Here is a 57671-nt window from a genome sequence, read left to right on the forward strand (position 1 = left end):
TGGGTATACGACCCGACACATGGCTAACACCCACGACCGACACACTGATCTACCCCCTCCATCAATAACCCCCTCTCCCTCCGGGAGAGGGTTGGGGAGAGGGAGTACACGACCCGACACATGGCTAACACCCACGACCGACACACTGATCTACCCCCATCCATCAATAACCCCCTCTCCCTCCGGGAGAGGGTTGGGGAGAGGGGGGTAGAGATAAACAGCGAATAATATCCTCAAGCACAGCCTCTGTTTTCAACAGCACATCATCATTCCAAAATCGGCACACTTTATAACCCCTGGCATTTAAAAAAAGGGTTCGTTGTTCATCGTATTGTTTATTCAAAATATGATGGCCGCCATCCAGTTCAATGATTAATTTGTGTTGAATACAAACAAAATCAACAATGTAGCCGCCGATGGGCATTTGTCTTTTGAATTTTAAACCTTGCAGGCGATGCCCTCTCAGGCAGGACCACAATCGATGCTCTGCTGCCGTGCTGTTGTGACGTAAACCCTTTGCTCTGGTTAAAAGGAGATCCTTCATCAAATAAACTCGTCATTATCAAAAGAATGGATTTTTCTTCATTCTTCGCCAGAAAAAAAAGAGCAATTTCTACTCCTATTTTCTCTCCCGCGAAAAGATTGCAGAGGACATTTTGCAGTAATTAATACTTTCTTAATCATTAAACGCTAAAATAATTAAACACGAAACAAAGAAGATGCCCATGTTTAACAGGTTATACCACCATTTTTTATCCCAAAAGCAGCAATTCAATCATGACTATCAACACGCAACGTTGGAAGAGTTGGATCATGCTATTCGTGAGGCGAACGCCTTACGAAAAAAAGAAACGTCAGATCGTCATTATGCCTATGATGAGGCTAATACCAATCATTATCTCATCACCATGCTTCTTTTAAATGATCTCTATTGCAGGAAAATGCCTCCCATTGAGGACGAAGCCCATCTTAAAAAATGGCAGGAATTGGAGCAAAAATACACCTATTTAGAAGCACGATTGATTCAGGGGCAGGCCTATTCGGCGGAAGAGGAAAAATACGATGAGGTTGCCAGTGAGGTGACGAGTTTAAACGACTACTTGCGCGAAACCAGCCTTAAAGGCGATATAGAATCCTTTATTGCCCAAACGCCAACACGCGGTGAGATGGGCGATTTTTTAAGACTCATGGCAGCGGTCAAAAAAGATCACTTCGAAGCCTCTTTAACCGCCTCGACGTATCAAGTGAGCTATTTAACCGAAACATACGAAAAGCTTACACAACAACTAATAGATAAGCAAAATCAATTAATCGTCCTGAATAAGCAACATGAGGAACTCAAGGCCCAAAATCAACAGCTGGAAGAGTCCAATACCTGGGTTTACCAATGGGGCCTTCAGGTGGCCAATAAGCAGGCGAATGGATTTCAACGGTTGGTTATATGGGCTTTCAACTTTTTTACTTCTGAACCTATTCAGGACAGGGCAAGAATGCTCGGGAAAAAGCTCTGGGAAGCCGATTCCAAGGTGCTAGAAAGCACCCAAAATATTCGCAACGTAAACAGCGAGGTTAAAAGCCTCCGTGAATCTCTTGAGTCTACAACCAACGCTCTTAACGATGCAAAACAAAAACACGCGGAAATTATCAAATCAATAACCCCCGCCACTGAAGCCGGTGCAGCATTCGAAGAAACCGACACCCCGGAGCCGTTTCATTCTAACTTATTCCGATCATAAATCGATTGGCATCCCCCTATGCAATAGCGTAGGGGGAATTAGATTTAAACCGCTAAGGCATCCGTTGCCGTTACGTATTCATAACCCAGATCACGGGCTACCGCTTCATACGTAATCATACCTTTATGAACATTCAAGCCGTTGAGTAAATGCCCATCGCTTAACAACGCCAGTTTGACGCCCTTGGTGACTAAACTCAAAACAAAGGGCAAGGTGGCATTATTTAAAGCGAAAGTTGACGTTCTCGGCACCGCACCGGGCATATTCGCTACGCAATAATGCACAATATCGTCCACGACATAGGTCGGCTCCTGATGGGTAGTCGGGCGGCTGGTTTCAAAACACCCGCCTTGATCAATAGCTACATCGACCACCACAGAACCCGGCCGCATGGCTTTGAGCATGGCGCGGGTGACCAGTTTGGGGGCAGCAGCACCGGGAACGAGCACAGCACCGATCACCAAATCTGCTGCGGTGACATATTCTTCCAAAGCCCCGACAGTCGCATAGATGGTATTTAATTTAGCGCCGAATTGAAAATCCAATTCTCTTAAACGGGTCAGCGACTTATCCAATACCGTCACGCGCGCCTCCATCCCCATGGCCATACGGGCTGCATTGGTGCCCACGACACCGCCGCCAATAACCACGACATTAGCCGGCGCCACCCCGGGAACCCCGCCGAGCAATACCCCACTGCCCCCTTGAGCCATCTCCAGGCAGTGTGCGCCCGCCTGAATGGACATGCGGCCGGCCACTTGCGACATGGGGGTGAGCAGCGGCAAGCCGCCGTCATTCTGGGTGACGGTTTCGTAGGCAATGGCGGTAACCCCGGATTCCTTAAGAAGACGGGTTTGTTGCGGATCCGGGGCCAGGTGCAGGTAGGTGAACAGGGTTTGCCCTTCACGCAAACGATGACACTCAATCGGCTGAGGCTCCTTGACCTTAACAATCAATTCCGCCCGTTCAAAGACCTCGTCGGCGGTATCGACGATTTGCGCACCAGCGGCAAGGTACTGCTCATCCTTAATGCCAATGCCGTTTCCTGCGCCCTTTTCAACCAGAACTGACCCGCCGGCGCGAATAATTTCCTTCACGCTTCCCGGCACCAGGCCCACGCGGTTTTCTTGCGGTTTAATTTCCTTTGGAACACCAACCAACATACTAATTCCCCTTACACTGCTTTAATTGTTCAATTAACTGGGGGACTATTTCAAACAAATCACCCACTAAACCGTAATTAGCGATTTGGAAAATGGGAGCATCCTCATCCTTATTAATCGCTACGATAACTTTTGAATCTTTCATGCCAGCCAGATGCTGTACCGCGCCTGAAATGCCAACCGCGAGGTAAAGGCTTGGCGCCACCACTTTCCCGGTTTGTCCCACCTGATAATCATTGGGTACAAAACCCGCATCCACAGCTGCACGGGATGCGCCAACAGCCGCCCCCAGCACATCAGCCAATTCCTCAATCAATTTAAATTTTTCAGCACTCTGCAAACCGCGCCCGCCTGAGACCACGATTTTTGCACTGCCCAGATCCGGACGTTCAGAGCGACTCAGTTCATGATGAATAAATTGGGTCTTGGCAACCGTTGTGATCGGTTCAATCTGTTCAATGCAGCAAGGGCTTTGTTCAGAAAAAACCGCATCAAAGGCCGTGCTTCGTATGGTCATGATCTTAATGGGATCAAGCACCCTGACGGTCTCAATCGCATTGCCAGCATACACGGGGTGTTCAAAGGTATCCTTGTTGACTACTTTACTGACGTCTGAAATCTGGACCATATCGAGTTTGGCGGCAATACGTGGCAACAGGTTTTTGCCAAACGTCGAGGATGGCGCCAGAATAGCATGGAATGAACTTGCCTTACTGACAACAAGCGGCGCTAAATTTTCAGCCAGAACATGCTGGTATTGCTCATGTTCAACCCACCAGACGCTATGCACACCGCTTAAACTGGCGGCCTGTTCGGCTACTTTTCTGCAATCCTTGCCAGCCACCAGCAGGACAATCTCATCACCAAATGCCTTCGCAGCCGCCAAAGTATTACGGGTAGCAGGATGCATCGTATGATTATCGTGTTCGACAATGACTAAAGTGCTCATGCGTTCTCCTTTATTAAAGCACTTTGGCTTCGTGTTGTAATTTGTTAATCAGTTCAGCCACCGACTCCACTTTAACGCCGCCTGAACGAGTGGACGGCGCTTTGACGGAAATAATTTCAACATGGGGTTTTAATGACAAGCCAAGCGTGTTCACGTCCATGCTGTCCAGCGGTTTCTTTTTTGCTTTCATGATATTGGGCAAACTGGCATAACGCGGTTCATTCAACCGTAAATCGGTGCTTACCACCGCGGGCAGCGGCATGGCCAGGGTTTCAAGTCCGCCATCAATTTCACGGGTGACCTGGATGTTATTTCCCTCCACCGTCAACTCAGACGCGTAAGTCGCCTGTGGCCAATCCAGTAACGCCGCCAGCATTTGCGGGGTTTGATTATTATCGCCGTCAATGGATTGCTTACCCATGAGGATTAATTGCGGTGCTTCTTTTTCACTGATTTTCTGCAGTATTTTCGCAATGTCGAGGCTGGTATGAACACCCTCACTTTGCACATGAATACCCCGGTCCGCGCCTAAGGCCAAGGCATGACGCAACGTTTCCTGGCAGGACGCATTCCCTATCGAAACGACCACCACCTCACTCGCCAGTCCCTTTTCTTTCAGGCGGATGGCCTCTTCCACTGCGATTTCATCAAACGGATTCATGGCCATTTTAATGTTCTGGGTTTCAACACCAGTCTGATCCGCTTTAACCCTGATTTTGACATAAGGGTCGATGACGCGCTTCACTGCCACTAGAATTTTCATCGTGTTCCTCACTGAATTTTAAATGTAGTCTGCATCTTGCCAGATGTCACCAGAAAAACAAGGCGTACTCCTCTCTGTTTCATCGACGCATCGGACGCTGGTTTCTCATCTTGTTCCACAACCAAGCGTTTGTAAATAATGGCGGAAGGATTCTCCGATTTCAGGGTGTTTCAATCCCAGTTCAACCGTGGCCTGGATGTAACCCAGTTTGGAGCCGCAATCGTAACGGCGGCCCTTGAATTGAAAAACCGACACGGGTTCGCGCGACAACAGGCGCTGGATGGCATCCGTTAGCTGAATTTCGCCGCGGCGATCCGGCTTGGTCTCTCTAAGACAGGAAAAAATGCCAGGCGTAAAAACATAGCGGCCGACCGCCGCGAGATTCGAAGTAGCAGCTTCGCGCTCTGGCTTTTCAATGATGGCCTTGATGTTAGAATAATCATCCTCGCGATTATCAATTTCAACCACCCCATACTGATGCACATCTTCCCAGGGCACCGGTTGCACCGCCAGCAGGGAATGATGGGTCGAATCAAAATACTCGGTCATGGCGGCTAAGCAGGGCAGCCTGGCATCGTCAATTAAATCATCGGCCAGCAAAACCGCGAACGGTTCAATGCCAACCACATGCTCAGCACATAACACGGCATGCCCCAATCCCAGCGGCTGATTTTGCCGGACATAGGTAAAATGAATGCCTTCGGGGGACACATTTTTTACCAACGACAATAAATGGTCCCGCCCCTGCTCCTGCAGGCGGCTTTCCAGCTCAAACTGATTGTCGAAATGATCTTCAATGGATCGCTTACCGGCACTGGTAATAAAAATCATGTGGGTAATACCGGCACGAACGGCTTCTTCCACAGCATATTGAATCAGGGGCTTATCCACAATCGGCAACATTTCTTTAGGATTTGCCTTGGTAGCGGGTAGAAAACGTGATCCCAGACCCGCTACCGGAAAGACCGCTTTAGTAATTTGCATCAACACACTCCTTGCGAGACAGGATTAAACGGTTTCTTCGTGCAGACTGGTTTTTGGCGCAGTCTGACGAAAGGATTGATTGACCACAGGGCGGCCAATGGAATAATAAAGCAAGCCGGCATCAGCTGCCGCCTCCAGGCGATAACAATTGCGGCCGTCAAAAATGGGCGCTGTACCCAGATTTTTTTGCAACTCATCCAGCGGATAATGCTTAAATTCAGACCACTCGGTAATAATCGCCAGGGCATGCAGCTTCTGCTGCAACACGGCCTCTGCACTGCCTAACCAGGTGATCCCGACGTCTTCTTTGAATAATTCCCGGGCACGCCCCATGGCGGCCGGATCATAAACAAACACATTGGCCTTTGCCTGCAGCAGGGCTTTAAGAATCACGAGGCTGCTGGCCTCACGCAGATCGTCGGTTCCCGGTTTAAAGGCTAAACCCCAGAGGCCAATATTCAATCCGGCCAGTTTTTCATTGAAATAAGCGGACAATTGCCCCACAATCCATTGTTTTTGCTGATGGTTAACCCGTTCAACCGCCTCAAGAAATCGCGTGTCTAGCCCAGCCAATCGTGCGCTGTGGCTTAAGGCTTTCACATCTTTGGGAAAACAGGAACCGCCATAACCGATCCCGGGCTGAAGAAAATGCGGCCCAATGCGATGATCAAGGGCCATGCCTTCCCGGACTTCATCGATGTTGGCGCCCCATTGCTGGGCCAACTGACTCATATAATTAATAAAACTGATTTTAGTGGCCAGCAGCGCATTGGCCGCGTATTTGGTCAGTTCAGCTGAGCGTTGACTCATGGCCAGCAACGGAATGCCTTTTTGAATGAGTGGCTCGTAAAACCGCGTTAAGGCGGCAATCGCCGCTTCATTGCCGCCAATCACAATCCGATCAGCGTTTAAAAAATCATAAACAGCCGAACCTTCCCGTAAAAACTCGGGATTTGAGGCGAGGTGGATACGCAGGGATTTGTTCTGCTTCTGCAACAGGCGACCCACGTGCGCGGCCAGCAAATCACCCGTACCAACCGGGACGGTGGATTTTATCACCAACACACAGTCTCTCCTGGTGTGCTCAACGACTTGGGAAGCGACATCATACACCTGCGACAAATCAGCGCTGCCATCGTCCTGGCCTGGCGTGCCCACCGCGATGACGTGCAATGACGCAGAAGGGACGGCCTGGCTTACATCGGTTGTAAAAACGAGGCGGTTATTTTGAATCTGCTCCTGCAGCAAGGCAGGCAACCCCTCCTCATGGAGCGGGCATTGGCCCTCAATCAAGGCAGCAATCCGCGCCTCGTCGACATCAACACACGCCACCTGATGCCCCATTTGTGCGAAACACACAGCTGACACCAAACCCACATAACCCGCGCCATAGACAACAACGTTCATACGTCCCTCAATCGAATGGTTGGTAACAAAAAAACCAGGGACTTCCCTACATCGCATACTGGGTGTCGAGACTCCACTCATCGTCCTCGGCCTCTTGTTTGGTTTTGGGCTGATCTTCTATCATGAGAGGCGGCGTGACTTCAAGGGGCAGCGGTTGGGCAGTTAAATGTTTGGCCAGTTGAATAGCGATTGCAAGTGCTTTAGCCGATTGGCTGGATTTGTCACGGAACAAGGGTTGACTCGCCACCTGATTTAAATGGCTTTCTATTTTTTTAAATTTTTCTACAGACACTGGCGCTTCATCCAGACGCTGTAATGCAGTGATTGCCTCTGCCAATACCTTACCTTTGGTGTCACCCAAACGCCAGGTGCTAAAATATTGTCGTTGTTGTTTTTTCTTGTACTCTTCTAAAGGAAGAGCAACCAGTTTGCCTTCGAGTGTGGAAAACTCAGCACCACCGAGCAAATGCTGGGGTGCGAGCGTCTTTTCGGCAGTAGAAGATGGCGTTAACTGCAGCATCAGGGCGTTTTGCTCTGATACTGGGCTCTTTTTTTCCTCCGTTTTTTCCATGGCCGGTTTTTCTGCGATGGCCGGTACCAGATAATAGTACAACACATTGCCTAGCCCCGCCCCAATATGCCGAATTTGATACAGGGCTGTATAATTTAAATTGACTAAGCTGCCTAATAAAGCCATTACCGCATTTTCGAGGGTTACGCTGAAGGATTGCATCTGCTTTCCCAATACCTGCCAACGCGTCTTGCTCGATCCATGAAGCCATTGGCCACTTGCTGAAATTAAATAAATCGATGCATACAGCAAGGCCAGTTCTTTTACATAAAAGCCGACGCAAATACCCCCGCTGATATAGGGTAAACTGTGTAATACACCCTGAAGCCACAACGGGTTGTCAGACGAAACCGTGTCATGGTAACCACGGGCCGACTCCAGCACATCAATAATACTCTGCATCAAAGCGCGCTGGGTGCGTGTGGCCGCACCTTCCTTTTCCGCTTTTAACTGATCCAATAAATCCTCCATACTGGATACATCGGCAAAATAATTTCCCTTTTTCTCCTTGGGTTTCAGTAATTTTTCCCGGACATAACCAATCACCTTAAAGGCGCCCCCATTACTTTCAGGCGTGCTTAAAACCGCATTCAACCATTTTTTTTCAGCTGTTTCGCTGTGCAATTTATCCGTGTGGAACCAACGAGCCAAGGTTTTATAATGTTTATTGATGGCATCCGGTTCAAACCCATCCTGAGTCATGTATTGTGTAAATAAGGCAACAGCCTGCGCTTCGACTTGCTGGGGGGACGTGGTTTTTTTAGAGTGATAGGCATTATTGTCATAATCAGCGAATGTTTTTACCAGATTAGTTAATTCTTCATCGAAATTTTTCATGGAAGTCTTCCCTTACTTACCGCATGCCAAAAAAATTGTTACCATGCATGTTGTTTGTGACTATCAGCTTAATGTAATGCTTAAAAAAAACCAACAATTGTGCTCAACTTTAGGCAACGATGTGTCTGGATTTGCTAATTCTGACACATTTCAATCAGAACCATCCTTAAGACCATTGCTTTATATTACTCTGTATATTCTTGTATTTCTGCTCATTCGCCTGTTTCTGCGCGGGCATGCGCTTGAAATCGATGAAGCGGAGCAGTTGGTCATGGCACGCGAGCTGGCTTTCGGTTACCCGTTTCAACCACCTTTGTATACCTGGCTGCAATACGGTGTTTTTCAATTATTTGGCCACAATTTATTCTCTCTGGCCATTTTAAAATACACTCTGTTCTTGGGATGTCTTTGCAGCTATTTTAAGCTTTGCCGGTATTACTGCTCCAATTCAGCCTTAGCCTGGTCTGCACTTTGCGCCTGGACTTTGATTCCCGCCATTAGCTTTGATTTGATTAAAGATAATACTCATTCGATACTCGCCCTGTTGCTGGCCTGCCTGACCTGGCTCTGGTTTTTTACCGTCAAGAAAAATAACGTGGCCTGGTATGCTGTTTTGGGTATTCTTATTGGCGCAGGTTGTTTATCGAAATTTAATTACTTATTGTTTCTTGCCGCCTTGATTATCACCGCGCTAAGCTTGCCAGCCAACCGTCAACGATTGATTAACTGGCGACTTGGTGTCACCCTGCTGATGATTCTGCTTATTGTTTCTCCTTACGGGTTGTGGCTCTGGCAACATCATGCTTTGGGCTTGCAAAGCAGCTATAAATTGGCGCCCGAAGAAAAATCGCTTGCGCATGGCCTCTATAAATATCTTTTGTCAGTGATTTTGTTTACAACCCCTCTTTTCTTATTTTCAAGTCTGTTTTTCTCTGTCCCCAAACGGGATGCGCTTAAGACAACCCTACACCCGCTTTTTCGTTATTTTACTTGCAGCGTTCTTTTGGTGTTGGCTGTTGTACTGGTATCCGGTTTTAAAGAATTTCTGGGGCGCTGGCTAATTCCTGTTCTTTTTATGTGCCCATTGCTCTTTTTTAGCCTTTTGAATCAGCATCAATCCTGGGAAAAACAGGCCAAGCGATTCATTGTTTTCTGTTTGATGTGGCAACTGCTGATTATTATCCTGGTCATTGGCCGCGCCCAGTCAGGGCATCAGGCAAATCGTGAGCATGCCTTTACGCAATTAGCGCAATCCATTGAGCAGCATTGCTCTAAACCCGATTATTTTTACGCAGCAAATCATTTCATGCTGGGCACCATGTCCTGGCATTTTCCCCATGCGCAGATTGAATTGCAAAGAGGCAATGACAAACCTCTCGCCTTCAAGGGCGGCAATGGTGTTTTACTCTGGGGACCGGAGGAGCCCCCCTTCTGGATTAACCATTTCAAGGAAGGGGCTTCCATGGGGGGAACGATCAACAGTGTCAATCCAGCTAACGGCGAGCTGTTCGCTCATTTTATCTGCCTGAAGGGATGATGTTTATCCCTTGACCACATTGCTTTTTAATACGCGGGAGGAGCGTTCACGGTAGATAAGGAACAAATTACGCGCATAAATAAAGACCCCTGTAGACTGCCCAAGAATGAACACTGGATCCTGTTTATAAATTGCATAAAAAAGCAGGGTGACCCCGCCTAAGAGGCTTAAATGCCAGAAAGCCACAGGGATCACGCTTCGTTTCTCTTTTTCACTGACTAACCATTGGACAATAAAACGGGCAGAAAAAATGCCTTGGCCAATTAAACCAATGATTAACCAAATCATGCCGTTATTCATTGCTGATAATCTCCGGTGCACAGGGACGTTTAAGCAACCAGCGAACACCAATTAAATCATGAATGCCGACAAATAACCGGTTCATCACCCCGTATTTCGATACGCCATGCCAACGCGGACGATGATTTACCGGTACGTTAATCAGTTGATATCCCGCCCGCTTAAACAATGCCGGCAAAAAGCGGTGCAAGTGATTGAAATGCGGCAAACTCAAAAAAGCCTCGCGCGGAAAAATTTTCAGGCTGCAACCCGTATCGGGGCATTCGTCCTTGAGCAAACGGCGACGAACGCCATTCCCCACCCGGGAAGAAATACGGCGCAATCGGTTATCATCGCGGCGGGCACGATTACCTAAAATCACCGTACGGCTATTCTTTATGCAGGCAATCAGGCGCGGAATATCCGCGGGATCATTCTGGCCATCCCCATCCAGGGTAGCAATAAGATTAAAACGGGCAGCGCGTACACCGCTGACTAGCGCGGCACTCTGCCCCGCATTCCGTTTGTGAGCGACAATCTGCAACTTCGGTGACGTTTGTGCCTTACTTTTTAAACAGCTTAAGGTGCGATCGGTACTGCCGTCATCAACAAAAACCACTTCAAAATTAAATTGCTCATCCGGTAAGGCCCTGACAATCTCATTGTAGAGAATATCGACATTATCCTCCTCGTTGTAAACCGGAATAACAACTGACAGATTGATACGATTATCCATTCTTTACTCCAAACTGCCGCATAACGCGTCCAGATTTATCATTTTCATCCTGCAAGGCAGGCAATAGCCAAGATTTTTTGCGAAACACATAATAAACAAACCCCACTTCCAACAGCGTCAGGTAACTCGCCGCCAGCACATCGCTGATGTAATGATGAACCAGCAGGATCCGTGAAAAAGCCACCAGCATGCCGGTTAAAATGAGGGCCAGCCAGTGCCTTGGAAACAGAATACTCAATGCCAGCACCACACTCATGATAGTCGTGGTGTGTCCAGAGGGGAATGACAGGAAATGTGCATCCAATTTCCAGCCATAAAACCCATACAGATTGTCATTCAGCCACATTTTAGGCCGGGCGCGTCCCAGCAGCACTTTCAATACACCGCAGATAGCGCTGGCAAAGAGGGTATTCGCTAACATAAACCAGGCGCGAATCTGCCAGACCGGATTAATCACAATGTAGCGGAAAAAAACCCCGGCCATGAAAAAAAGAATAAAATAAGCCGCCCCAAGACCCGCGTGAGTAAACCATACCAGCGGCGGAAACTGCTTGCTTAAATGTGACAGCCATAAAAAGTGAGCGACAGGCTTATCCACATAAAGATAACAAACCACAACCAACAGTGCGTAAAGCAACATGACCCAGGGTTTCGTCATTACTTTAAATAAACGCTCAAATGGCATATTAACCCTCCCCTTTGTCTGACTGTTCAAGCAATAACAATTGAACCCAACGCCCTTTGCTGTAATTATACCCCTGCATTTTTGCCCATATTTTTACTGAACGATCAGGGGGCCAGGTCTGATAGATACCGGCCTCAACCAGGGCCAGATGCGCTTGACCGCTTTTTAAACGCGCCTGAGCCGTCTGGCTGTCGGAAAAACGCACCAGCCAGGTATTTAAATTAAACACCAGACTGGGCTCATCAAAACCTGCAACAATAAGCGGTTTTTCCCGACTAAGCAATTGCGGCGGTATGTTTTTTGCGACAGTCTCCGTAACCCAGAGCGGTTTTAATTGCGGCAGCAACTCAGAAAAAATCAACGGGTAGCTCACTGCCGCCAGGCATACCACCGCCACAAAGGTGCGCTGATAATGACCGCGTCTTGCACAGTACACGGCAAACAAACTGAGGGAAAGTCCAATGCCCACCAATAACCAGCCCGCAGGCGGTATGGCGAGATGCAGCAATCGGGGCATGATTGCCAAGGCCATCAGCAGGCTTCCTGACAGCAGCAACCACCCGCCCTGCAGCCATCGCAGCCACTTTCCAGGCGTCTTCATCCCCTGTTCAATCGCAAGAGCGGCTAACAGGGCGATGGCTGGAAAAGTCGGCAGCACGTATTGAGGCAGTTTGGTCGGCATCAATTCGAAGAAAATCCAGGTGGGGATAATCCAGCATAATAAAAACCGCACGATTGGCATCTGGCGTCGGCGAACGGCATACTCGCCTGCCTGCCATAGAAAAAGTGAGGCCGGCCAAAAAGTCAGCGGCAGCAGAGCTAAATGAAACAGCGGGGGTTGGCCATGCGATTCATGCCCGCCCTGCAATTTGGGCAGCAAGTCTTTATTGAGCATCTGCATCAGGTAATTGCTCTGTTCGGCCTGATTCAACATCCACAGCCAGGCTAAGCTTAGTGCTGTAAAGAGCAGCAATCCGGGAATTATTTTAAGCGACTTAAGCCAGGCAACCCGGCGTTCTGTCACACAAAGGGCCGTTACCGTCAACACACCAACCAAAGGCGTCACCCCCTTAAGCACCAATCCATAGGCCATGGCCAGCCAAAAGAGAATGGGCCAGACGAGTGATACCCGGCGGTTATCAAGCGCCCCCTGATAAATAATCCACAAGGCTCCCTGCATCAATAAAACCGAGGACAATAAAGAGGTATCAATGACCGCCATGTGCGCTTCGACCGTTAACAGCAGGGAGGAGGCCAATAATGCGGCGGCAATCCAGGCGGTTTTATGGCTGACAAAGCGGCTGGCAAAAGCAAAGGTCAACAGGACTGACAGTAAAGCCCCCAAAAACGAAGGGAGGCGGTAGGGCCAGATACGAGCGCCGCCATCATGACCGACAAGTTTAACGCTCACCGCCTGTAACCAGTTAATACCGGGCGGTTTTTGAAAGCGGGTACGCTCCTGAAAGCGAATCTGAAAATAATTATCCGTTTGCAGCATCTGGCGGGTGGCTTGGGCGAAATGAGCTTCATCCCTGTCAATAACCGGTAGCCTGGCAATCCCTGGTAAAAAAACAAGCAGTGATAAACCGAACAGCAACCCGTAATATACCCGCCGTGGCCAACTCATTGAAGACGACATCCTTAAGACAAAGCCAACATGATATAGGAGCATGTTAAGAAATACTATACTTAAAGGTCAGAAGAGATAGTACTTGAGTACCCTGACAAGTGCCCGTAAAATCTAGCCCGAAGAATGATTTATTGTGAACAACCTATGCCTGAATTGACCACCATTCAACAAATCGCCGTCTGGATAGTTCCCGTGCTGTTCGCCATTACCCTGCATGAAGCCGCTCACGCCTTAGTCGCCGATAAATTAGGTGACAGCACGGCGCGCATGCTCGGACGAGTCAGCTTTAATCCGCTGCGGCATATTGATTTAATCGGTACCATTCTTATTCCCATTCTGGTGTTGATTTTAAGCCAGTTTAATTTTGTGTTCGGTTGGGCCAAACCCGTGCCCATCAATGCCAGTCATTTTCGCCATCCGCGCCGCGACATGGCTCTGGCTACCGCCGCCGGACCGCTTGCCAATTTATTGATGGCCGCATTCTGGGCCGCCTGTCTGAAATTATCGACGCTGTTTCACCCGGAATCCTCCACCATTGCCTTGTTTTTCCTGCTGGTGGCCCGAGCCGGCATACTGATTAACCTGCTGCTTGCCTTTTTTAATCTGCTACCCATCCCGCCTTTAGACGGGGGACGAGTTGCCATCAGCCTGCTGCCTTACAAAGCCGCCATCCAATTGCAAAAAATTGAACCGTTCGGCTTTTTTATCCTGTTAGCCTTGATGATGCTTGGCGCGTTGAGCTGGATTATTAACCCGCTCATTCACGCAGCGTTAAGCGCCTTAGCTTATGTGTTCCACCTATGATCCATCTGCTTGCTGATGCCTCGCTGCCCAATCTTAAAACCGCATTTCCTGCGCCGTTTTGTGTCAGTGTATACCAGCATCCTGCTGACATTCCCTCGCTGCTGCCGGGAAAGCATGTTCTGCTGTGCCGTTCCACGTTAAACGTCAATGCCGCCTTGCTGGGTCATCACACCCTCGACTGCGTCGCGACAGCAAGCAGCGGGATTGATCACCTCGATGAAGCATTTCTGAGCAGCCGGGGAATCACTCTGGTCGATGCCAAAGGATGTAACGCCCAGGCAGTCGCTGACTACGTGATGGCGACTTTAGCCTGGTTTGAACTAAATCAACCACTGGCCGGTCAGCAGGCTGGCATTATCGGTTACGGTGAAGTGGGGTTGCGGGTGGCGAAACGGTTGCAGGCCGCCCAATGGACAGTGCGCTGTTTTGATCCGCCCAAGGCAGACAGGGAACCTGGGTTTCACAGTTGCAGCCTTGACGAATTAACAGCCTCCGATTTGATTTGCGTGCATGCCAATCTGCACGATGCCTTACCCTACCCCAGCCGCAACAGCCTCAATGCCGATTTTTTACGCCAATTGAAACCGGGCACGGTGATTATTAATGCGTCGCGAGGGGGCATTGTCAATGAGGCTGACGTGCTGACATTCCCCCATATCCGTTATTGTACAGATGTCTATGGCAATGAACCCGCAGTTAATGAGGCCATTGTCTCAAGCGCGCTGCTTTGCACGCCTCATATCGCCGGCCACAGCCTTGAAGCCAAACAACGGGCAATGACCTTACTCAGCGATAAACTGCATGCGCACTATGGTCTGAAACCATTGCCCGAGCCTTTACCGGTGAGGCAAGCCCTACCCGCTCAGGCTGATCGTGATGGCTGGCCATCCCTTCTGCTGTCCCTCTATAACCCGGCAAAGGAAACCGCGGCATTTAAACAGGCTGTCAACAAGGAACAAGCCTTTCTTCAATTACGCAGGGCACATACCATTCGTCATGACTTCAGTACTTATAGCAGTGCGACCGACAGCCCGTCTTTAAAGGCTCTTCTTGGCGCTGATTAACGCAATATGCCGCGAATGATTTCCTGATCAGAGAAATGATGACAAACCTGGCCAATCTGTTGATACGTTTCATGGCCTTTGCCGGCTACCAGGACGATATCATTCTGGTCTGCAAGACTGACTGCTTTGGCAATCGCTTCTTCCCGGTTGACAATTTTATAAAGCGACGGGTGCGAGGAAATGCCTTGTTCTATTTCGTGAATAATTGCCTCTGGATTTTCAGTACGGGGGTTGTCGCTGGTAATGATGGCAATGTCAGCATACTGGCTGGCAATTCTGCCCATCATGGGCCGCTTGGTTTTATCGCGATCACCGCCGCAGCCGAAAACCACGAGCATTTTGCCTTTTTTAACTTTTTCAAGCGTCGCCAATACATTTTCCAACGCATCAGGGGTATGGGCATAATCGACAATCACACAGGGTTTCTGCGCCACCACTTCCATGCGGCCGGGGGCCGGTTGCAATTGGGACATCACCTGAACAACCGCATCATGGGGGTAACCCGCTGCCAGCAGGCTTGAGAATACAGCCAGGGCATTATAAATATTAAAAAAGCCCAGCGCGTTTATCTTAAGCTGGTATTCTCCCCAGGGGGATAAGACGTCAATGCAGGTCCCAGACAGGCTGACGTCCCAATTTAAGGCACGGATGTCCGCACTTTCATAAATCCCATAGGTCAACAAACGGCAGGGCGGTTGAATAGCAGCAATCATTTTCTCGGCATAAGCGTCATCGCCATTGACAATGGCCCATTGTAAATCGGTCTTTTTAAACAAGGCTGCCTTGGCCGCCGCATAAGCGTCCATGGTCAGATGATAATCGAGATGATCATGGGTCAGGTTGGTAAAAATTGCCTGATTAAAATGAATACTGTCTACCCGTTGTTGCGCTAAGGCATGGGAAGACACTTCCATGCACACCTGTGCGATTTTCCGTTGCCGATAGTGAGCAAACAGGGATTGCAACGCCAGAGCATCGGGCGTGGTATTACCCAGCGGCTGTAATTGGTCAGCCTCACCCTGCCCCAGCGTGCCAATATAAGCCGCACGGGTTCCCAGGAGAGCATGCGCCTGGGCCAATTGGTAAGCAATGGTGGTTTTACCATTCGTGCCGGTAACACCGGTGACCTGCATGGTGTTACTGGGATCGTCATAAAATCGGCTGGCAATGGCTGCAAGATGGCGGGCAAGCTTGGGCAGCGGCGCACCGATAAAAGACGAAGGGGGGCAATCGCTTAAAGGCCAGTCGCCAGGCTCGTAAACGACTGCCTTAGCCCCGTGTGCTAATGCCTGAGGGATAAACAAACGGCCATCAACCGCTGAACCCGGGTAGGCGATAAACAAATCACCCGGCTTCACGTTGCGGCTGTCATTGCAAAGGCCGGTAATGTCACAGTCCTGGCTGACAGTCGTCCAGTGTTTTAAAAGGTCAGACAATTTCATAATCACCTCACGGTGTGGTTTTATCAGGAGGTATGTCTAGAATTCGCAATGCGCCCGACATGACCTGGGCAAACAACGGTGCCGCCACAGCTGCTCCATAATACCCGTTACGGCTTGGCTCATGAATGACTACGACAACCACAAGCCGCGGGGAAGAAACAGGGGCAATGCCAGCGAAACTGGCAATATGCCGGTTGGATTCATACCCGTTTTTGCCCGCTACACGCGCTGTACCGGTTTTACCGGCAACCCGGTATCCGGGAATTCTCGCCGCTTTCCCCGTGCCCTCATTGCCTAATACAGCCTCCATCATCGCCAGGACCTGATCGGCTGTTTTAGTGTCAAGCACCTGCTCGCCGATTTCCGTCGTGTCATTGTGCAATAAGGTCACAGGATGAAGTTTACCGTGGTTAGCGAAAATTAAATAGGCTTTGGCCAATTGCAGGGCAGTCACTGAAATATTGTACCCAAAGCCCAGTGTGGCTAAAACAAATGGATTGGCATCCTTGGCTTTGACCACCGCCCCGTCGCTTTCACCCGGGTAGCCGCTTTCCGTCCGCTGCCCGAAACCGCTGCGCTGCAACAAACCAATCAATTGTTCCGGCGGGCTTTTAAGAATCATTTTAGTCACGCCGACGTTACTCGAATGCTGCAGCACGCCGGTCACATCCAGTACACCGTAATTATGCACATCACGCACCGTATGACCATGAACAATCATCCAGCTCGGACGGGTGTCAATGATGGTTTCAGGTGTAAACTGGCCGCTGCCTAACGCACTGGCAATACTGAAAGGCTTCATTAATGAGCCGGGCTCAAAAATGTCAGTAATCGCCTTGTTGCGGTAACTCTCGCGGGTATAGCGGCCGCGCACATTGGGATTAAACGAGGGGGCGTTAGCGGCCGCAAGAATTTCGCCGGTTTGTGAGTCGAGCACCACCACTGAACCGGACTTGGCTGCAAATTTCTCCAGGGTATTCTGCAACTCATGATAAGCCAGGTACTGAATGCGGCGATCGATGCTTAAAACCAGATCGTGACCGGGTCTTGGTTCCTTGATTACACCCAATTCTTCGATGATATGGCCGGTACGGTCTTTTAATACCCTTTTCTTACCGGGCACCCCCATCAGCCAGTCCTGATAAGCCAACTCCAGACCTTCTATCCCCACATCATCAATATTGGTAAACCCCAACAGTTGCGCGGTGCTGTCTGTCTCCGGATAATAACGCTTGAATTCCTGCTGAAAATTTAAACCCGGGATCTTTAATTGCTCAATTTGCTTAGCCAACGCCGGTTGCAGTTGCCGCTTTAAGTAGAGAAATTCCCTTGAACTGGCCCGTTGAATTTGCGAAACCAGGTTTTTGGGCGGCATGCCTAATAATTTGGCCAGGGCAAGCAGCTGCTTTTTATCAGGTGAAAATTCTTTGGGGTTTACCCACAATGATTTGACCGGGGTACTGACCGCCAGAGGCGTGCCCTGACGGTCAACGATCATGCCGCGGTAAGCGGGAATATCGACAATTCTTAAGCTTCGGGCATCGCCCTGGCCTTTGAGAAACTGGCGGTGGAGAATGGTTAAATCCGTTATCCGCCAAAGCAGGGCCGCGAGTAAAGCGGTAAAAAAAACAGAGACGACAATTAAACGCGCTTTATGCCCTTTGCTAGTCATTGTTGCTGTAATACATAAGTGTCTTTATCGGACGGTAATCTCATTTGCAATTTCTCCGTAGCCAGCTGTTCTACACGCGCAGGGGTAGCCAGGCTCGCCTGTTCCAGCAGCAATTGCCCCCATTGCAACTGCAATTGGTGGCTTTGTTGCTCCAATTGCTGCAATTGGCTGAAGCTTAATCGATGTTCATTGGTCGTGTAAATAACGGCTAACGAACTGACCAGGACTGCAAAGAGTAACGACAAGATCAAACACCATTGTTTTGACAGGCGCATTTCCAGTAATTGTCCACTAAATAAGTTGCTTTGATTAATTGCTCTTGCTGCGGCATTCATGCTGTTTTCTCTCCTATTCTAAGGACCGCACTACGGGCTCTGGCGTTTTGTCTTATTTCTACTTCACCGGGTTTGATGGCTTTACCGATGCGTTTAAAACAACTGACCATTTCACTTGCGCGCACCGGGACGCCGGGCGGCGGGCGAATCCCTTGCTCTTTATCGCGCATAAATTGTTTAACTATCCGGTCTTCCAACGAATGAAAGCTGATAATGACCAACCGGCCGCCTATCGTTAATGTCTCCATGACTTGATTCAGGCAGGCGGCCAAATCCGTTAATTCCTGATTGATGTAAATGCGTATGGCCTGGAATACACGTGTCGCCGGGTGCTTGTGCTTTTCCCATTTGGGATTGGCCTGTTTCACAATCTCAGCCAGGTTTTGCGTGGTGACAATCGGGCTTTGCTCTCTTGCCGCTACAATGGCCCGGGCAATGCGGCCAGAAAAACGCTCTTCACCGTACTCGCGAAATACCCGGACCAAGTCTTTTTCATCCGCACGATTGATGAAATCAGCCGCGCTTGTTGTCTGTGTCACATCCATGCGCATATCCAAAGGGCCGTCCTGCATAAAACTGAATCCACGCAGAGGCTCATCCAATTGAGGAGAGGAAACACCCAAATCCAGCAAAATGCCGTCAATTTTGCCAGCCACATGCGCCTCGGCCGCAAAACGTGGCAGATCGGCAAACGAACCGTGAATGATGGTAAACCGCGGATCCTGACTGAAATGATCGTTTGCATAGGCTATTGCCGCCGGATCTTTATCGATGGCAATCAGCCGGCCAGTTGGGGAAAGATGGTCCAGGATGGCGCGTGCATGTCCGCCGCGGCCGAATGTGCCATCGACATAAATGCCGTCAGGCTTAATCGCCAGGCCTTGGACTGCTTCCTGTAACAATACGGATTGATGGGCCATTTTCTGCTTCCGTTATAAAGAAAAATTCTTCATTTCGTCAGGGAGACCACCCTCGCCGTCACCTTCCTCTTCCAACCATTGTTCGCGCTTACTCTGCCACAACATCTCATTCCACACTTCAAATTTGTTCCCCTGCCCAATCATCACCACCTTTTTATCCAGCTGTGCGTAATCACGAAGCAAAGGCGGCAACAGCACCCGGCCATTGCTATCGAGTTCAACATCGGTTGCATGACCAATCAGCAACCGTTGAATACGACGCGCGGCCGCATTGAAACTGGGCAAACTTTGTAATTTATCTTCAATAATTTGCCATTGCGCTGCCGGATAAAGCAGCAAACAGGTTTCTTCGGTATCAATAGTAACAACCAAAGCCGATTTGCCATCCGCACTCAGCGCGTCTCGATAACGCGTGGGGATGGCAAGGCGACCTTTTCCGTCAACTGTAATGGCATTGATTCCGCGAAACATGATTTCTCTCATGAGGTGCGCGCACGCCCCCACAAATCTCCACTTTTTTATTATTTTATACCACTTTTATACACTATAGGAACACATTTTCCCAATCGTCAACCTTTTTGTACCCTTTAAATGGCAAAAAAAAGCGCGCCGCATGGAGTCGGCATGCGGCATGGTTTTTATTTGATACTCTTTGATTTAAAAGAATACAACTGAAATACAGATTTATCGTTTCTTACGTTGACATAGCCCAGGCCAGACCTGAAGCTCCTCTAATGATTCATGAGCGCGGCAAGCCGAATACCCTGCAACACCAAATCGGGCGATAACACATCATAAATGCCCTGCTTATCAAAAAGGGACGCGAAGCCACCGGTGGCGATCACTAAAACATCCTGGTTGGGGAAGGTTTCTTCTTTAATCCGATGAATCAATTCGCGGCAAGCCCCCAAGGCCCCATGGAAAATACCGGATTGAATGCTTTCTATAGTAGAACGTCCGACAACCTGTTCGGTTTTTACAATCTCGACCGCCGGTAACTTGGCCGTGTTGTTAGACAGGGCATCGACAGACAAACGCACTCCCGGAAGAATGGCGCCACCGAGATAGGCTTTTTGCGACGTGATGACGCAAAAGGTTGTTGCTGTACCAAAATCAATCACGATGGTGTTTTTACCGGGATAAGCATGGGTTGCAGCGATGGCATTGGCAATGCGGTCAGCGCCCACTTCAACCGGATTGCGGTATTTAATGTTTAAACCGGTTTTTACACCCGCCTGCAGGAAGAAAGGATCAACGGAAAAATACTTGACGCAAGCTGAGCGCAGCGAGTAGTCGAGTTGGGGGACGACGGAACAAATGGCGATTTCACGGATGGCCTCGGGTGAGCATTGATTCTCCCGCAGCACACTTTTTAAAAAAATGCCTAATTCATCGGAGGTGCTAACTTTCGATGTGTGCCTGAAGCGCAAACGGATTTCATCATCTGCAAAAACACCGCCATAAATATGGGAATTACCCACATCGATGCATAACATCATAAGAGAATGCCCTGATCATAAAATGAGGCGATAGTAAGGCCAGTGCCCAATAAATACAAGAGGATTGGAGAAAAGTCGGTCGATAAGCCGGGTTCTGTCGTGGACAATCATTCATCTGGGACTTGTGTCACCACAAGCCTCAAGCGACCTACCCGAATCCCATGCGGGCCGCATGTGCCGGTTCTCACCGGATGGATTCCTATTTGGTCTTGCTCCGAGTGGGGTTTTCCCTGCCACGCCTGTTGCCAGACGCGCGGTGCGCTCTTACCGCACCATTTCACCCTTACCTCTGGCTAAGCCGGAGGCGGTATATTTTCTGTGGCACTTTCCGTAGACTTTCATCTCCCAGGCGTTACCTGGCACTCTGCCCTATGGAGCCCGGACTTTCCTCCCCTTGCGAGGCAAGGAGCGATTGCCTGACCGACTCTGATAGTAATGGTAGCAAAGTGCCTACGGAAAGACCAGAACTATTAGCCGCGGGTGCCAATAAATTCGTCGTCAAAATAACGCTTGAGCTTGGTACGCAAGGTACCACGGCTAACGCCTAATACTCTCGCCGCTTTGGATTGGTTGTAGCGGGTTAACTCCATGACCGTACGAAACAAAGGAGCCTCAACTTCCTCAACGATGAGTTGATAGAGATTAAGATTGATTTCTTTATTGCCTACGGCGTTGAGATAACGCTTTACCGCGCCAACGACTTGTTGGGTTAACGCTTCATTAACCTGTTCAATTTGTTGCATTACTGCACTCATTATCCTCTCCTGATCAAATTGATGCTGTTCAGGCCTAAAATGTGACACAAACAGTACATCATGGGCGATATAGTAACAAATACCACAAAGAATGTAAACATTGTTTCATTCATATTCATTTATTAAGGGAAGCTTAAGGAAATTTTGATTTTTTAGCAAGTATTTTCGCTTATTTAGACAAATTTAAATCAAAAAAATTGAATATGGACAAATTGAGCTAATTTTTTTCTTCGAAATTCCCCCTCTTCCCTGAGGAAGAGGATTATCGGGAATTATCATGCAGCGAGGGGTATTCTCTCGGAAAAAAGGGCGAAGGCTGAGAAGACGCTTCGCAGGATCAGGAATCAGTAGCGTTGGCCTCCGTTTCAGCTATATTATTCCACCGTGAAACTTTCACCGCAGCCGCAGGCCCCGGTCTGGTTTGGGTTGTTAAACACAAATTTGGCATTTAAACCCTGTTTGACATAATCAATGGACATGCCTTTCAGAAAGGGGTAGCTGCCTTTATCAATGTAGATCTGGTAAGTATCGGTCAGCGGGAGAACAACATCATTGCTTTGTGGTGTTTCCACATAATCGACCACGTAAGCAAGACCTGAACAACCCGTTTTTTTAACGGAAAAACGAATACCGCGGCAATTCGCCTGGCGGGCAAGGTAGGAAAGGACATGGTTTTTCGCCGCTTCACTCAAATTGACACCCGTCTCACCGCTCGCTTCGTATTGAACAACACCACTCATTATGGGCTCTCCTTCACTAATTGTTTCATTTTCTCACAAATCTGCCGGTATCCCTGTTCCACCAACAGGGCGGTTGGGTAAAGCGCCTTAGGTATCTCCAACTCAGTAACCAGTTGCAGGTAATCAAACCGTGGATGACTGTCTAAAGACGTGCCTGTCATCTGTCGGCAACACCATTCCAACGCCGCAATAAGGTAGGGGTTGCCATACGCTTTAAAGCAGCACTGCGTGATTAACCCCTTGGGATCGCAAGCCGCATACCATTGTAAAAAAGCCTTGTCGCGAAGCCCCGCCTCGCTTAAAACCGTGAACGGCTCTGTACAGTCCAGCCTTCCTACATGCCTTGGCGTAAAAAAACAATCTTCTACTCGTTGATTATAATTCATCATGGCGCTATTTCATGCAGACGCATGACCTGTTGACAAATGGTGTGGATCGCCTTGTCAATGTCTGCCTCGCGGGTAAACCGGCCCAAAGACAGGCGGATGGAGCTGTAGGCTTCGTCATCACTTAAGCCCAGAGCTTTAAGCACATAAGACGGTTGATTACTGGCAGACGAACAGGCTGAAGCGGTCGATACAGCCAATTCCCGCAGCGCCAGCAATAAGGTCTCACCCTCGATTCCCTTAAACGTCAGGTTCAGATTGCCAGCAATCCGCTGGTGCTCATGGCCATTTAAACGGATACCGGGAAGATGCCTGATGCCCTGCCATAACCTCTGTCGCATCGCCAACAGGCGGGCCTGCTCGGCGATGCGGTGTTGTTCCCCTAGATGAAAGGCTTCGCCCATGCCCACAATCTGATGGGTTGCCAACGTCCCTGAACGTAAACCCTGCTCATGGCCGCCCCCATAAGACAGGGGCACAAGCCGTATGCGTGGTTTATGGCGAATATACAAGGCCCCCACCCCCTTGGGGCCATAATTTTTATGGCTCGACAAGGACATGAGGCTCACCGGCATGCAGGCAAGATCAAGGGGCAGCTTTCCTGCGCTTTGCGCCGCGTCGACATGGAAAATAATGCCCTTGTCCTTTAATAAGTCCCCGATGGCCGTAATGTCCTGAACCACGCCGATTTCATTATTCACGTGCATCACCGACACAAGGATGGTTTCTGGGGTAATCGCTTCTTTTAGAAGGTCGAGATTGAGAAGCCCATCCGCTGTTGGCGGTAAGTAAGTCACGTGAAAGCCTTCTTTCTTCAGTTGATGGAAACTGTCGAGTACCGCTTTATGCTCAGTCGACATGGTGATGAGATGCTTGCCTTTATGCTGATAAAAGCGGGCCGCGCCAAGAATGGCGAGATTATTGGCTTCAGTGGCACCGGACGTAAAAATAATGTCGCGAGGCTCAGCATGAATAACCTCAGCAATCTGCGCCCTGGCGATTTCAACCGCCTCTGCGGCGTCCTTGCCGTACTGATGGGAAGTCGACGAGGGGTTACCAAACACGCCCTCAGGGCCAAGATATTGAAGCATGCGCGCCACCACAGCCGGGTCCACCGGGGTTGTAGCCATGTAATCAAGATAAATGGGTAACTGTTTCATCCGCTTATCCTCTGTTTTTTACTCCTGCCCATTTCAGTGCATTTTGCACATGCGTCAAAATACCGCGAAGAATATTGACTTCCATATGTTCCAGCCCCGCCCGATTAAACAGCCGCCGGATACGTTGCTGTAACCGCCGTGGATTGGACGGTTTTAAAAAATCAATTGCAATCATGACATCCGTTAAATGGGTATAAAACTGCTCGATTTCATCCGCGGTAGCCGGTTTATCCGGCCGCAGTTCGACTTCTGCTGATGGCGACAACAATTTCATACGCAATTCGTAAGCAATAATCTGCACGGCTTGCGCCAAATTAAGCGATCCATACTCCGGATTACTGGGAATATGGATATGGCCATGGCTTTTTAACAATTCGTCATTGGTCAACCCGGCATGTTCACGCCCGAATAAAACAGCCACTTCCGTGTCATCGGGTTTTTTACACACCATTTCTGCCGCCTCAGACGGCGTAAACCCCGGTAAAGCAATGCCACGAGGTCTTGCACTGGTCGCCAAAATAAGCTGGCAACCGTGTAACGCGTCATCCAGGCTATCGGTAACCACGCAGTGTTCAAGCACATCGTCTGCACCCGCGGCCATTTCCCAGGCCTTAAGATCCGGAAAAGACTTGGGCGTCACTAAATACAATCGGCTTAAGCCCATGGTTTTCATGGCTCTTGCCGCCGAGCCGATATTGCCCGGATGCGAGGTAGCAATCAGTATAATGCGAACAGACTCTAATTTCATAAAAGCCAACGAATTGTGCGAAGTGCGTAACTATAACAGCAATGACTTCTCTCTGTACAAAAAAAAATGTGCTAGAATCGCTGACTTTTGTAGAAAAAGAGCGAAGCCATGGAACCATTACTTAACATTGCTGTCACCGCTGCCCGTCAGGCCGGTGATATTATTGTACGTCATATTGAACAAATTGACAGAATTAAAGTCACGGCCAAGGACAATGCCGAGTATTTCAGTGAAGTGGATATCAAAGCGGAGCAAGCCATCATTCATGCCATTCACAAGGCCTATCCCGACCATGGCATTTTAGCAGAGGAAAGCGGCCTTTATAATGATGAATCCGATGTCCAATGGCTTATCGATCCACTGGATGGCACCAGTAACTTTCTGCACGGTTTCCCTTTTTATTCGGTGTCTATCGCCTGCAAAATTAAAAATCGTATTGAGCACGCAGTGGTCTATGATCCCATCCGGCATGAATGCTTTTCGGCCACCCGCGGCCGCGGCGCCCAACTCAATGACCGCCGCATCCGCGTCTCCAAACAAACGCAGCTGCAGCAAGCCCTGCTGGGTACAGGGGTGTCCTTTCGCAACCCGGCTGCGGCACAACGTTACCTTCCGACATTTGAAGCATTAATGGATAAATGCGTGGGGATCAGGCGAACCGGCTCAGCCGCCCTGGATTTAGTCTATGTGGCCGCCGGACGCCTGGATGGTTTCTGGCAATTTGGCCTTCGCCCCTGGGATATTGCCGCCGGCGCCTTGATTGTAAAAGAGGCGGGGGGACTATTAAGCGATACTCAGGGCGGTGAAGACTACCTGAAACAGGGCGATGTTATCGCGGGCACCCCTAAAGTGTTCAAAGCACTCCTACAGACACTGATTCCCGTCATGAAACGCTAATCCTGCCTGCGGACTCAGCTTCAGCTCCGGTACGAATTTTGCACAGAAATCGTACTGGGTCTCTGTCAACCTGAAGCTATGAAGCACTTGGTAAGCCATCAAAAAGGATTCAGCTTAATTGAAGTCTTAGTCAGTTCATTTGTTCTGGCGCTGGGTTTACTCGGCATTGCGTCGTTGCAAATGAATGCCATACGTTACAATCAAACGGCGCAATTGCGCTCAATCGCCATTGCCCAGGCGGGTAATATGGTCGATCGCATGATGGCCAATTCCGCTGGTATTCAGTCCGGTGCTTACAATAATATATCCGGAACCCCCTCTTTACCGAGTTGCACCACCTGCACTGCCGGACAAATTGCCCAGCGCGACATTCATATCTGGAATTCAACCAACAGCACTTTATTGCCTTCAGGACAGGGCACGATTACCCGTAATGGCAACCAGTTCACAGTTATCATGCGCTGGGATAATGAACGCACCGGGGTTAACGGCACAGGCTGCAGCGGCGACTCCGATGTTGATCTAACCTGTCTGATTATGGAAGTGGAATTATGAAGCGCTTGAAATGCCAAGGCTTTTCAGTGATTGAATTCATGGTGGCCATTACGCTGGGAACCCTGCTCATTGCGAGTGCCGGTGCGGTTTACCTGAGTAATAAATCGACCTATGTCATGCAGGAAGGCTTAGCCCGCCTGCAGGAAAATGGGCGTTATGCCAATTTTTTACTGAGCCGGGAATTACGCATGGCCGGCTTTCAAGGCTGTGCCAATCAAAAGCAGATCGTGGTGACCAATTTGGTCAGAAATGTATCATCAATGTTGGCTTATGACAAACCTGTGCAGGGTTATGATGGCCTCACGGCCTCGTTCAGTCCGCTGCTGCCTGCCAATCTGACCGGTAAACCAATGGCCGGGTCTGACATCATTGAAGTACGCATGGCCTCTAATTTTGGCGTGCAATTGCGCGATGACATGAATCAGCCTAACAACCCCATCCTGGTTTATGATCGGCTGGGCATTGCCGCGGGTGATCCGGTAATGATTACCAATTGCTCGGTAGGCGATATTTTTATTGCCGGCGCCAATACCAACGCTACCGCCATCACCCACACAGTCAGCGACAATACCACCAATGATCTGACCATGGCTTACCCGGCCAATTCCCAGGTTATGCGTTTTCTCTATTATGCCTTTTATGTCAAAAACACCGGGCGGGTCAATTCCGTCGGTCAACCCATCCTGGCGCTGGTGCGCCTGGATATTAATGGTAACGAGGATGAAATCGCCGAGGGCGTGGAACTTATGCGCATCAGCTATGGCGTCGATACCAACGGCGACAACACGGTGGATACTTACCAAACCGCCACTCAGGTGAATAATGCCAACAATTGGAATAATGTCATCAGCATCCAGATAAATCTGCTCTTTGCCACGACAGAAAATGTCAACGATAAAGTTCAACCCTATACCTTTAACGGCACGACCACGACACCCACGGATCGCAAGTTACGCCGCCAATGGGATACTTTCATTACCTTAAGGAACAGAGGTTTGCCATCATGAGGAAACAAGACGGTGCGACACTCGCTGCCACCCTGCTGTTATTACTGGTGATTACCCTTTTGGGGATTACGTCGGTTCAGGTAACGCATCTGCAGGAAAAGATGTCGGCTAACCTGCAGGATAAGGAATTATCCTTTGTAGCCGCCGAATCCGCCTTGAAAGCAGGTGAGAACTGGGTTTTAAGCCAGGAAACGGAACCCACGGTCTATGTCACCTGCCAGGCCTATCCCTGCGCACAGCAAGTCTATGAAAACATTAATCTGGCCACCCAGCCGTCAAGCTGGTGGAACAGCCGCTCGTCACAGTACACGCTGAGTATGGATAATATTGCGACCAACCCGCGCTTTATCATTGAATTTCTCCAATTCGTTCCTGACTCACCCGTTGTCGGTTCATCTGCCGCTAAAAGCACCGGCGTTTTTTATTATCAGGTCACTGCCCGTGGTACAGGGGCTACCAATGATTCAATCAGTGTCCTGCAAACCACTGTGGCAAGGAGATACTGATGAAACGCATATCCAGAGCAGTGGTGTGCCTGACCGGCACCTTAATCCTTACGCCTCTTTTCTCCGGTACCTTGAACCTGTCGCAGACCCCGTTGTTCATCACCGACACCGTGGCACCGATGACCATGCTGATTTTAAGCCGCGACCACAAGCTTTATTTTGAAGCCTACAATGATTTGACCGATCTGGACGATGATGGCCAGATTGAACTGCATTTTAAACCCAGTATTGATTATTATGGTTATTTTGACAGCGCCAAATGTTACGCCTACGATTCAGGCCAGCAGTATTTCTATCCGACCGCCATGGCGGTTGATCGCAAATGCCCGGGCAGCTGGAGCGGTAATTTCTTAAACTATTTAACCACATCCCGTCTCGATGCCATACGCAAAGTCTTGTATGGCGGCTATCGCTCCGTTGACTCCACCACAGCGACGGTACTGCAACGTTCTTACATTCCCCAGGATGGCCACAGTTGGGGTAAAGAATACCAAAGCCTTGCCATCGACGGGTTTAATATCAGCGACTACACTCCTTTCACAGCCCCATTTGGAACCAATTATCATCTCTTTGCTAATACCACGCTGCTGAATACCTCCGCCCCCTTATTGCGCGTCGCGTTAAACCAGCCTTATCGTATCTGGGAATGGGTCAGTATTGAGCGTCCGGTCGCCGGCTCGCGGGCCCTGCACGGCAGTTCAGGCCCCCTGATTAACGGCCTTACCAATTACGTGGTGCGCGTCAAAGTCTGTGACAGCGCCATCGGTCTTGAAGACAATTGCCGCAGCTATCCCAACGGTCAGCAAAAACCCATTGGTCTTTTGCAGGAGTTTGGCGAAAACAACTCCATGATGTTTGGCTTATTGACAGGAACGTATAAAAACAACCTGGCAGGCGGCGTCGTGCGCAAAAACATATCCAGTATTACCGATGAAATTGATTTAAACACCGGACAATTTACGGCAGTCAATGGCATTATTTCAACCATTAACAAATTAACCGTCACCGGTTTTGGCGGTAACTACGAGTACTCCTGCGGGTTTATTTCAACTCGCAACATCAATAACGGCGAGTGCGAAATGTGGGGGAATCCGCTGGGGGAAATGATGTATGAATCCGTGCGGTACTTAGCCGGTAAATCGTCAGCCAATTCCACTTATAATTATTCCACCGGAACGGATGTGACCTTAGGCCTGCCCAAGCCCTCCTGGGTTAACCCTTACTCCGTTTATCCCTATTGCGCCAAAGCCAATATGCTGGTTTTAAGCGACTTAAACCCGACTTATGACAGCGATCAGGTTCCGGGAAGCTACTTCAACTCTTTCAGCGGCGATTTAACACCCTCTTTCAATGCCGCATCCCTGGCACAAAGTATTTTTACCGGTGAAGGTTTTTCAAGCCTTTTGGCTTTCATTGGCCAATCCGGCGGTACGGCCGATGGTTCTCCGAAGCCCAAAACCGTCACCAGTTTTGGTAATATCCGCGGTCTTGCGCCGCTCGAAGCCAATTCCGAGGGCAGTTATTACCCAGCCAGCGTGGCCTGGTATGCCTGGATTAATGATTTAAACAGTGCCCCGGGGAAACAAAATGCCAAATCTTACATGATTGCATTATCCGCTCCCATGCCGGAACTGAAATTCTTTGTGGGGGGTAACCCGATTACGGTACTGCCCTTTGGTAAATCCGTTGCCGGCTTCAGTATCAATGCGACTCAGGGTCAATACCAGCCGACCAATGAAATTGTGGATTACTACATTGAATCCCTGACACCCACACAAGCCGTCTTGCGAGTCAACTTTGCCGACTTGCAACAGGGCGCTGATTTTGACATGGATGCCATTGTTAAATACACCATCACCGTCAATGCGGACAATACGTTAACCATTGCCTGCGATTCCATTTACGCAGCGGGCGGGATAACCCAGCACATGGGCTATGTCATTTCCGGTACCACTCAGGATGGGGTATACCTCGAGGTGCGTGATGTTGACACAGCTGCCGGCAGCGATGTCAGTTACTTCCTCGATACCCCGCCGGGTCAACCGCCGGGCGGCACCTGGAATGATGGCGTCGCTTTACCTTTAACCACTACGCGAACCTTTACACCGAGTTCGACACCGTCTGCCACAGTCCTTAAATCCCCGCTATGGTATGCGGCTAAATGGGGCGGGTTTATTGACTCCAATAACAACAACGAGCCGGATGTGAACACGGAATTTGATACCGACAATGACAATGATCCGGATAACTATTTCTTAGTCACCAACGCCAACAGTTTAAGGGCGCAATTGGCCAAGGCCTTTGCCTTAATCCTTGACCGCACCGGTTCTTTCTCTTCCGCGGCTTTAAGCAGCGGTTTCCTGGCGTCCGATACGTTAATCTACCAGGCTATTTTCAGAACCAAAGACTGGAGCGGCCAACTCCTCGCCTTTGATATTGATGAAACTAACGGGAATATCCTCTTTACCGGTTCAGGACCGCAAGGTTCTCTCTGGGATGCCGCCCAAAAACTGAGTTTGCAGAATTTCAGTACAGGCCGCCACATCATCACCTTCAAGCCGTCCAATAACACAGGCATCAAATTCAGATGGCCATCAAACCCGGCTTCCCCCACCAACACGGAGCTGGATGTTTCGCAGGTCGCGGCTTTAAACTTAAATCCGGTAACTGCTATCAATGACGGCCAGGGCAGCAACCGCCTGAACTTCCTGCGCGGCGATAAATCGCTGGAACAGCAAAACGGCGGAACTTTCCGCAACCGCACGACCCTGCTCGGCGACATCATTAACTCAACACCTCTGGTTATTAAGGTGCCCAATCAGCAATACCCGGTCACCTGGTCAGGGGGGGCGGCGGAAAACAGCAGCCCTTACGGCATTTTCCGTGAAAACAATTTAAACCGCCGCGCCATTATTTATGTGGGCGCCAATGACGGGATGCTGCACGCGTTTGACGCGGTAACCGGCGTTGAAGTGTTTGCCTATGTACCCGCCAGCATTTTTAAGACCTTGAATCAATTGACCAATCCCAATTACGCGCATCGTTATTATGTGGATGGTTCACCTACCGTCATTGACGTGTTCATCAACAGCGAATGGCGTACGGTGCTTGTCGGTACACTAAATGGCGGCGGCCAGGGCGTCTATGCCCTGGATGTGACCGATCCCACCCAGTTTACTGAAAATGGCGCGCCCGGCATTGTTAAATGGGAGTTCAATGACAGCGATGACGCCGATCTGGGATTCACCTACAGTCAGGCCTCCATTGTCAGGATGGCCAATGGCCAGTGGGCTGCCATTTTTGGCAATGGCTATAACAATACCGTCACCGATGGCAATGCCAGCACCACCGGTAACGCGGTTCTTTACATTGTGGACATTGCAACCGGAACGCTCATTAAAAAGCTCGATACCGGCGTTGGCATGAGTGCTGATCCACTGTCTCAGGGGCGACCCAATGGCATGTCCAGCCCAACCGTTGTTGATTTGGACGGCAATGCGGTGGCCGATACCGTCTATGTTGGCGATTTGTTTGGCAATTTATGGAAGATTAATGTATCGGCCAGCAACCCCAACCAATGGGATTTCGCCTACAAACAAGGCAGTAATCCCAAACCCATGTTTGTCGCCACTGACAGCGGCGGTAACCGACAACCCATCACTTCAAAACCTGCCGTGTCCAGGCTTAATTTCTCAGCCTCAGGACTCCAGATTTATATTGGTACTGGCAAATACATTGAACCCAGTGATAAAACCGATACCAGCATACAGACCATTTACGCCTTAAGGGATGATAACACCTCCGTCATTACCGGACGCGCGCAATTACGCCAACAAACCATCGTTTATGAGCAAAATGGTCTGCGCGTCACCAGCAATAATTTACTGGCCAACAATGATCGCGGTTGGTACATGGATTTAGTCTACAATGGCAATGCCCGCGGCGAGCGGGTGGTATCCAACATGTTGTTTTTAAGCGGCAAAATTATCTTTTCAACCATTATACCCACCAGCGATCCCTGCGATTTCGGGGGTGAAAGCTGGTTAATGGAACTCGATGCTTACACTGGCGCACGGCTGAATTATAACGTCTTTGACATCAATAACGACAATGCCTTTGATACCAATGACTCCGTAACCTACAGCAACGGCGGACAAAATTACACTGTTCCCGTCAGCGGCATGAAGGCAAGCGTGGGCTTGATTGCCACCCCGTCTGTCTTGAATGCCGGCGATAAAGAATACAAATACCTGCCTGGAACCAGCGGCGGCATTCAAAAAGTGCATGAAAATCCGGGTAAACAAATCTTTGGCCGACAATCCTGGCGGCAATTGCAATAGGTAGTCTCCTGGCCTCCACAGGAGGCCAGCGCTTATTCCCGTATTCCTTCTTTTAATCCCAGTGCCGCCGGTAATTGATTAGCGACCGCCGCGCCAATATTTTTAGTCATACGGTCAAACACGCTTTGCTTGTACGTGTAATCAATGACCTCTTCGCGTTTGATGACGTCGCGGAGCAATTCGCCGCTGCTGGCAAAGCCGTCAATCAACCCTCTTTCCTTCGATTGCGTTCCTGTCCAGAATAAGCCCGAAAAGGTATCGTTATCAATTTTAAGACGGCTGCCGCGCCCTTCTTTCACCTTGGCGATAAATTGCTGATGCACCTCATTGAGCATGACTTGCAGCAATTGCTGCTGCTCAGGCGTGGTGGGTGAAAAAGGATCAAGGAAGGCCTTGTTCGTGCCGGCGGTTTGCAGACGTCGGGTGATGCCGAGTTTTTGGATGGCATCAACAAAGCCAAATCCGTTATAAAGCACGCCGATTGAACCCACCATGCTTGAAGGATTAGCGTAGATTTCATCCGCACCTGCTGCGACGTAATACGCCGCTGAAGCGCAGATATCGACACAAACGGCATAGGTTTTCACACTGGGGTATTTTTTTCGGTAATACTGCAGGGTATTGTACATGTAATCAGCCTGGACCGGACTGCCCCCGGGACTATTGATGCGCACCAGCAAAGCCCGCAACCCCTCGCTTTTATAGGCGGCAGCCAGACTTTTAGCGAAATTGTCAGCACTCGCGGTATCGGTATCCGAAATGGTTCCCTCAATATCAACCAGACCGACATGGGGTTTGTTTTTAGCCGTTCGGTCATCACTGAGACTGGAAGCACTGAAATAAAGGTAAACAAGCAGCAGGACAATGGCGCCACGCACAAGCCATCGGAAGCGGCGTTTACGACGTTGGTCACGCAGGTATTCGATCACCAGTTTATTTAACAGGGTTTGCGATTCGAGGTTGTCCTGAGTCGGATTATTGTTCATAGTAGCTACTTGATTTTTTGAATTAGAACCTCATTTTACGGTAGGTATCCGTTAATTTAAACCACTCATTTAAGAGAGACTGCACTATGCGTATGGATAAGCTCACCTCCAAATTCCAAATGGCCCTAGCCGATGCCCAATCACTTGCCTTAGGCCGGGACAATGGATTTATTGAACCGGAGCACGTCTTGAAAGCCCTGCTCGATCAACAAGGCGGCAGCTGCCGTCCCTTGCTCAGCAAAGCCGGCGTCAACCTGCCCACGCTGAGAAACCTGCTCGACCAGGCTCTTGATAAACTGCCCAAAGTCAGTGGAACCGGCGGTGATATCCACATTTCCAACGCCTTAAACCGTCTCTTGAATTTAACCGACAAACTGTCGCAGCAACGCAAGGACAATTACATTTCCAGCGAACTCTTCGTACTCGCTGCCGTGAGCGAAGACGGCAATCTGGCTAAATTACTTAAACAGGCAGGTGCCAGCCAGCAAGGCATTGAAAAGGCCATTGAGGAAATCCGCGGCGGCGACAAGGTCACTGATCCCAATGCGGAAGAGCAGCGCCAGGCCCTGGAAAAATACACCCTGGATCTCACTGAACGCGCCGAACAGGGCAAACTGGACCCGGTCATCGGCCGTGATGATGAAATCCGCCGCACCATTCAGGTTCTGCAACGCCGCACCAAAAACAACCCGGTGCTCATTGGTGAACCCGGGGTGGGCAAAACCGCAATCGTTGAGGGTCTTGCGCAGCGCATTGTCAACGGCGAAGTCCCGGAAGGATTAAAAGATAAACGCCTTTTATCGCTCGACATGGGGGCCTTGATTGCCGGGGCTAAATTCCGCGGCGAATTTGAAGAGCGCCTGAAAGCCGTTTTAAACGATCTGGCCAAACAGGAAGGTCAAATCATTCTCTTTATCGACGAATTACATACCATGGTTGGCGCCGGCAAAGCTGAAGGTGCCATGGATGCCGGCAACATGTTAAAACCAGCGCTCGCGCGCGGCGAATTGCATTGCATTGGTGCGACCACGCTCGATGAATACCGTCAATACATTGAAAAAGATGCCGCCCTCGAACGGCGTTTCCAGAAAATCCTGGTTGATGAGCCCAGCGTGGAAGACACCATTGCCATCTTACGCGGGCTTAAAGAACGCTATGAAGTGCACCACGGCGTGGAAATCACCGATCCGGCGATTGTAGCGGCCGCGACCTTGTCGCATCGCTACATCACCGATAGGCAGCTTCCCGATAAGGCCATTGATCTCATTGATGAAGCCGGAAGCCAGATTCGCATGGAAATTGACTCCAAACCCGAAAGCCTGGATAAACTGGACAGACGGCTGATTCAGTTAAAAATTGAATGCGAAGCCTTAAAAAAAGAACACGATGACGCCTCTAAGAAGCGTTTGAACGATTTGCAGACCACCATCCGCGAACTTGAAAAAAATTACGCGGATCTCGAGGAAATCTGGACGTCTGAAAAAGCGGCCCTGCAAGGCGCCAACCAAATCAAGGAAGCGCTGGAGCAAGCCAAAATAGAACTGGATACCGCACGCCGCGCCGGAGATTTAACCCGCATGTCGGAGCTGCAATACGGCCGCATCCCCGAACTCGAAAAGCAATTGGCACAAGTTGGTGAAGGACAAAGCAGCAGCGATGCCAAGTTGTTCCGCAACAAGGTCACTGAAGAAGAAATTGCCGAGGTGGTATCCAAATGGACAGGCATCCCGGTGGCGAAAATGCTGGAAGGGGAAAGGGAAAAACTGCTGCATATGGAAGAAGCCCTGCACAAACGTGTCATCGGACAAAACGAGGCAGTTGATACCGTTTCCAATGCCATTCGCCGCTCCCGAGCCGGTTTAGCTGATCCTAATCGCCCCATTGGTTCCTTCCTGTTCCTAGGCCCAACCGGGGTGGGTAAAACCGAATTGTGTAAAGCCTTAGCCGCGTTTCTTTTTGATACAGAAGAAGCGATGATTCGCATTGACATGTCCGAATTCATGGAAAAACATTCCGTGGCAAGGTTAATCGGGGCGCCTCCGGGCTATGTGGGTTATGAAGAAGGCGGTTACCTGACGGAGGCTGTCAGGCGTAGGCCCTATTCCGTGGTGCTCCTGGATGAGGTAGAAAAGGCGCACAGCGATGTGTTTAATATCCTGTTGCAAGTGATGGACGACGGCCGTTTGACGGATGGCCAGGGGCGCACTGTCGATTTTCGTAACACCGTGATTGTCATGACCTCGAACTTAGGCTCGCACTTGATTCAGGACATGGCGTCCAAATTAAACTACGAGCAGATGAAAACCGCGGTGATGGAAATTGTCGGACAGCATTTCAGGCCTGAATTCATTAACCGTATTGATGACAGCGTCGTTTTTCATCCGCTGGACAAGGCCCAAATCGCCAACATTGCCGCCATTCAGATTCATTACCTTAAACAAAGGCTTGTTGCGCAGGATATTGGTCTTGAGGTGAGCGATGAAGCCCTGGACTATCTGGCGGAAGCCGGCTTTGATCCCGTCTATGGCGCTCGCCCGCTCAAACGAACCATTCAGCAAAAACTGGAAAACCCGCTCGCCCAGTCCATATTAACCGGGCAATTTACACCAGGGCATACCATTGATGTGGTGCTTAAAGACGGACACCTTGCCTTTGAGCAGAAGCCTTAAGCCCTGTTTTTTTGGATTCCGCGCATAACGCGCGGAACGTAGCCGATTAGACTTAATCATGCGCGTTTGATGCGTAACTTAAAAAATGCAGTCAGCGCAAACAGCATGGTCATGTCAAGCCTCTTAAAGCATTCTTTTTGCCAACGTGCTGTCTTTATGCACAGCATCCATTTGCGCTTGAATCGAAGGATTCGGCAGGATTTAGCGCATAAAGCGCGGAACGTGGGCAATTAGATTTGAGCATGTGCGTTTGATGCGTAACCTAAAAAATGCAGTCAGCGCCAACAGCATGGTCATGTCAAGCCTCTTAAAGCATTCTTTTTGCCGACGTGCTGTGCTTTATGCACAGCATCCATTTGCGCTTGAATCGAAGGATTCGGCAGGATTTAGCGCATAAAGCGCGAAAACAAGGCGATTTGATTTAATCGTGCGCGCTTGATGCGTAACTAGACTGTAAAGGCCATATTTTCCTGGGGTTCATCGAGCTCTTTCAGCGTGGTCACCACATAGCCTTTTAAAATATCCCCTCTCCCCCAGGGTCCGGCTTTGATTTGCTCCTCCATGCCCGGAATTTTTAAGAAAAGCTCCATGTAAACAAAACCAAGCCGTAACGTTTCCTTGTCAAGCACATTGGAGGCATTGATCGTCAACGCCTTATTGATGGTATCGATCAGCGCGTCATTCATTTTTTTTGCCAGATGATCCTCTGTGTCCACGGAAATTTCTTTAATTTTTTGCAACGTGGCCGCATATGCACCAAAGAGTACATGCTGTTTGTAGGTGCCTAATCGCACCATGAGTCGTTTTTCCAAATCACAACTCTTTGCGTCAGAACAAACAAGATCTTCTTTTTTAATTTTTTCATTAAAAATCATCACTTTTTCCAACACAGGCAGCTCTTGCGGCTTGAGCTTTACAGCGTATTTTTTCCAAAACTCCCTGATCTCTTCCGGACTCAATTCCGGACTGTCAGCCATCGTGGCCCTTAATTCTTTAACCAGGTCAGGAAAGAGCAATTGGATGGGGCCCTCGATCCGAGTCAGGATTTCATCAATATTCTGGATAACCTGGAGATACCCTATTCGCTTTAGGATCGTCTCGCTGCCCGGTTTACGTTTGTCAATAAGGTGGCTTAATTTACTAAAAAACCCCTTATCCGATTTAATGTATTCATAGGTATCGGCAATTTTGTCCTGCTTTAAAAAGGTCTCATAGGCACTGCAGCAATCAAATACAGTCAAGTCATCCAGATCGTTATCACTGTTTAGCTGAAGCACTTCGGCCAGGGTTGTTTTTAATGCACAGTTTTCCGAATTGGAAGCCAGGGCAGAAATACCCTGATAAACAGCTTCCAGCCTTAAATAACGATAGATAATACTGCCTAATAAAATGCCGAAATATTTGACAGTCTCTTTTTCTTTGCCGTTTTCTGGTTCCGGCAAGGTTGTCCCCAATTGGGTAATGCAGGTAATTTGATTCAGGCGCAGCTCATCCGGTACAGTGTTGGTGAAGTAGGTAAGTGGGAACCACCCTGGGGTCTTTATTCGCGGTTTCTTTTTTACATTTTCTTCATACCTTCCCTTTAATTCGCTCCTCACTATTTTAAGTAACGCCGAATAGGGGCCTGGCTTATACCGTTTGGCGTAATTATTAAACAAGTCAATTAATTCACCTGTGGTTTTTTGCAGTTCCTCATACTTTGGTACCCGCATACCGTCTCCCTTCTATCATTATATTCTCAATCCGGACAGGCAATCAGATACCATACCCAGACAACCGTGAGCATTTTTTTCTTCCACTACAGGACTTTGGATGATTATTTTCATATCATGGGGAAAAGCGGTATAGAGCGCATGGGGCTCTTCAAATTCCCTCTGTTGATAAACCCAGTCAGAAAATTTATCCAGTTCCGTGTAACATTCTTTGATGAAGTCTGCGCTGAATTCGCTGAACGATTTGATTTTCAGATGCGCATGAAGCAATTGAAGCAGGGTATTATCACCCAGAAGGGAAAGGCCACCATCATTTTTCCTGGCCACGTAAATATACATTCCCATCAAGACTAATTTTTTTTCCTCATCACAGGCCTTGTAATGATTCAGACAAACCGCTGTTTTTTGAATCAGCAAGGCATCGGTATAGGCTTGCGTGCATAACACCGAAGTAAAAAACATACAAACATAGGAATAACGTTTATCATGCGCCACAACCAGATTTTGGGGTAGCGTTGTCGCTTTCTCCAATAACTCCTTGTAATCTGGCATGGCAATCCCTCCACGCTGGCTGTTAAGCGAGCATCGTCATTAAGGATGATAAAAAGTCCGTCCGTTATGTTGCCCATCAATCAACCACGTACATCGTGTAAACCCGTCGGTATTCTTTGAAACTTTTTTAACATAGGGTTAACAAAAATACCAGAGTGCAGATATCTTGTTTATCAGCACTTTCTTTTTTTATAACAACCTGCCAAAGAATTTGCAATAACCTTTGCTTTAAATCATAGGTGATGCGGACAGAAAACGCTCGTCAATCTGACGGACCAGTTGCTGATGAATATTATCAAAACCACGATTACTCATAATCAACACGGCATCCCCAGGCTGCACCATCTTAACCAGGCTGGCAATGATGCTTTGGGTATCGGGCAGCAACTGGTAAGGACAAGTCCAGGTTTTGGCTAAGTCAGCGAGATTAAACTGCTGGGGATTTAAAACCAAAGCCCCATCGACTAATGCCAAAGCCCTGGCCATGTCTGCCGCATGCACACCGGAGCGCATGGTATACGAAGCAAACTCCATAACCGCAAAAATCCGTTGATGCCGCTGGCTTTGCTTTAATGCCTCGATGGTTTTGCCAATGGCCGTCGGGTGATGGGCAAAATCATCATAGACGGTGATGCCATGACGATTGGATTTGACTTCCAGACGCCGCTTGACCGGTTGAAAACGGGCCAGGGCTTCGGCGGCAATCGTCGGCTCAACACCTGCGTGGGTACTGGCAGCGAGTGCCGCCAAGCCGTTTTCGATGTTAAAGCGGCCAATCAACGGCCATTTAACCTCGGCAACCGGTTTTTCCTGATGGTAAATGCGAAAGCTGTTGCCGCTTGCATCAAGCATTTCAGCCCGCCAATCAGCCGCGCCGTTAAGCGCGAATTCTTCCAGATTGGAATAAATGCCGCGGGCAACCACATCCTTTAAGGCCTCATCATCCCGGGGTTTAAGGACAGTTCCATTGGCTGGAATTGTCTTTAAGTAATAGTGGAACTGTTGCTTGATGGCGGCCAAATCCGTATAAATATCCGCGTGATCAAATTCCAGATTATTTAACACGGCAATCTGAGGCCGGTAATGCATCAATTTGGGCCGTTTATCAAAAAAGGCGCTGTCATACTCATCGGCCTCAATCACAAACCACTTCCCTGTTCCAAGTCTCGCACTGGTGGCAAAATTAGGAGCAACGCCGCCAATTAAAAACCCTGGATTTAAGCCGGCTTCCTGAAGAATATGGGCCAGCATGGAGGTGGTGGTGGTTTTCCCATGGGTTCCTGCCACCGCGAGCACCCGGTAACGGGTTAAAATATGTTGCGCCAACCATTCCGGTCCCGACGTATACTGTTTGCCGTGATTGAGCACGGCTTCAAGGACTGGCACACCGCGCTTCATGGCATTCCCCACAATCACGCAATCAGCCGCCAATGCCCGGGCTGTATCTTCATAACCCTCAGACCATTCAATGCCTTTTGCCGCGAGCAAATCACTGACCGGTGGATAACAATTGGCGTCACAACCAGTTACTTGATACCCAGCCTCTCTCGCTAAAATAGCGAGTGCGCTCATGAAGGTTCCGCCTATTCCTAAAATGTGTAAATGCATGGTGCTCTCACCGTATGAAGGTCATGGTTAAAATGTTGGCCGCCAGTAAACCAAAACTGCACAAAATGGCGGTTAGATAATCCGAATCCAGCGCCTGCCGATAAATATGGGCCGCCACTGAAAATTGCCATAATGTTAACACCAGAACCTTTAAAAGATAAATCATGACCAAGAGGCGCATGCCAGCCTGGGTCATATCGGCGTTGGCGAGCAATGGTGTTAAAAAGACGATAATAAAACCCACCATCAGGATGATGAGATGGCAGACCAGAAGGGTGGTTAAGGTTTGCAAAATGCGGTTTCGTTTACGGGTGACTGTCAGCAAAAGAGCCGTATAGCCATAGTAGGAAGCGACCAAGAGAATAGCCGCCAACATAGTGTCTGACAGGGGAAACTGATTTTTTAAATCCATCAATTCCCATTGCAGGGTGACAATCAGAAAATAAATCAGGATAGCCATAAACAGGATAAACAGCGAGTAAGGCGTATTGGCAGGGGTTTCCCTGAAGGTTGTCACACGCCAATATGTTTTTAAAATGGCAAGCCACATTGATTAATCCCGGTTTAAGTTATGCTCTGCTTCCAGGGTTCACTGGTTTTTCTCTTTCCTGAAAATACTGACTTGCTGCACCACCGGTTGTTTCCACGGTCCTGATATTTTATAAGTATAGGCCCTGATTTTTTGCATACCCTGATTAATGATTTTGCTCGCTACCCAGGTAGCCACACCCGCCACCGGACCACCGGCAATGGTCGCGACAATGGGCAGGCTCGCCGTAATATGCGGCGACACCTGCAAATCCACATCGTAAAGTTGCCTTGCCAAATCGAGGCTGCCCTTCATGCTGGCATAGGCCACTGGACCATCAATGTAACTGTCCTGCGTGCTTATCACGCCATTTCTTACCTCAAAACTGCCTTTCAGGATATCAAAGCTGTAGCCGTCATTTTTTAAATCGCTAAAATCCAGTTTTAAGCGCCGTGGGATCGTTTGCAGGCTCAAGATGCTGAGTAATTTACCCAATCCCAGTTTTTCTTCTGTCTCCGGACTTAAATTGGTAATGCGGCCATGCTTGAAATAAAGCGCCATCGTTCCCCTGATTTTATTCAAGGCAAAATCCGTATACGACCCAGGCCAGGTACCCTTAAGCTCAATCTGGCCGAAAGAAGATTCCACCACCGGGCTGGTATGCCAATGCTTAAGGCTGCCCGCCAGATCATTAATCTGCATACCCACGCTGATTTGCGTTTGATTAATCTGTTTATCCTGCTGCCACTGCCCCGTTGCCGTCAATTGATAGGCCGGGGTTTTGATTTTGCAATAATCCAGTTGCCAGGCATGCGGAACCCGCGTCATTTTTAAAGCCACTTGCCCAAGGTTTAAGTTGTCATAGCGAAAATCATTGATGCGTAAATCAAGATTGGGCATGTCGCTCACCTGCAATGCAGCGGGTTTGTCCTGCCTGTCTTTGGATTTATCCCAATAAAGATGGCCTAATACCCCGCTTAGCAAACGTTCTTTGATTTTGTAACGCAGATTGGCTTTTACCCGTTGCTGTTCGACTTCAATGGACCATTCATTGGCATTTAACCGGGTAGCCTGTACAGCCAAATCAGTATAATTGCGTTCAGCGATGCGCGCCTTCTTCAAACGCAAGTCAATAAAACTGACCGCATCACTAAAACTTTCCTTACTGCGGGTAGCGGGCAATCTTGCCAGGGTATCAAGCCACTGACGCAAATCAAACGTTGCCAGGGAGCCCACAATCTGCAAGCCCATTTGTTCCTGCCAGCGCGCGGTAGAACTGCCTAAACGGATTTCCCCTTTTTGCAGATGGAATTTTCCTTTCGGGCCGCTAAACCATAAATCCGCGCTGAGTCGTGCATCGTAATTGATACGAAAACGCAAGGCTTTATCTGGATTAAACTGGATGTCCACGGTTAACGGCGCTTTGCTGTCGGCGGTTTTGTTTAACGGGGGCGGCAAATCAATCCTTAAACCGCGCAAAGAGGATTTGATCTGAAACTGATCCAGATCCTGCTTATTCTCGGTTAAAACCAGCAGACCCTCCAGCCAGAAATCACCCCGCATCAATTCAAAAATGGATAAATTTAATTTGTCGCGCAACAGGGCAATTGTCGTTTTGGCTTTAATTTTAACCTCGGTACGCGGGTTTTTGTCCCGTATGGACTGAATCAGCAGCGACACCGGGTTATTGAGCAGGGATGCCTGCAAACTGCTGTCAAGTACCCCTTCATGATCAAATTGCAGGGAACCATTCAACTCGTTTAATTCAATGTTTTCAAGCGTGTGATTGACCTTGACCTGATTGTTCTTGAAAGTGATGTCGCCCAGCGCGAGAATGTCGTCATTTTCAGGATACAGCGCTGCTTCGAGTTGCAGATCGACGCTTAAAGGGCCGCTCATCTGCAGATTGGTCAATGCCGAAAGCTTTTTATTCAGCGGCGACGCCAGAACATAGTCCCGTGCCTTGCCGGCACTGGTATCCACTTTGGTATGCACCAGCAAGGTTTCACGGTTTAACCCCAGATTGTTGATAACGACATTGGCCTCATTTAAAAAAATGCCCTGCAAGTCGGCATAGACCACATCCGCGTTAAATGTGCGTTGATTGACCTGGATATAGGCTTCGATGTCCCTGGTCACCGGCCACCTGGGGGCAAAAACCAAATCAACGCCGCTGACATGGCCATTGATTTCAAACACCCCTTCGGCTTTATCGTAAGGGAAATCGGCGCCGCGGCCATTGATATTGATATTGGCAACCATTTTATCGATGCGTTTCACATCATGTTTAAGCCAGGCATCCAGTTTGGGTTTAAGTGATTGGGCGGGTAGATAACGAAGCCAATGTTGCGCCTTGCTTGCCGATAGCGCGGCGGTCAAGGTGATGTGGCCTATGTCGTTTGCGGTCACATCATCCAGGACGCCATTGCCGCTAAACAGCAAATCCTGATGCCTTAAGACCAATCGGTCCAAGCTTACGCGCAGGCCATGACTGAGTGTTTTCCAGTCCAAAACCGTATTGAGCGATAAAAAGGTCACGGGAGGCTTGCCGGCGGGTTTAATAACGGTATGCTCACCGTCAATCTCCACATGCCCCTCATTTGGTTGCCAGCTCAACACGCCGGAAAGATTGTCTACTCCCGGATAAGGGCCGAACGCTTCCCATCCAAGGGTACTAAATTGCGTCAGTAGAAAGATGGGGGCTTTGTTCCTGATATGCAGTCGGGTATCCTTCAGCACACCCTGCGGTTTGATGGCTAACCAGGGCTTCAAGGATTCAGGCCAGGGAACATCCAGTGACAGCAGGGACTCCATGATTAATTGTTTGACATAAATTTTCCAGGCATTAAGTGGCCGTTGGTAGTCCACCAGGAATTGATTTTGCGGCCAGTGGCGATGATTAATTTCAAGCCCGACATGATCCCCGCTTAACTGCCATCCCTCCTTCGTGCGTTGCCAGGCTAAATTCGCTTTAAAACGGTCCAGCCGGTTACTGCGTTGATCCTGATGATCATTCAACGTTAAACGATAGATATCTACTCTGGCCTGGGCATCCTCGATATGCCCGCCGCTGATATCGGTCCACAGCTGCACATCACCGCGGCCATCAGTCACCGTGTAGCGCTTAGGATTAAAAAATCCCTGCCATTGCGCAGGCACGACGTTTTTTAAGGAAAGGTACAGTTGCCCCTCCGTCTGGTCGATGTGGTAGGGTTGAAGCGTCAGGTAAGCCACCAATTCCAGCGCCGTGGGCACTTGTTGACGAAGACGGGCCTTAGCCTTGATGCGATAACCCCATCCGCTTTTGCCGATGACCAAATTGATGCTGCGTGCGGGAATAAAGGTGCCATCGTTTAAGTGCACGTCCAACGACAGGTGTTTAATGATAATTTCCTGCTGCGCCAGAATCCAGGCCAGCACAGGCTGCCAGGAGTCGTCAGTCCATTGGATGGGCTGTTGACCATTGGCCATCAGGCCATCAACCTGCCATTGATCATGACGCTGCCGGACAGTCAGTTTGACATCATTGATGTAAAGCACACCCGGTTGAATTTGCCAGTTCCATAAGGAACTGAACAGGTTAATGCCTACAAATAACTGCTTCAGTTTAATGGTTTCCTGGTGCGCGGTGGTTACCGTGACCTGATTGAGCTTAATTACCGGTTCAAACCAGTACCATCCTGTTTCCATCGACTGAATGGTCACAGGCTCCCCCAGCAGGGTTGACAGATGCTGTTCCACTTCCGATTTGTACTGTGTGGCCCAGGGAGTCAGTGCCCGGAACAGGCTGGACAGTAATGCCGCGACAATAATCAGTACAGCCAGGAAAATCCTTATTCGCTTAAAAAAATTAACCACCGCGTTTATCAGGGTTGTTCGTCGAGTTTTTACTATACCATTGCTTTTGCGCGTACTCATCACTTTCCTTTTGATCAAGCCTGGCAAGCTGCTCATTCTTTTGTAATTTTACCCGTTCAATCAAGCGAATAACGGCGTCTTTTTCTGCTTTAGCCTGTAAAAATTTTTTTTCGCATTGGGTGCGGAATTTAGCAAGCTGACTTAATTGCTGGTTTAACTGAATAAGAATGGTGTCCAGCTGGTTGATAAAATCAATGCGATTACGCAAACGCCCAAGCGTACAGCCCGTATCGCCCATGCGGTGCAATTGTTCAACATAATCCTGACGATAGCCCACGATCTGATCATGCTTGCTTTTCCCGGCAGTAAACTGCTCACGTGCCTGCTTTAGCATCTCACCCGCCTTTTCCATGGCTTTTTCTTTCATGCCAAGCAGGGTATGCAAACGCTCCAACCGCTGTCTGGACACGGCTTAGCGCTCCAGACTCGAGGCCAAGGCCTCCAGTTGTACCAGACTTTCTTCATAGTTGACCGCTTCATTCATCCCCTGGGCAATGTAGTTGCTGATGGCTTCGCGATAGGCAATGGCCTTATCGAGTTGTTTATCAGTTCCTTTGGTGTACGCTCCAAGCAAGACCAAGTCCTTATTTTTTTCGTAGATGGATAAATATTTTTTAAGCAATAAAGTCTGGCTCATTTGTTTAGGATCTGCGATAGCCGGCATCACCCGGCTTATGGAAGCCTCCAAATCAATCGCCGGGTACTGCCCCGATTCCGCCAACTCCCGGCTTAACACAATGTGGCCATCAAGGATGGCACGGGCGGCATCGGCAATCGGATCCTGCTGGTCGTCCCCCTCTGTTAAAACAGTATAAAACGCGGTAATGGAGCCCCCTGCTTCCTTGCCATTTCCTGCCCGTTCAACCAGTTGCGGTAATTTGGCAAACACAGACGGCGGGTAACCTTTAGTGGCTGGCGGCTCGCCTATGGATAAGGCAATTTCCCGCTGAGCCTGGGCAAAGCGGGTCAGGGAGTCCATGAGCAGCAACACATGCTTTCCCTGATCACGAAAATATTCGGCAATGCTGGTTGCGACCATGGCGCCATGCAGGCGCATCAATGGACTCTCATCGGCGGGGGCGGCAACGACAACAGCCCGTTTTAAACCGTCTTCCCCCAGGTTGCACTCAATGAATTCCTTCACCTCGCGTCCCCGTTCACCGATAAGCCCTACGACCACCAAATCAGCCGCTGTAAAGCGGGTCATCATACTGAGAAGCACGGATTTACCAACACCACTGCCCGCAAACAAGCCAAGCCGTTGACCGCGACCGACGGTTAGCAGGCCATTAATCGCCCGAATACCGACATCCATCGCTGTAGTAATCGGCGCCCGCTGCAACGGGTTAAACGGGGCACTGGTCAGGGGGTAGCTTTCTGCCGCCACCAGGGGCTCGCCGCCATCGATGGGGACGCCGGCACCATTTAAGATTCGCCCCAGCAGCTGCCCCCCGACTTTCACATGCGCGACGCGGCCGCTTGGGGTAATGAGCATGCCCGGGCCAATCCCTTGAGTCTGGCCAATGGACATCAGGTAAGCGCATTCGCCGTCAAAGCCGACAATTTCAGCTTCTACCCGCTCCGTATCATTTAATTTTACCCAGCAACGCGCACCAACCGGGTAATGAAACCCCTTGGCTTCAAGGGTTAAACCAACAGCCCGGCTCACATGGCCGCAATGCCTGAGTCCAGAATCCGGAACTTGACGGAATTTTTTTAAGGCATCCAACAGGCGCGATTCGTAAATAGCCATTATTCGTCTTCAATAATATCAAGGGTTAGAGAACCCAGATGGGCGCTGAATAAATTCATCAATCGGGTTTTTAAGGTGCCATCCAGCTCGCTGTACTCGTTTCTTAAATAAAAATCACCGCGCGACAGGGTGGAATCACTCACTAAAATCGCAATGATATCGCGGTATTTATGGCTCAACTGACTTTTTAACCATTCAACATCTTCCGTATTCATCACCAGTTGTTGATCGCGACGAAGGCTTGGCAATTCTTTCTTGATTTCTTCAAGCAGAAGCAGCAGTTTTTCCGGGGAGTTGGAAATTTCGATACCAATGCAGGCTTCACAAAGCCAGATGATGGTTTTAATGATTTCTTCACTGACCTGTTTATCCACCAATTGCACTGGATTTTGGATAAACTCAAGCCACTGCTTTAACTCCTCCCTCAGTTCATTGATTTCTTGCTGAGCCTGCTGCAATCCTTCCTGGTACCCTTTGGCTTTCGCCTCCTCGCGCAGGCGTTCGCATTCGGCAGCCAGGATAGCCTGCTCGTCCGCCGCAGGATCCTTGACAGGCTTTTCATCCTTTTTATATTCCCAAACGCTGAATTCCTCTTTATTGGGTTCATCATACAGGGGTTGAAAATCCTTGTTCATAAGGTCTTATCCCAAAAATGATTAGATCATTTCCTCACCACCCTTGGTGCCTAAGGAAATCTTGCCTTCTTCGGCGAGGCTTCTCGCCACCGCCAGGATATCACGCTGGGCCTTTTCAACATCGCTGACTTTGACCGGCCCCTGCATTTCCAAGTCTTCACGCAGCAAATCGGCAGCCCGTTTTGACATGTTGGTGAATATTTTTTCCTTCACCGGCTCGGTCGTTCCCTTTAAGGCCAGCATTAACTGCTCCGTGGTGACATCGCGAAGCAGGGTTTGCACGCTGCGGTTATCCATATCGACCAAATTTTCAAAGACAAACATTTTGTCCTTAATCTTGTCGCATAACTCCTGATCCCATTCATTGATTTTTTCAAGTACTTCCGCTTCCACAGCCCCGTCTAGAAAGTTAATCACGTCCGCCACACTCTTGATACCGCCCACAGAAGCTGTTTTCGCGACTTTTTGGCCGCTTAACTGCTTTTCAATGACATGACCCAATTCCGAAATCGCTTCGGGCTTGACCGTATCGATATTGCACATGCGAAGCAGCACCTCCGCCCGTTTCTCTGCCGCGAAATAACTAACCACTTCCGCCGATTGCTCGCTGTCTAAGTGGATAAGGATCGTGGCAATAATCTGGGGATGTTCGTTACGGATAACATCCGCAATCAGACGGGCATCCAGCCACTTTAAGCGGTTAAGGCCGCTGTCTTTGTCAGAAATAAGAATACGATCAATAAATGGAATGGCTTTTTCCTCACCCAGGGCGTTAATCAGTACCGTACGCAGGTAGTTTTCAGTATCTACCGTGAGGCTGCTTTGTTCCTCGATGGCATTTAAAAATTCGCTGAGCACGTTCTGCATTTTGGCCTTACTGACGTTACTCATGTTGGAAATAGCCATACCGACTTTCTGGACCTGCCTGGGCTCAAGGTGCTTCATGACTTCCGAGGCATTTTTTTCGCCCATGCCTAATAACAAAATCGCTGCCCGCTCAATACCGTCCATATTACTTACCCCCGATCAACCCAGGTTTTTACTACTTGCGCTACCCGTTTGGGCTCTTTGTCCACGACTTGTCTGAGCAGGTGTAACTGCTGGTCATAATCGCTGAGATTGGGTGGCAATCCCTTTCCTTCATAAGACAAGGCGCTCGGCGCTTCCGTATGTCCGCTTTCTTCTTCGCGGCGGGAATGAGCCAAGGTTTTGAATAAAGGCCTCAGTACACCAAACACGATGGCCAGTACAAACAAACCACTCAGTACTTGTTTAATAATTGACCAAAAACTGTCTTTTTGCCAGAAACGAGGCTCAGGCAATTGTTCAATGGGCTCAGGCTTCACAAAATTGCTGTTCACTACATTTAAGCTATCGCCACGTTCAGGGTTTAAGCCAATGGCATCGGCTACCAGTATTTTGACCTGATCCAGTTCCGCTTTGGACAGGGGTTTCACTTCCATTTTCTTGGTTTTTTCATTCATGACCGAGCGGTTATCCACTAACACGGCTACCGTTAAGCGTCTGATGGTTCCGGGTTGATTTTTGGTGTGACTAACGGTTTTGTCCAATTCAAAATTCTTGGTGCTTTCTTTATGCACCATATTGGCTTCAATATCCTGGTTCGTCATGGCCTGCGAATTGATGTTACGGTTCCTGACCGGCGTTAACGTGGAATTGGCAGGCGGCGTATTGGACAAGGCACCGGGAACACCGCTGGCCGCATTAGGACCTACATTGCGGTTATCCTGAACCAATTGCTCACTGCGAACCGCCGGCAGTTCGGGGTTATACATTTCCTGGGTTTGCTCATAGGAGGTAAAGTCGATATCAGCCGAAACCTTGGCGCTGACCCGCCCGTATCCTAAAAGCGGCGTTAATATATCCTGAATTTTCTGCGCGTATTGTTGTTCCAGCGTTTGCCGGTAATCAAGGAATCGCTCCGTTTCGGTAAACAGGGTCTGCCCGCCGCCCTCACTTAATAATTGGCCGTTCTGATCCACCACTGTCACGCGGCTGGCCGAGAGGCTTGGGATACTGGAGGCGACAAGGTTAATAATGGACGCAATAGTCTGTTTTTTGATTTCGACGCCAGAATAGACATCAATAAACACCGATGCGCTCGGCTGACGCGTATCCCTTACAAAGGCTGATTCACGCGGAATAGCAAGATGAACCCGCGCCGACTTGATGTCGTGAAACTGGCTGATAGTTCGTGCCAGTTCCGCTTCCAACGCCTGAATGTAGCGTGCGTTCTCCATAAACTGGCTGGTACTGAATGAATTATTGCCTCCAAATAATTCAAAGCTGCCGCCGCTACCACGAGGTAAACCTTCTGCAGCCAGTTTCATGCGTGCGGTCTGAACCTGATTGGTGGGCACGAGAATCATGCCATTGGTTTCGTCCACTTTAAAGCTTATCGCATTACGTTGCAGCACGTCGACCACATCAGCCGAATCACGGTGACTGAGTTGGCTGTACAAGGGCATGTAGCTTGGCTCGCGCGACCATAAGACCACTCCCAGGCCAATTGCCACGCTGGCTGCAAGCCCAACCAGCAAGCCCAACTGCCTCATGATCGAGAGACTTGCAAATTTCGCGGCCGCTTTTGACGCGCTGTCAGCCAATGCCATGATTAACTCCTGTCGACCTGAATGACCTTACTTTAAATCGGCATATTCATAATATCCTGGTAGGCCTGCACGAAACGGTTTCGCACGCGTAAAGCCGCCTCAAAGCCCAGATTGGCTTTCTGACCAGCAATCATCACCTCACCGATACTGACATTGGGATCGCCCAATTCAAACCGCGCCTTCAAACCATCCGATGTCTGTTGTAAAGCATTTACTTCACCCAGTGTCTTTTGAAAAATATCATTAAACTGTACCTGATCGTTTGCAAATTCCACACTTCTTCCTTGTGCCTCACTGGCCATGATTTTCATCTGATTCAACAAGGATACGGTATTAATATCACTCATCATGCTGTCCTTTTAATGATACGATACTTATGAATAACCCCTACCCCAACTTCTATCATTACGCGCCTTGCAATGGCCGTCAAATATGACCAAAATTTAAACGAAATACCCCTCTTCGCGCATCCTCGCGAGCTTATAACGCAACGTGCGTTCACTGACACCCAGAATAGCCGCCACTTGCTGACGATTCCCCTGATGCTCTTTTAAAATCTGTTCAATCAAATCAAATTCATGATTCTGCAAATTTTTAACTTCTTTTTTAGTACCGGCGGCGGGAGAACCATCCGGTAATTGCAAATGCTCCGGTTCAATGACATTCTGCGTTTGCAAAACCAGCGCCCTTTGCACCACATTATCCAATTCGCGGGCATTTCCAGGCCAGCCATAACGAAGCAAGGCCTGCCTGGCACCATCACTTAATGCCGGGGTTACCGGCAGGTTATTCTGGCAGTGACGGCGTATTAAATAATTAGCCAGGGGAATAATGTCATTGGGGCGCTCTCGAAGCGGTAACCAATGCAGGGGGAAAACATTCAGACGGTAGAATAAATCTTCACGAAACCGCCCTGCTTTCACCTCATCCAGTAACTGGCGGTTACTGGTTGCCAATACCCGGACATCGAGGCTAATCATTTTATTGGCACCAATCCGCTCAACCTCTTTTTCCTGCAATACCCGTAAGAGTTTAGCCTGCAGGGCAAGACTCATTTCACTGACTTCATCGAGTAACAACGTACCACCCTGGGCCTGTTCAAATTTACCCGGTGTCGATTTGTAGGCGCCGGTAAACGAGCCTTTTTCATAACCGAAAAGCGTGGCTTCGAGCATTTGCTCCGGGATGGCCGCGCAATTAATGGCAATGAACGGGTGCTCGCGGCGGGGGGAATGATCATGGATGAAATGAGCCAGAACTTCTTTACCCGTGCCGCTCTCGCCAGTAATCATCACGCCTACATCCGACTGCGCGACCCTTAAGGCCATGGACATGAGTGCCAGGCTTTTGGGATCCTGGGCAATCGGCTCTGAATCATCCGTGAACAGGGGTTTAATGTAGTGATTAATTTTTTCAGTCAATGTATGGGCACTGAAGGGCTTCTGCAGATAATCCACCGCCCCTTGACGAATGGCATGGACCGCATCATCAATCGAGCCATGGGCAGTCATTAAAATGACAGGAACGCCGGGATTACGGCGCTGAATCTCGGACAGCAATTGTTGCCCGTCCATTTTATCCATACGAATGTCGCTCAATACGATGGCGGGACTGTGACGCTCCAACATGGCCAAAGCCTCTTTGCCATCACGGGCAGCCAGAAAAGAATGACCAGCCAGGCTCATTGTTTCACCCAAAGCTTCGCGTAAAACTGGATCATCTTCAACAATTAATACGTCGCTCATGAACAAATCCTCTTTTTGTCATCCCATTAAATGAATTGTTACACAACAACCGTCACCGGGCGAGGAGTCGAGAATAACCTGCCCGCCATGGGCTTTGGCCACAGCCTGTACCACTGTGAGTCCCAATCCTGTTCCCTGGGCTTTGGTGGTAAAAAAGGGAGTAAACGCCTGGCGCTTTGCCTCCTCGGATAAACCAGAACCATTATCTTCAATCTGGATGGTTACCCCTTCGCCCGTCTGCAACTGAAGCGTAATTTTGAGGGCGTCGGCTTTTGCCTGCAGCGAATTGTTAATCAGATTCAGCAGCGCTCCAATCAAAGACTCACTGTGAAGGTGCCACATGACGGGCGGCAATCGGTTATTGATTTCCAATTTAATTTTTTGATCATCAAGGAGGGTATAAACCCGTTCTAAAAAGCGATAACTCCATTGCCTGAGATCAGTGGCGGTCAGGACCAGGGCTTCCCCCCGGGCAAAAAGCAATAAATCGGCAATCTGCTGTTCAATGCTTGCATGACAATCCTGCAGACGAGATAGCCATTGCAGGCACCGCTCTTCCGTCACCTGTTGCTGCAGATGGTCGGTATAGAGACGGGCAGAAGCCAGGGGCGTGCGAATTTGATGCGCCAATTGTGCCGTCATGCGGCCAATCATCATCAACCGATCCTGACTTGCTTTGGCGTCCTCATAAGCCCGGGTTGTTGTTAAATCAATGAGCGTGACCAGCTGCCCAGGCACACTCTCCAGCGAAGAAATGGAAACATTAACCCGGCGCCCATCCACCAAAGACACTTCATGGCCATCATCTGCCCGCGGCGAGAACACGCGATGAATGACCTCAAGCCATAATTCACCGCGTAAATCACCGCCCAGTAAATGACTGGCGGCCTGATTAAGCCAGGTAATGACACCCTGGGTATTCAGTACAATTAAACCGCAGGGAAGGCAGCCAAGAATTTCCCTCTCTGGCAGGGTAGAAGGACGTTGTTCTTTTCTGTCAATGACTGTGTTCATTGTCGTTCTTTTTATACGTTTTAATTCGACTCTAGCAAAGATTAGGCCAAATTAAAAATATTATTAAAATCAAACTATTAATTGCAAAAAAAATCGATTATGTCATGGAATTGACAGTCTAGAAGGCATAAAAGTCAAATTTTTTACGAGCTGGTCGCTGACAGCCCTCCTTTGATAACAACATACTGATTAGCCATTGTCTATACTTTGCGAGTATTTAAGGGGTTGATATGCGAGAAAAAGACTTAGCCGCTGATAAAACGCAACATGGATTCAGACCAGCGAAGAAAGACTTTCTTATGACGATAGTGCACTTCCACCGAGAAAAAATACTTTTTTTAAAGAAGAAAAGAACGAATCCCAGATAAATCCCGGCAAGGAAAAAGAAAAGCCGAATCATAAAAAAACTAGGCAACGATATAGGCACCTATTGGCACTTGTCTTTTGAATTTAAATCCGAGTCTATTCGCTCGAAGATGATACCAACGATGTCTTTCTGCATTGGTGCTGTTTTTCCGTAAATTACGGGCTCTTTGTCTTAGCATGGATTTGCCCATTGCCCTCTCCCCAAACCCTCTCCCGCGACAGGCATCATCATACTAGCAAAGCTCCATCGCGGAGAGGGGGCAGATCGAAGTGAAATTGAAAAATCTGTGCTCAATTCAAGATTAAATCTTGTTTAAAAAAACTTCAGGGACGTTGCCTAATCCAGGGAGGTTATTTTTTAGTTTTATACTCCTCATCCAGATGACGCAGAAAGGCCAGCTTTTCTGCAATTTTGATTTCAAGGCCGCGAGGGACTGGCTGATACCAGCCAGGCGCCTTCATCCCCTCCGGAAAATAGTTTTCGCCCGCAGCGTAAGCATGAGGCTCATCATGAGCATAACGGTAATCATGGCCATGCCCTATTTTTTTCATGAGCTTAGTCGGCGCGTTACGTAAATGCAGCGGCACTTCTCGTGATTTATCCTGTTTTACAAATTCCCATGCGCGATTAAAAGCCTTATACCCTGCATTACTTTTAGCAGCCACAGCCAGGTAGATAACCGCTTGGGCCAAAGCCAATTCGCCTTCCGGCGAACCTAAACGCTCATACGTTTCCGCGGCGTCATTGGCAATCTGCATGGCTTTAGGATCCGCCAAGCCGATGTCTTCCCAGGCCATACGCACGATACGGCGGGAAAGATAATAGGGATCCACACCGCCATCCAGCATGCGGGCCAGCCAATAGAGAGCCGCATCCGGGTTGGAACCACGTACCGATTTATGCAAGGCTGAGATCTGATCATAAAAATAATCACCCCCTTTATCAAACCGCCGCAGCGAGGAGGCCAGCGCATGATGTAAAAAATCAAGCGTGATCGGATGCTCTTTTTTAGCGTGAGCCGCAGTAGCTGCCTGCTCAACCAAATTCAATAAACGCCTGGCATCGCCATCAGCCATGGCAATAAGCTGCTCGCTGGCTTGTTCATCGAATTGCACAGGGGACAGCATGGCTTGTGCGCGCTGCAGTAATTGCGATAACTCGTCATCACTTAATGATTTAAGCACATAAACCTGAGCCCGGGATAACAGGGCTCTGTTGACTTCAAAGGATGGATTTTCGGTGGTCGCGCCAATAAAGGTGATGAGGCCGGATTCTGTAAATGGCAACAGCGCATCCTGCTGCGATTTATTAAAGCGATGAATTTCATCAATAAACAAGACGGTTTGTCGCCCTTGCATCAGAAAGGTTTTCGCTTCCTCTACGGCAGTGCGAATGTCTTTTACACCAGAAAACACTGCGGATAAAGCAATCCATTCGCAATCAAAGGCTTTGGCACTGAGTTTAGCCAACGTGGTTTTGCCAACGCCCGGCGGACCCCAAAGAATCATGGAATGCGGCTTACCGGTTTCAAAAGCCAGCCTTAAGGGTTTACCAGGTCCCAGCAGATGCGACTGACCGATGACTTCATCCCAATGCTCAGGGCGCAGACGCTCCGCCAGCGGGGCATGGGGTTGGTCATTAAACAGGTTCATTGCTGCACCACATCCACTCCTTTAGGCGGCTTAAACTGAAATAAACGGCCAGCCAGTTTAGGATTAGATTTAATATTGGTCAATTTAACCACCGTGTGTTGACCGAGCTGATCAAACAATTCAATACCGATTAACATGTCCTTATTAAAAAGGAGTTTCACCTGCTGAAAATTTTCCTTAGGCGATTTGGCATGCAGATCATAGAGTTGGTTCTTCCCCTGGTTCGACACAGTGACATTGAAATCACGGGTCACGGTATCATCATACCCGCTTAAAAACAAAGCCGCCGTTCCCCCTAACCCCTTTTCCTGCTTTTTAACGGTGACCTGCTCAAGCTCCACGTCATACACCCAGAGCTTCTTGCTATCAGCCACCACAAGTTGCTCCATCGGGCTTTTAGTCTGCCAGCGAAAACGCCCCGGGCGCTCAAGCGCCATGGTGCCCTGCGAATTGGATACCTCACGCTTTTTCGCTTTAACCACCTGACTGAAGTTGGCCGTCATGCTCCGGATATTATTCAGTTTAACTTGCAGCTCTTCAGCTACAGGTTCACTGTAAGCGGTGCTGAATGCCAGCAATAAAACGGAGAAAAGCAGTTTTTTCATGTGTTATTCCTCATTAACCGTTGCGACCAGCACATCCCGATACCCGCCTTCCAGAGGCCCGACAATGCCGGTACGTTCCATCTCTTCTATTAAACGGGCAGCACGGTTATAACCGATTTTTAACCGCCGCTGGACGGACGAGATACTTGCCTTGCGGGTTTGCAGTACAAATTCCACCGCTTGATCGTATAAAGGATCGGCGTCTTCCGTGTCCTGGCTTTCTTCACCAAAGCCCCCATTGCCGCCACCCTCACCGTCGCCGCTGAACTGGGTAATCTCATCGATATATTCCGGTTCGCCGCGGGCACGCCAATCATCAGCCACCCGATGAACTTCCTTGTCATCCACAAAAGCCCCATGCACACGCAAGGGCGCGCCGCTGCCGGGCGCCAGATAAAGCATATCCCCATGACCAAGCAGTTGTTCAGCACCCTGTTGATCAAGGATAGTACGGGAATCAATTTTTGACGACACCTGGAATGACATGCGGGTCGGGATATTGGATTTGATTAATCCAGTCAGCACATCCACCGATGGCCGCTGCGTGGCTAAAATCAAATGGATACCCGCGGCACGCGCTTTCTGGGCGATACGGGCAATGAGCTGTTCCACTTTTTTACCCACAACCATCATCATGTCGGCTAGCTCATCAATGATTACCACAACATAAGGCAGGGCTTGCAAGTCAGGGGCACACTCATCCATTGAAGAAACCGGCTTCCACAGCGGATCTTTTAACGGTTCGCCCTTAGCCTGGGCTTCGGTAATCTTGGTATTAAAACCGGCAAGGTTACGCACCCCCATCGCGGCCATCAGGCGATAGCGTCTTTCCATTTCCCCCACACACCAGCGCAAGGCGCTGGCGGCTTCTTTCATATCCGTGACCACCGGGGTGAGTAAATGCGGGATGCCGTCATAAACAGACAGTTCGAGCATTTTGGGATCCACCATGATGAGGCGCACCTGATCCGGTGTCGCCTTAAACAACAGGCTTAAAATCATGGCGTTAATCCCTACTGATTTACCGGAGCCTGTGGTTCCCGCGACGAGCAGATGGGGCATTTTGGCTAAATCAACCACCATGGGATGACCTGCGATATCGACACCCAGGGCCAGAATGAGGGGCGAACTGGCCTGCTGGTACACATCGGAACACAAAACCTCCGACAAACGGACAGTCTGACGGTGCTGGTTCGGTAATTCAAGACCCACGACTGTTTTGCCAGGAATAACCTCCACCACCCGAACACTGGTCACAGACAGGGAGCGCGCCAGATCTTTTGCCAGTGAAGACAGGCGGCTTACTTTGATGCCGGCAGCCAGCTGCAGTTCAAACCGGGTGACAACCGGCCCGGGATGAACCGCGACCACGTCAGCCTGAATACCAAAATCCAGCAGATGCTGTTCGACATCGCGCGACAGGGTTTCCAGTTGCTCATGCGTGTAGCCGCCCAAAGCTTTGCCGGGTTGCCCTTTATCAAGAAGATTAATCGAAGGCAAATTGCCTAATACCGGAACAATCGGTTTGTGGGCTCGGGGCGTTTCCCGCGGCTCCTTCACGGTGTCCTTTTCCAAGGCTTTAGCTGGTGGCGCGGTTATTTCCAGCGGAGGAAACACCGGCACAGTTGGCGTCGGCGCCGCCGCCAGGGAAGGCCCTTTCAGCATAGGCAACTCTGCCTTCTCCTTTTTTATCAGCGGCGGTTTGCGTTCCCTGGATACCGCCACCGGTTCCTTATGCTCTGCAAACTGGGCAAACCGTGCTTTGGCGAAGGCCGTCAATTGCTGCACCCCTCTAAAAAGCTTTTGCGATAAGCGCAGCGTATAAAAACCAATAAATTCAGTAGCCCGCACCCAGGACAACCCCGTCAGCCAGGTTACGCCGACTAATAAAATGGCCAAAAGCAGCAATGCAGCACCTTGCGGGTTAAGTGCATAGTCAAAACCACCGGCAACCAAATTGCCAAGCCACCCGCCTGCACTGTGGCCAAACGTCTTATCAACGGAGGATTCAAGGCTCAACAAACTGCAGCCGCCTATCATTAAAAACAGGAAACCGCTCGCGCGAAGCATCAGGGCCGGTTTATTGACTGTGCGCAAAGCCCGGTGATCCTGAAGAATCACCCAGGCGACGTAAGCCACACACAAAGGCAGCAGGTAGGCAAAATACCCAAACATCCAGTAGAGGGCATCTGCCACATAAGCGCCAACCTGGCCGCCCGCATTATGAACCACATCACTGCGTTTGGTCACATGAAACCAGCTGGGATCAGAAAAGCTGTAGGTATTCAGTGATAATAAAACGAATAATGCACAGGTTAAAATCAGAATGAAACTGCCTTCGCTTAATCGTCGTATCAAAAAAGTCGGCAGGATCTTTTTCGAGTTATCGACCTTTGTACTTGCGTCTTGTTTTGCCATAGCTATTTTAAAATCAGTTGTTTTGTCATACTATTTTGCATCTTAACATAATTCAGAAGGAAGGCAGAGATGATAAGTAGTAACAATCACCATCGCCTTATAATTCTCGGCTCAGGCCCTGCAGGCTATACCGCCGCCGTTTATGCGGCACGCGCCAATTTAAACCCCGTCCTTATTACCGGCATGCAGCCCGGCGGGCAATTGACCACCACCACGGAAGTGGACAACTGGCCTGGCGATATCGAAGGCTTGATGGGTCCTGCGCTGATGGAGCGCATGCAGAAACACGCCGAGCGCTTCGATACCCGGATTATTTTTGATCACATCACCAAAGCAGAACTGCAGCAAAAACCTTTCGTGCTGCACGGCGACAGCGAAACCTACACCTGTGACGCGCTGATTATCGCCACCGGTGCCTCCGCCCGCTACCTGGGCCTTGACTCCGAAAAAGCCTATCAGGGACGCGGTGTTTCCGCTTGTGCCACCTGCGATGGCTTTTTTTACCGTAATAAAACAGTCTGTGTCATCGGCGGCGGGAATACGGCTGTGGAAGAAGCCCTTTATTTATCCAATATTGCCGCCAGCGTGACGTTGGTTCATCGCCGCGACAGCCTGCGCGCTGAAAAAATTCTACAGGATAAATTATTTGAAAAAGCACAGCATGGAAATATCAAACTGATGTGGCATCACACCCTGGAAGAGGTTCTGGGGGATAAGATGAAAGTCACCGGTGTGCGTTTACGCCACGTGTCCAGTAATGAAGTCAGT

General features: G+C 49.3%; 51 protein-coding genes, 1 other RNA gene and 1 pseudogene (1 of these 53 running past the window's edge). 12 read left to right on the forward strand and 41 right to left on the reverse strand.

The window, feature by feature from the left end:
- Positions 1-163: 163 nt before the first annotated feature.
- Positions 164-544: an endonuclease domain-containing protein gene (locus Lery_RS10530; protein WP_058527216.1), complete on the reverse strand. Its 381-nt coding sequence runs from the start codon at positions 542-544 to the stop codon at positions 164-166.
- A 181-nt stretch (positions 545-725) separates the two neighbouring features.
- Between Lery_RS10530 and Lery_RS10535 the strand changes: the two genes are divergently transcribed.
- The gene (locus Lery_RS10535; protein ID WP_058527217.1) at positions 726-1736 is read left to right on the forward strand and encodes a hypothetical protein; all 1011 of its coding nucleotides are present in this window, start codon (positions 726-728) and stop codon (positions 1734-1736) included.
- A gap of 44 nt (positions 1737-1780) precedes the next feature.
- On the opposite strand, the gene ald is transcribed toward Lery_RS10535, so the two are convergent.
- The 6 genes from ald to Lery_RS10565 form a co-directional block, all read right to left on the reverse strand.
- Positions 1781-2899, reverse strand: a complete 1119-nt coding sequence (gene ald / locus Lery_RS10540; RefSeq protein ID WP_058527218.1) for an alanine dehydrogenase — start codon at positions 2897-2899, stop codon at positions 1781-1783.
- Position 2900: 1 nt separating this feature from the next.
- Positions 2901-3848, reverse strand: coding sequence for an electron transfer flavoprotein subunit alpha/FixB family protein (locus Lery_RS10545; RefSeq protein ID WP_058527219.1), 948 nt, complete (start codon positions 3846-3848; stop codon positions 2901-2903).
- A gap of 13 nt (positions 3849-3861) precedes the next feature.
- The gene (locus tag Lery_RS10550; protein ID WP_058527220.1) at positions 3862-4611 is read right to left on the reverse strand and encodes an electron transfer flavoprotein subunit beta/FixA family protein; all 750 of its coding nucleotides are present in this window, start codon (positions 4609-4611) and stop codon (positions 3862-3864) included.
- 105 nt (positions 4612-4716) lie between these two features.
- The gene (gene galU, locus Lery_RS10555) at positions 4717-5598 is read right to left on the reverse strand and encodes a UTP--glucose-1-phosphate uridylyltransferase GalU (RefSeq protein ID WP_165481482.1); all 882 of its coding nucleotides are present in this window, start codon (positions 5596-5598) and stop codon (positions 4717-4719) included.
- A gap of 21 nt (positions 5599-5619) precedes the next feature.
- A complete protein-coding gene (locus Lery_RS10560) occupies positions 5620-7002 on the reverse strand; it encodes a UDP-glucose dehydrogenase family protein (RefSeq protein ID WP_065230289.1) in 1383 nt (460 codons plus the stop codon).
- A 46-nt stretch (positions 7003-7048) separates the two neighbouring features.
- The gene (locus Lery_RS10565) at positions 7049-8410 is read right to left on the reverse strand and encodes a hypothetical protein (protein WP_058527222.1); all 1362 of its coding nucleotides are present in this window, start codon (positions 8408-8410) and stop codon (positions 7049-7051) included.
- A 76-nt stretch (positions 8411-8486) separates the two neighbouring features.
- Here Lery_RS10565 and Lery_RS10570 point away from each other — a divergent pair, with 76 nt between their 5' ends.
- Positions 8487-9947, forward strand: coding sequence for an ArnT family glycosyltransferase (locus Lery_RS10570; protein ID WP_162262965.1), 1461 nt, complete (start codon positions 8487-8489; stop codon positions 9945-9947).
- Between the two features lie 3 nt (positions 9948-9950).
- On the opposite strand, the gene Lery_RS10575 is transcribed toward Lery_RS10570, so the two are convergent.
- Genes Lery_RS10575 through Lery_RS10590 form a run of 4 tightly spaced genes read right to left on the reverse strand, consistent with a single transcriptional unit; the run spans position 9951 to position 13274 of the window.
- Entirely contained in the window at positions 9951-10247 is a 297-nt protein-coding gene (locus Lery_RS10575; RefSeq protein ID WP_058527224.1) for a lipid-A-disaccharide synthase N-terminal domain-containing protein, read from the reverse strand.
- Complete coding sequence (locus tag Lery_RS10580) at positions 10240-10962, reverse strand: glycosyltransferase family 2 protein (protein WP_058527225.1); 723 nt, start codon at positions 10960-10962, stop codon at positions 10240-10242. Before Lery_RS10580 ends, Lery_RS10575 begins: the two co-directional genes overlap by 8 nt.
- Positions 10955-11647: a phosphatase PAP2 family protein gene (locus Lery_RS10585; protein ID WP_058527226.1), complete on the reverse strand. Its 693-nt coding sequence runs from the start codon at positions 11645-11647 to the stop codon at positions 10955-10957. The genes Lery_RS10580 and Lery_RS10585 overlap by 8 nt, the downstream gene beginning before the upstream one ends.
- A gap of 1 nt (position 11648) precedes the next feature.
- Positions 11649-13274 carry an ArnT family glycosyltransferase gene (locus Lery_RS10590; RefSeq protein ID WP_058527227.1) on the reverse strand — a complete coding sequence of 542 codons (1626 nt, stop codon included), beginning with the start codon at positions 13272-13274 and terminating at the stop codon, positions 11649-11651.
- A gap of 147 nt (positions 13275-13421) precedes the next feature.
- On the opposite strand from Lery_RS10590, the gene Lery_RS10595 reads away from it, so the two are divergent.
- Complete coding sequence (locus Lery_RS10595; protein WP_058527228.1) at positions 13422-14081, forward strand: site-2 protease family protein; 660 nt, start codon at positions 13422-13424, stop codon at positions 14079-14081.
- On the forward strand, positions 14078-15145 hold the full coding sequence (locus tag Lery_RS10600; RefSeq protein ID WP_420324161.1) for a 4-phosphoerythronate dehydrogenase: 1068 nt from the start codon (positions 14078-14080) through the stop codon (positions 15143-15145). The genes Lery_RS10595 and Lery_RS10600 overlap by 4 nt, the downstream gene beginning before the upstream one ends.
- On the opposite strand, the gene Lery_RS10605 is transcribed toward Lery_RS10600, so the two are convergent.
- From Lery_RS10605 to Lery_RS10655, 12 genes are all read right to left on the reverse strand, one after another.
- Positions 15142-16587, reverse strand: a complete 1446-nt coding sequence (locus tag Lery_RS10605) for a UDP-N-acetylmuramoyl-L-alanyl-D-glutamate--2,6-diaminopimelate ligase (RefSeq protein ID WP_058527229.1) — start codon at positions 16585-16587, stop codon at positions 15142-15144. The two genes, Lery_RS10600 and Lery_RS10605, sit on opposite strands and share 4 nt — an antisense overlap.
- Before the next feature lie 7 nt (positions 16588-16594).
- A complete protein-coding gene (locus Lery_RS10610) occupies positions 16595-18259 on the reverse strand; it encodes a peptidoglycan D,D-transpeptidase FtsI family protein (RefSeq protein ID WP_058527230.1) in 1665 nt (554 codons plus the stop codon).
- The gene (ftsL, locus tag Lery_RS10615) at positions 18256-18594 is read right to left on the reverse strand and encodes a cell division protein FtsL (protein WP_058527231.1); all 339 of its coding nucleotides are present in this window, start codon (positions 18592-18594) and stop codon (positions 18256-18258) included. The genes Lery_RS10610 and ftsL overlap by 4 nt, the downstream gene beginning before the upstream one ends.
- Positions 18591-19514: a 16S rRNA (cytosine(1402)-N(4))-methyltransferase RsmH gene (gene rsmH / locus Lery_RS10620; RefSeq protein WP_058527232.1), complete on the reverse strand. Its 924-nt coding sequence runs from the start codon at positions 19512-19514 to the stop codon at positions 18591-18593. Before rsmH ends, ftsL begins: the two co-directional genes overlap by 4 nt.
- Positions 19515-19526: 12 nt before the next feature.
- Positions 19527-19985, reverse strand: a complete 459-nt coding sequence (mraZ, locus tag Lery_RS10625) for a division/cell wall cluster transcriptional repressor MraZ (RefSeq protein ID WP_058527233.1) — start codon at positions 19983-19985, stop codon at positions 19527-19529.
- A gap of 260 nt (positions 19986-20245) precedes the next feature.
- On the reverse strand, positions 20246-21013 hold the full coding sequence (locus Lery_RS10630; RefSeq protein ID WP_058527234.1) for a type III pantothenate kinase: 768 nt from the start codon (positions 21011-21013) through the stop codon (positions 20246-20248).
- A gap of 67 nt (positions 21014-21080) precedes the next feature.
- Positions 21081-21441: RNase P RNA component class A (gene rnpB / locus Lery_RS10810), an RNA gene on the reverse strand.
- Positions 21442-21483: 42 nt separating this feature from the next.
- Positions 21484-21768 carry a helix-turn-helix domain-containing protein gene (locus tag Lery_RS10635; protein WP_058527235.1) on the reverse strand — a complete coding sequence of 95 codons (285 nt, stop codon included), beginning with the start codon at positions 21766-21768 and terminating at the stop codon, positions 21484-21486.
- Between the two features lie 374 nt (positions 21769-22142).
- A complete protein-coding gene (locus tag Lery_RS10640; RefSeq protein WP_058527236.1) occupies positions 22143-22508 on the reverse strand; it encodes a HesB/IscA family protein in 366 nt (121 codons plus the stop codon).
- Positions 22508-22897, reverse strand: a complete 390-nt coding sequence (locus Lery_RS10645; protein WP_058527237.1) for an iron-sulfur cluster assembly scaffold protein — start codon at positions 22895-22897, stop codon at positions 22508-22510. Before Lery_RS10645 ends, Lery_RS10640 begins: the two co-directional genes overlap by 1 nt.
- Positions 22894-24054, reverse strand: coding sequence for an IscS subfamily cysteine desulfurase (locus Lery_RS10650; protein WP_058527238.1), 1161 nt, complete (start codon positions 24052-24054; stop codon positions 22894-22896). The genes Lery_RS10645 and Lery_RS10650 overlap by 4 nt, the downstream gene beginning before the upstream one ends.
- A 4-nt stretch (positions 24055-24058) precedes the next feature.
- Entirely contained in the window at positions 24059-24802 is a 744-nt protein-coding gene (locus tag Lery_RS10655; protein WP_058527239.1) for an RNA methyltransferase, read from the reverse strand.
- A gap of 108 nt (positions 24803-24910) precedes the next feature.
- On the opposite strand from Lery_RS10655, the gene Lery_RS10660 reads away from it, so the two are divergent.
- The 5 genes from Lery_RS10660 to Lery_RS10680 all read left to right on the forward strand — a co-directional run bounded on the left by Lery_RS10660 (position 24911) and on the right by Lery_RS10680 (position 32107).
- Positions 24911-25699 (forward strand): inositol monophosphatase family protein, encoded by a 789-nt coding sequence (locus Lery_RS10660; protein WP_058527240.1) that lies wholly within the window; start codon positions 24911-24913, stop codon positions 25697-25699.
- 78 nt (positions 25700-25777) lie between these two features.
- A complete protein-coding gene (gene pilV, locus Lery_RS10665) occupies positions 25778-26254 on the forward strand; it encodes a type IV pilus modification protein PilV (RefSeq protein ID WP_058527241.1) in 477 nt (158 codons plus the stop codon).
- The gene (locus Lery_RS10670; RefSeq protein ID WP_058527242.1) at positions 26251-27261 is read left to right on the forward strand and encodes a PilW family protein; all 1011 of its coding nucleotides are present in this window, start codon (positions 26251-26253) and stop codon (positions 27259-27261) included. Before pilV ends, Lery_RS10670 begins: the two co-directional genes overlap by 4 nt.
- Positions 27258-27767, forward strand: coding sequence for a pilus assembly PilX family protein (locus tag Lery_RS10675; protein WP_058527243.1), 510 nt, complete (start codon positions 27258-27260; stop codon positions 27765-27767). Before Lery_RS10670 ends, Lery_RS10675 begins: the two co-directional genes overlap by 4 nt.
- A complete protein-coding gene (locus Lery_RS10680) occupies positions 27767-32107 on the forward strand; it encodes a pilus assembly protein (protein WP_058527244.1) in 4341 nt (1446 codons plus the stop codon). The genes Lery_RS10675 and Lery_RS10680 overlap by 1 nt, the downstream gene beginning before the upstream one ends.
- Before the next feature lie 32 nt (positions 32108-32139).
- On the opposite strand, the gene Lery_RS10685 is transcribed toward Lery_RS10680, so the two are convergent.
- The gene (locus tag Lery_RS10685) at positions 32140-33093 is read right to left on the reverse strand and encodes a S49 family peptidase (RefSeq protein ID WP_058527245.1); all 954 of its coding nucleotides are present in this window, start codon (positions 33091-33093) and stop codon (positions 32140-32142) included.
- Between the two features lie 86 nt (positions 33094-33179).
- Here Lery_RS10685 and clpB point away from each other — a divergent pair, with 86 nt between their 5' ends.
- Positions 33180-35762, forward strand: a complete 2583-nt coding sequence (clpB, locus tag Lery_RS10690) for an ATP-dependent chaperone ClpB (protein WP_058527246.1) — start codon at positions 33180-33182, stop codon at positions 35760-35762.
- Positions 35763-36015: 253 nt separating this feature from the next.
- Positions 36016-36159 (forward strand): hypothetical protein, encoded by a 144-nt coding sequence (locus Lery_RS15720; protein WP_237759211.1) that lies wholly within the window; start codon positions 36016-36018, stop codon positions 36157-36159.
- Positions 36160-36208: 49 nt separating this feature from the next.
- Here Lery_RS15720 and Lery_RS10695 read toward each other — a convergent pair whose 3' ends face one another.
- The 17 genes and pseudogenes from Lery_RS10695 to Lery_RS10770 all read right to left on the reverse strand — a co-directional run bounded on the left by Lery_RS10695 (position 36209) and on the right by Lery_RS10770 (position 56903).
- Positions 36209-37474, reverse strand: a complete 1266-nt coding sequence (locus tag Lery_RS10695; protein ID WP_058527247.1) for a hypothetical protein — start codon at positions 37472-37474, stop codon at positions 36209-36211.
- Positions 37475-37492: 18 nt separating this feature from the next.
- Positions 37493-38026 (reverse strand): hypothetical protein, encoded by a 534-nt coding sequence (locus Lery_RS10700; protein ID WP_058527248.1) that lies wholly within the window; start codon positions 38024-38026, stop codon positions 37493-37495.
- 228 nt (positions 38027-38254) lie between these two features.
- The gene (gene mpl, locus Lery_RS10705) at positions 38255-39634 is read right to left on the reverse strand and encodes a UDP-N-acetylmuramate:L-alanyl-gamma-D-glutamyl-meso-diaminopimelate ligase (RefSeq protein ID WP_058527249.1); all 1380 of its coding nucleotides are present in this window, start codon (positions 39632-39634) and stop codon (positions 38255-38257) included.
- 7 nt (positions 39635-39641) lie between these two features.
- Positions 39642-40184, reverse strand: coding sequence for a hypothetical protein (locus Lery_RS10710; protein ID WP_058527250.1), 543 nt, complete (start codon positions 40182-40184; stop codon positions 39642-39644).
- Positions 40185-40223: 39 nt separating this feature from the next.
- Positions 40224-44081: a YhdP family protein gene (locus tag Lery_RS10715; RefSeq protein WP_065230290.1), complete on the reverse strand. Its 3858-nt coding sequence runs from the start codon at positions 44079-44081 to the stop codon at positions 40224-40226.
- Positions 44014-44490 carry a flagellar export protein FliJ gene (gene fliJ, locus Lery_RS10720; RefSeq protein ID WP_337589165.1) on the reverse strand — a complete coding sequence of 159 codons (477 nt, stop codon included), beginning with the start codon at positions 44488-44490 and terminating at the stop codon, positions 44014-44016. The genes Lery_RS10715 and fliJ overlap by 68 nt, the downstream gene beginning before the upstream one ends.
- A gap of 3 nt (positions 44491-44493) precedes the next feature.
- Complete coding sequence (gene fliI, locus Lery_RS10725; RefSeq protein WP_058527252.1) at positions 44494-45834, reverse strand: flagellar protein export ATPase FliI; 1341 nt, start codon at positions 45832-45834, stop codon at positions 44494-44496.
- On the reverse strand, positions 45834-46469 hold the full coding sequence (locus tag Lery_RS10730; protein ID WP_058527253.1) for a FliH/SctL family protein: 636 nt from the start codon (positions 46467-46469) through the stop codon (positions 45834-45836). Before Lery_RS10730 ends, fliI begins: the two co-directional genes overlap by 1 nt.
- A gap of 21 nt (positions 46470-46490) precedes the next feature.
- Positions 46491-47480 carry a flagellar motor switch protein FliG gene (fliG, locus tag Lery_RS10735; protein WP_058527254.1) on the reverse strand — a complete coding sequence of 330 codons (990 nt, stop codon included), beginning with the start codon at positions 47478-47480 and terminating at the stop codon, positions 46491-46493.
- A 5-nt stretch (positions 47481-47485) separates the two neighbouring features.
- A complete protein-coding gene (gene fliF, locus Lery_RS10740; protein ID WP_058527255.1) occupies positions 47486-49102 on the reverse strand; it encodes a flagellar basal-body MS-ring/collar protein FliF in 1617 nt (538 codons plus the stop codon).
- 32 nt (positions 49103-49134) lie between these two features.
- Complete coding sequence (fliE, locus tag Lery_RS10745; RefSeq protein ID WP_058527256.1) at positions 49135-49449, reverse strand: flagellar hook-basal body complex protein FliE; 315 nt, start codon at positions 49447-49449, stop codon at positions 49135-49137.
- Positions 49450-49545: 96 nt separating this feature from the next.
- On the reverse strand, positions 49546-50847 hold the full coding sequence (locus Lery_RS10750; protein WP_058527257.1) for a sigma-54-dependent transcriptional regulator: 1302 nt from the start codon (positions 50845-50847) through the stop codon (positions 49546-49548).
- Between the two features lie 18 nt (positions 50848-50865).
- Entirely contained in the window at positions 50866-51861 is a 996-nt protein-coding gene (locus Lery_RS10755; RefSeq protein ID WP_058527258.1) for a sensor histidine kinase, read from the reverse strand.
- Between the two features lie 413 nt (positions 51862-52274).
- A pseudogene (locus Lery_RS15055) lies at positions 52275-52418 on the reverse strand (DUF559 domain-containing protein); the annotation flags it as partial.
- A gap of 160 nt (positions 52419-52578) precedes the next feature.
- Entirely contained in the window at positions 52579-53880 is a 1302-nt protein-coding gene (locus Lery_RS10760; protein WP_058527259.1) for a replication-associated recombination protein A, read from the reverse strand.
- Complete coding sequence (gene lolA, locus Lery_RS10765; protein ID WP_058527260.1) at positions 53877-54485, reverse strand: outer membrane lipoprotein periplasmic chaperone LolA; 609 nt, start codon at positions 54483-54485, stop codon at positions 53877-53879. The genes Lery_RS10760 and lolA overlap by 4 nt, the downstream gene beginning before the upstream one ends.
- A 3-nt stretch (positions 54486-54488) precedes the next feature.
- On the reverse strand, positions 54489-56903 hold the full coding sequence (locus Lery_RS10770; RefSeq protein WP_058527261.1) for a DNA translocase FtsK: 2415 nt from the start codon (positions 56901-56903) through the stop codon (positions 54489-54491).
- A 69-nt stretch (positions 56904-56972) separates the two neighbouring features.
- On the opposite strand from Lery_RS10770, the gene trxB reads away from it, so the two are divergent.
- Positions 56973-57671: the 5' portion of a thioredoxin-disulfide reductase gene (gene trxB / locus Lery_RS10775; RefSeq protein ID WP_420324162.1), read on the forward strand. The gene runs 261 nt beyond the window's last position; 699 of the gene's 960 nt are visible here — the first part of the coding sequence; it begins with the start codon at positions 56973-56975; the stop codon falls past the right edge of the window.

This window comes from Legionella erythra (assembly GCF_001467615.1).
GTDB lineage: Bacteria > Pseudomonadota > Gammaproteobacteria > Legionellales > Legionellaceae > Legionella_C > Legionella_C erythra.

Coding starts and splice junctions, on each gene's coding strand:
- Lery_RS10575 (WP_058527224.1), bottom strand. CDS start 10,247: ATGAATAACGGCATGATTTGGTTAATCATTGGTTTAATTGGCCAAGGC.
- Lery_RS10695 (WP_058527247.1), bottom strand. CDS start 37,474: ATGCGGGTACCAAAGTATGAGGAACTGCAAAAAACCACAGGTGAATTA.
- Lery_RS10770 (WP_058527261.1), bottom strand. CDS start 56,903: ATGGCAAAACAAGACGCAAGTACAAAGGTCGATAACTCGAAAAAGATC.
- Lery_RS10675 (WP_058527243.1), top strand. CDS start 27,258: ATGAGGAAACAAGACGGTGCGACACTCGCTGCCACCCTGCTGTTATTA.
- Lery_RS10635 (WP_058527235.1), bottom strand. CDS start 21,768: ATGAGTGCAGTAATGCAACAAATTGAACAGGTTAATGAAGCGTTAACC.
- Lery_RS10680 (WP_058527244.1), top strand. CDS start 27,767: ATGAAACGCATATCCAGAGCAGTGGTGTGCCTGACCGGCACCTTAATC.
- Lery_RS10600 (WP_420324161.1), top strand. CDS start 14,078: ATGATCCATCTGCTTGCTGATGCCTCGCTGCCCAATCTTAAAACCGCA.
- Lery_RS10580 (WP_058527225.1), bottom strand. CDS start 10,962: ATGGATAATCGTATCAATCTGTCAGTTGTTATTCCGGTTTACAACGAG.
- fliG (WP_058527254.1), bottom strand. CDS start 47,480: ATGGACGGTATTGAGCGGGCAGCGATTTTGTTATTAGGCATGGGCGAA.
- mpl (WP_058527249.1), bottom strand. CDS start 39,634: ATGCATTTACACATTTTAGGAATAGGCGGAACCTTCATGAGCGCACTC.
- fliE (WP_058527256.1), bottom strand. CDS start 49,449: ATGAGTGATATTAATACCGTATCCTTGTTGAATCAGATGAAAATCATG.
- ftsL (WP_058527231.1), bottom strand. CDS start 18,594: ATGAATGCCGCAGCAAGAGCAATTAATCAAAGCAACTTATTTAGTGGA.
- Lery_RS10645 (WP_058527237.1), bottom strand. CDS start 22,897: ATGATGAATTATAATCAACGAGTAGAAGATTGTTTTTTTACGCCAAGG.
- Lery_RS10650 (WP_058527238.1), bottom strand. CDS start 24,054: ATGAAACAGTTACCCATTTATCTTGATTACATGGCTACAACCCCGGTG.
- Lery_RS10560 (WP_065230289.1), bottom strand. CDS start 7,002: ATGAACGTTGTTGTCTATGGCGCGGGTTATGTGGGTTTGGTGTCAGCT.
- Lery_RS10545 (WP_058527219.1), bottom strand. CDS start 3,848: ATGAGCACTTTAGTCATTGTCGAACACGATAATCATACGATGCATCCT.
- Lery_RS15720 (WP_237759211.1), top strand. CDS start 36,016: ATGCGTAACCTAAAAAATGCAGTCAGCGCCAACAGCATGGTCATGTCA.
- Lery_RS10535 (WP_058527217.1), top strand. CDS start 726: ATGTTTAACAGGTTATACCACCATTTTTTATCCCAAAAGCAGCAATTC.
- Lery_RS10710 (WP_058527250.1), bottom strand. CDS start 40,184: ATGTGGCTTGCCATTTTAAAAACATATTGGCGTGTGACAACCTTCAGG.
- Lery_RS10715 (WP_065230290.1), bottom strand. CDS start 44,081: ATGAGTACGCGCAAAAGCAATGGTATAGTAAAAACTCGACGAACAACC.
- rsmH (WP_058527232.1), bottom strand. CDS start 19,514: ATGGCCCATCAATCCGTATTGTTACAGGAAGCAGTCCAAGGCCTGGCG.
- Lery_RS10730 (WP_058527253.1), bottom strand. CDS start 46,469: ATGAACAAGGATTTTCAACCCCTGTATGATGAACCCAATAAAGAGGAA.
- clpB (WP_058527246.1), top strand. CDS start 33,180: ATGCGTATGGATAAGCTCACCTCCAAATTCCAAATGGCCCTAGCCGAT.
- Lery_RS10670 (WP_058527242.1), top strand. CDS start 26,251: ATGAAGCGCTTGAAATGCCAAGGCTTTTCAGTGATTGAATTCATGGTG.
- Lery_RS10685 (WP_058527245.1), bottom strand. CDS start 33,093: ATGAACAATAATCCGACTCAGGACAACCTCGAATCGCAAACCCTGTTA.
- Lery_RS10640 (WP_058527236.1), bottom strand. CDS start 22,508: ATGAGTGGTGTTGTTCAATACGAAGCGAGCGGTGAGACGGGTGTCAAT.
- ald (WP_058527218.1), bottom strand. CDS start 2,899: ATGTTGGTTGGTGTTCCAAAGGAAATTAAACCGCAAGAAAACCGCGTG.
- Lery_RS10610 (WP_058527230.1), bottom strand. CDS start 18,259: ATGACTAGCAAAGGGCATAAAGCGCGTTTAATTGTCGTCTCTGTTTTT.
- Lery_RS10700 (WP_058527248.1), bottom strand. CDS start 38,026: ATGCCAGATTACAAGGAGTTATTGGAGAAAGCGACAACGCTACCCCAA.
- Lery_RS10595 (WP_058527228.1), top strand. CDS start 13,422: ATGCCTGAATTGACCACCATTCAACAAATCGCCGTCTGGATAGTTCCC.
- Lery_RS10750 (WP_058527257.1), bottom strand. CDS start 50,847: ATGAGCGACGTATTAATTGTTGAAGATGATCCAGTTTTACGCGAAGCT.
- fliF (WP_058527255.1), bottom strand. CDS start 49,102: ATGGCATTGGCTGACAGCGCGTCAAAAGCGGCCGCGAAATTTGCAAGT.
- Lery_RS10590 (WP_058527227.1), bottom strand. CDS start 13,274: ATGAGTTGGCCACGGCGGGTATATTACGGGTTGCTGTTCGGTTTATCA.
- Lery_RS10660 (WP_058527240.1), top strand. CDS start 24,911: ATGGAACCATTACTTAACATTGCTGTCACCGCTGCCCGTCAGGCCGGT.
- Lery_RS10755 (WP_058527258.1), bottom strand. CDS start 51,861: ATGAACACAGTCATTGACAGAAAAGAACAACGTCCTTCTACCCTGCCA.
- Lery_RS10605 (WP_058527229.1), bottom strand. CDS start 16,587: ATGAAATTGTCTGACCTTTTAAAACACTGGACGACTGTCAGCCAGGAC.
- Lery_RS10550 (WP_058527220.1), bottom strand. CDS start 4,611: ATGAAAATTCTAGTGGCAGTGAAGCGCGTCATCGACCCTTATGTCAAA.
- pilV (WP_058527241.1), top strand. CDS start 25,778: ATGAAGCACTTGGTAAGCCATCAAAAAGGATTCAGCTTAATTGAAGTC.
- Lery_RS10585 (WP_058527226.1), bottom strand. CDS start 11,647: ATGCCATTTGAGCGTTTATTTAAAGTAATGACGAAACCCTGGGTCATG.
- fliI (WP_058527252.1), bottom strand. CDS start 45,834: ATGGCTATTTACGAATCGCGCCTGTTGGATGCCTTAAAAAAATTCCGT.
- Lery_RS10570 (WP_162262965.1), top strand. CDS start 8,487: ATGCTTAAAAAAAACCAACAATTGTGCTCAACTTTAGGCAACGATGTG.
- Lery_RS10530 (WP_058527216.1), bottom strand. CDS start 544: ATGAAGGATCTCCTTTTAACCAGAGCAAAGGGTTTACGTCACAACAGC.
- Lery_RS10760 (WP_058527259.1), bottom strand. CDS start 53,880: ATGAACCTGTTTAATGACCAACCCCATGCCCCGCTGGCGGAGCGTCTG.
- mraZ (WP_058527233.1), bottom strand. CDS start 19,985: ATGTTTCGCGGAATCAATGCCATTACAGTTGACGGAAAAGGTCGCCTT.
- Lery_RS10565 (WP_058527222.1), bottom strand. CDS start 8,410: ATGAAAAATTTCGATGAAGAATTAACTAATCTGGTAAAAACATTCGCT.
- Lery_RS10655 (WP_058527239.1), bottom strand. CDS start 24,802: ATGAAATTAGAGTCTGTTCGCATTATACTGATTGCTACCTCGCATCCG.
- lolA (WP_058527260.1), bottom strand. CDS start 54,485: ATGAAAAAACTGCTTTTCTCCGTTTTATTGCTGGCATTCAGCACCGCT.
- Lery_RS10630 (WP_058527234.1), bottom strand. CDS start 21,013: ATGATGTTATGCATCGATGTGGGTAATTCCCATATTTATGGCGGTGTT.